At 69.2% G+C, this 57138-nt stretch carries 49 protein-coding genes, 5 tRNA genes and 1 pseudogene (1 of these 55 only partly in view); 29 read left to right on the top strand and 26 right to left on the bottom strand.

The features are described from left to right. The 4 genes and pseudogenes from D1J51_RS14505 to D1J51_RS18675 form a co-directional block, all read left to right on the top strand. A protein-coding gene (locus D1J51_RS14505; RefSeq protein WP_119076369.1) for a type IV secretory system conjugative DNA transfer family protein crosses the window boundary here: on the top strand, positions 1-1091 show its 3' portion. Its footprint begins 691 nt before the window's first position; the window shows 1091 of its 1782 coding nt (coding positions 692-1782); its start codon lies off the left edge, out of view; it ends in the stop codon at positions 1089-1091. Positions 1092-1174: 83 nt separating this feature from the next. Beyond that, on the top strand, positions 1175-1642 hold the full coding sequence (locus D1J51_RS14500; RefSeq protein WP_119076367.1) for a single-stranded DNA-binding protein: 468 nt from the start codon (positions 1175-1177) through the stop codon (positions 1640-1642). An 18-nt stretch (positions 1643-1660) separates the two neighbouring features. Beyond that, complete coding sequence (locus D1J51_RS14495; RefSeq protein WP_119076365.1) at positions 1661-2287, top strand: hypothetical protein; 627 nt, start codon at positions 1661-1663, stop codon at positions 2285-2287. A 343-nt stretch (positions 2288-2630) separates the two neighbouring features. After that, positions 2631-3719, top strand: a pseudogene (locus D1J51_RS18675) (recombinase family protein); the annotation flags it as partial. Here the strand turns inward: D1J51_RS18675 and D1J51_RS18475 are convergent. Then, positions 3702-4286: a hypothetical protein gene (locus D1J51_RS18475; RefSeq protein ID WP_119076360.1), complete on the bottom strand. Its 585-nt coding sequence runs from the start codon at positions 4284-4286 to the stop codon at positions 3702-3704. The pseudogene D1J51_RS18675 and the gene D1J51_RS18475 overlap by 18 nt on opposite strands. A 34-nt stretch (positions 4287-4320) precedes the next feature. Continuing rightward, positions 4321-4393: transfer RNA gene (locus tag D1J51_RS14475), tRNA-Ala, on the bottom strand. Between the two features lie 190 nt (positions 4394-4583). Between D1J51_RS14475 and D1J51_RS14470 the strand changes: the two genes are divergently transcribed. Both D1J51_RS14470 and D1J51_RS14465 read left to right on the top strand, forming a co-directional pair. Then, positions 4584-5219, top strand: coding sequence for a LysE family translocator (locus D1J51_RS14470; RefSeq protein ID WP_119076385.1), 636 nt, complete (start codon positions 4584-4586; stop codon positions 5217-5219). Positions 5220-5353: 134 nt separating this feature from the next. Then, complete coding sequence (locus D1J51_RS14465) at positions 5354-5788, top strand: acyl-CoA thioesterase (protein WP_119076358.1); 435 nt, start codon at positions 5354-5356, stop codon at positions 5786-5788. Here D1J51_RS14465 and D1J51_RS14460 read toward each other — a convergent pair. Beyond that, positions 5786-5858: transfer RNA gene (locus D1J51_RS14460), tRNA-Lys, on the bottom strand. The genes D1J51_RS14465 and D1J51_RS14460 overlap by 3 nt on opposite strands. A 135-nt stretch (positions 5859-5993) precedes the next feature. Between D1J51_RS14460 and D1J51_RS14455 the strand changes: the two genes are divergently transcribed. Beyond that, positions 5994-6623 carry a hypothetical protein gene (locus D1J51_RS14455; RefSeq protein ID WP_119076356.1) on the top strand — a complete coding sequence of 210 codons (630 nt, stop codon included), beginning with the start codon at positions 5994-5996 and terminating at the stop codon, positions 6621-6623. Positions 6624-7004: 381 nt separating this feature from the next. Here the strand turns inward: D1J51_RS14455 and pstB are convergent, their stop codons facing one another. The 8 genes from pstB to D1J51_RS14415 form a co-directional block, all read right to left on the bottom strand. Then, entirely contained in the window at positions 7005-7784 is a 780-nt protein-coding gene (gene pstB / locus D1J51_RS14450) for a phosphate ABC transporter ATP-binding protein PstB (RefSeq protein ID WP_119076354.1), read from the bottom strand. Between the two features lie 56 nt (positions 7785-7840). After that, entirely contained in the window at positions 7841-8962 is a 1122-nt protein-coding gene (pstA, locus tag D1J51_RS14445; protein WP_205547916.1) for a phosphate ABC transporter permease PstA, read from the bottom strand. Further along, the gene (gene pstC / locus D1J51_RS14440) at positions 8962-9900 is read right to left on the bottom strand and encodes a phosphate ABC transporter permease subunit PstC (protein WP_119076349.1); all 939 of its coding nucleotides are present in this window, start codon (positions 9898-9900) and stop codon (positions 8962-8964) included. The genes pstA and pstC overlap by 1 nt, the downstream gene beginning before the upstream one ends. Before the next feature lie 80 nt (positions 9901-9980). Further along, positions 9981-11087, bottom strand: coding sequence for a phosphate ABC transporter substrate-binding protein PstS (gene pstS, locus D1J51_RS14435; protein ID WP_119076347.1), 1107 nt, complete (start codon positions 11085-11087; stop codon positions 9981-9983). A 239-nt stretch (positions 11088-11326) separates the two neighbouring features. Next, on the bottom strand, positions 11327-12304 hold the full coding sequence (locus D1J51_RS18595) for an NUDIX hydrolase (protein ID WP_119076345.1): 978 nt from the start codon (positions 12302-12304) through the stop codon (positions 11327-11329). Continuing rightward, positions 12301-14454 carry an RNA degradosome polyphosphate kinase gene (locus tag D1J51_RS14425; RefSeq protein ID WP_240423313.1) on the bottom strand — a complete coding sequence of 718 codons (2154 nt, stop codon included), beginning with the start codon at positions 14452-14454 and terminating at the stop codon, positions 12301-12303. Before D1J51_RS14425 ends, D1J51_RS18595 begins: the two co-directional genes overlap by 4 nt. Continuing rightward, positions 14451-15380, bottom strand: a complete 930-nt coding sequence (mshD, locus tag D1J51_RS14420) for a mycothiol synthase (protein ID WP_119076341.1) — start codon at positions 15378-15380, stop codon at positions 14451-14453. The genes D1J51_RS14425 and mshD overlap by 4 nt, the downstream gene beginning before the upstream one ends. A gap of 41 nt (positions 15381-15421) precedes the next feature. After that, positions 15422-16087 (bottom strand): winged helix-turn-helix domain-containing protein, encoded by a 666-nt coding sequence (locus tag D1J51_RS14415; RefSeq protein WP_119076339.1) that lies wholly within the window; start codon positions 16085-16087, stop codon positions 15422-15424. Between the two features lie 131 nt (positions 16088-16218). Between D1J51_RS14415 and D1J51_RS14410 the strand changes: the two genes are divergently transcribed. The 3 genes from D1J51_RS14410 to D1J51_RS14400 all read left to right on the top strand — a co-directional run bounded on the left by D1J51_RS14410 (position 16219) and on the right by D1J51_RS14400 (position 18714). Beyond that, positions 16219-16515 (top strand): hypothetical protein, encoded by a 297-nt coding sequence (locus D1J51_RS14410; RefSeq protein WP_119076337.1) that lies wholly within the window; start codon positions 16219-16221, stop codon positions 16513-16515. Between the two features lie 211 nt (positions 16516-16726). Then, positions 16727-17857, top strand: coding sequence for a CAF17-like 4Fe-4S cluster assembly/insertion protein YgfZ (locus D1J51_RS14405; RefSeq protein WP_119076335.1), 1131 nt, complete (start codon positions 16727-16729; stop codon positions 17855-17857). 110 nt (positions 17858-17967) lie between these two features. Continuing rightward, positions 17968-18714: a phosphoglyceromutase gene (locus D1J51_RS14400; protein WP_119076333.1), complete on the top strand. Its 747-nt coding sequence runs from the start codon at positions 17968-17970 to the stop codon at positions 18712-18714. Between the two features lie 63 nt (positions 18715-18777). Here D1J51_RS14400 and D1J51_RS14395 read toward each other — a convergent pair whose 3' ends face one another. Further along, entirely contained in the window at positions 18778-18963 is a 186-nt protein-coding gene (locus D1J51_RS14395; RefSeq protein ID WP_119076331.1) for a DUF3073 domain-containing protein, read from the bottom strand. Positions 18964-19091: 128 nt separating this feature from the next. Between D1J51_RS14395 and D1J51_RS14390 the strand changes: the two genes are divergently transcribed. Next, positions 19092-19715: a hypothetical protein gene (locus D1J51_RS14390; protein WP_119076329.1), complete on the top strand. Its 624-nt coding sequence runs from the start codon at positions 19092-19094 to the stop codon at positions 19713-19715. A gap of 71 nt (positions 19716-19786) precedes the next feature. Here the strand turns inward: D1J51_RS14390 and D1J51_RS14385 are convergent, their stop codons facing one another. After that, a complete protein-coding gene (locus D1J51_RS14385) occupies positions 19787-21094 on the bottom strand; it encodes a DUF445 domain-containing protein (RefSeq protein WP_119076327.1) in 1308 nt (435 codons plus the stop codon). Positions 21095-21176: 82 nt separating this feature from the next. Between D1J51_RS14385 and D1J51_RS14380 the strand changes: the two genes are divergently transcribed. From D1J51_RS14380 to pip, 4 genes are all read left to right on the top strand, one after another. Beyond that, positions 21177-25403, top strand: coding sequence for an efflux RND transporter permease subunit (locus tag D1J51_RS14380; protein ID WP_119076325.1), 4227 nt, complete (start codon positions 21177-21179; stop codon positions 25401-25403). A 1-nt stretch (position 25404) separates the two neighbouring features. Then, positions 25405-26907 (top strand): DEAD/DEAH box helicase, encoded by a 1503-nt coding sequence (locus D1J51_RS14375; protein WP_240423311.1) that lies wholly within the window; start codon positions 25405-25407, stop codon positions 26905-26907. 289 nt (positions 26908-27196) lie between these two features. Beyond that, entirely contained in the window at positions 27197-29263 is a 2067-nt protein-coding gene (locus D1J51_RS14370) for an acyl-CoA dehydrogenase family protein (RefSeq protein ID WP_119076321.1), read from the top strand. A gap of 113 nt (positions 29264-29376) precedes the next feature. Beyond that, on the top strand, positions 29377-30351 hold the full coding sequence (gene pip, locus D1J51_RS14365) for a prolyl aminopeptidase (RefSeq protein WP_205547915.1): 975 nt from the start codon (positions 29377-29379) through the stop codon (positions 30349-30351). A gap of 41 nt (positions 30352-30392) precedes the next feature. Here the strand turns inward: pip and D1J51_RS14360 are convergent, their stop codons facing one another. The 7 genes from D1J51_RS14360 to D1J51_RS14330 all read right to left on the bottom strand — a co-directional run bounded on the left by D1J51_RS14360 (position 30393) and on the right by D1J51_RS14330 (position 38106). Continuing rightward, positions 30393-31304 carry a LysR substrate-binding domain-containing protein gene (locus D1J51_RS14360; RefSeq protein ID WP_119076319.1) on the bottom strand — a complete coding sequence of 304 codons (912 nt, stop codon included), beginning with the start codon at positions 31302-31304 and terminating at the stop codon, positions 30393-30395. Beyond that, on the bottom strand, positions 31301-31639 hold the full coding sequence (locus D1J51_RS14355; RefSeq protein WP_119076317.1) for an MGMT family protein: 339 nt from the start codon (positions 31637-31639) through the stop codon (positions 31301-31303). Before D1J51_RS14355 ends, D1J51_RS14360 begins: the two co-directional genes overlap by 4 nt. Positions 31640-31683: 44 nt before the next feature. Then, positions 31684-32415 (bottom strand): VIT1/CCC1 transporter family protein, encoded by a 732-nt coding sequence (locus tag D1J51_RS14350; RefSeq protein ID WP_119076315.1) that lies wholly within the window; start codon positions 32413-32415, stop codon positions 31684-31686. Positions 32416-32536: 121 nt separating this feature from the next. Continuing rightward, positions 32537-34330: an ABC-F family ATP-binding cassette domain-containing protein gene (locus tag D1J51_RS14345; RefSeq protein ID WP_240423309.1), complete on the bottom strand. Its 1794-nt coding sequence runs from the start codon at positions 34328-34330 to the stop codon at positions 32537-32539. Positions 34331-34459: 129 nt separating this feature from the next. Then, complete coding sequence (locus tag D1J51_RS14340; protein WP_119076313.1) at positions 34460-35143, bottom strand: DedA family protein; 684 nt, start codon at positions 35141-35143, stop codon at positions 34460-34462. A gap of 13 nt (positions 35144-35156) precedes the next feature. After that, on the bottom strand, positions 35157-37109 hold the full coding sequence (locus D1J51_RS14335; protein WP_162903863.1) for a sensor histidine kinase: 1953 nt from the start codon (positions 37107-37109) through the stop codon (positions 35157-35159). Position 37110: 1 nt separating this feature from the next. Further along, positions 37111-38106 (bottom strand): DMT family transporter, encoded by a 996-nt coding sequence (locus D1J51_RS14330; RefSeq protein ID WP_162903862.1) that lies wholly within the window; start codon positions 38104-38106, stop codon positions 37111-37113. 111 nt (positions 38107-38217) lie between these two features. Between D1J51_RS14330 and D1J51_RS14325 the strand changes: the two genes are divergently transcribed. Together D1J51_RS14325 and D1J51_RS14320 are read left to right on the top strand one after the other, a co-directional pair. Further along, positions 38218-38898: a response regulator gene (locus tag D1J51_RS14325; RefSeq protein WP_119076307.1), complete on the top strand. Its 681-nt coding sequence runs from the start codon at positions 38218-38220 to the stop codon at positions 38896-38898. A gap of 87 nt (positions 38899-38985) precedes the next feature. After that, positions 38986-39480, top strand: coding sequence for an SRPBCC family protein (locus tag D1J51_RS14320; RefSeq protein ID WP_119076379.1), 495 nt, complete (start codon positions 38986-38988; stop codon positions 39478-39480). A 50-nt stretch (positions 39481-39530) separates the two neighbouring features. On the opposite strand, the gene D1J51_RS14315 is transcribed toward D1J51_RS14320, so the two are convergent. Together D1J51_RS14315 and D1J51_RS14310 are read right to left on the bottom strand one after the other, a co-directional pair. Then, positions 39531-41027 carry an amino acid permease gene (locus tag D1J51_RS14315; RefSeq protein ID WP_119076305.1) on the bottom strand — a complete coding sequence of 499 codons (1497 nt, stop codon included), beginning with the start codon at positions 41025-41027 and terminating at the stop codon, positions 39531-39533. Between the two features lie 93 nt (positions 41028-41120). After that, a complete protein-coding gene (locus D1J51_RS14310; RefSeq protein ID WP_119076303.1) occupies positions 41121-42179 on the bottom strand; it encodes an LLM class flavin-dependent oxidoreductase in 1059 nt (352 codons plus the stop codon). Positions 42180-42322: 143 nt separating this feature from the next. On the opposite strand from D1J51_RS14310, the gene D1J51_RS14305 reads away from it, so the two are divergent. The 5 genes from D1J51_RS14305 (at position 42323) to D1J51_RS14285 (ending at position 47828) form a co-directional block, all read left to right on the top strand. After that, positions 42323-43087: an ABC transporter ATP-binding protein gene (locus D1J51_RS14305; protein ID WP_119076301.1), complete on the top strand. Its 765-nt coding sequence runs from the start codon at positions 42323-42325 to the stop codon at positions 43085-43087. Beyond that, on the top strand, positions 43084-44484 hold the full coding sequence (locus D1J51_RS14300; RefSeq protein ID WP_119076299.1) for an ABC transporter permease: 1401 nt from the start codon (positions 43084-43086) through the stop codon (positions 44482-44484). Before D1J51_RS14305 ends, D1J51_RS14300 begins: the two co-directional genes overlap by 4 nt. A gap of 70 nt (positions 44485-44554) precedes the next feature. Further along, positions 44555-46132, top strand: coding sequence for a leucyl aminopeptidase family protein (locus D1J51_RS14295; RefSeq protein ID WP_119076297.1), 1578 nt, complete (start codon positions 44555-44557; stop codon positions 46130-46132). Continuing rightward, positions 46132-47478: a M18 family aminopeptidase gene (locus D1J51_RS14290; protein ID WP_205547927.1), complete on the top strand. Its 1347-nt coding sequence runs from the start codon at positions 46132-46134 to the stop codon at positions 47476-47478. The genes D1J51_RS14295 and D1J51_RS14290 overlap by 1 nt, the downstream gene beginning before the upstream one ends. Positions 47479-47543: 65 nt before the next feature. Continuing rightward, positions 47544-47828, top strand: coding sequence for a hypothetical protein (locus tag D1J51_RS14285; protein ID WP_119076295.1), 285 nt, complete (start codon positions 47544-47546; stop codon positions 47826-47828). Between the two features lie 69 nt (positions 47829-47897). On the opposite strand, the gene D1J51_RS14280 is transcribed toward D1J51_RS14285, so the two are convergent. Next, the gene (locus D1J51_RS14280) at positions 47898-49844 is read right to left on the bottom strand and encodes a primary-amine oxidase (protein ID WP_119076293.1); all 1947 of its coding nucleotides are present in this window, start codon (positions 49842-49844) and stop codon (positions 47898-47900) included. Positions 49845-50050: 206 nt separating this feature from the next. Between D1J51_RS14280 and D1J51_RS14275 the strand changes: the two genes are divergently transcribed. The 3 genes from D1J51_RS14275 to D1J51_RS14265 all read left to right on the top strand — a co-directional run bounded on the left by D1J51_RS14275 (position 50051) and on the right by D1J51_RS14265 (position 50365). Continuing rightward, a tRNA-Glu gene (locus D1J51_RS14275) sits at positions 50051-50123 on the top strand. A gap of 29 nt (positions 50124-50152) precedes the next feature. Next, positions 50153-50229: transfer RNA gene (locus D1J51_RS14270), tRNA-Asp, on the top strand. A 63-nt stretch (positions 50230-50292) separates the two neighbouring features. Further along, a tRNA-Phe gene (locus D1J51_RS14265) sits at positions 50293-50365 on the top strand. 260 nt (positions 50366-50625) lie between these two features. On the opposite strand, the gene D1J51_RS14260 is transcribed toward D1J51_RS14265, so the two are convergent. Beyond that, positions 50626-51786 carry an IS1249 family transposase gene (locus D1J51_RS14260; protein WP_162903861.1) on the bottom strand — a complete coding sequence of 387 codons (1161 nt, stop codon included), beginning with the start codon at positions 51784-51786 and terminating at the stop codon, positions 50626-50628. A 147-nt stretch (positions 51787-51933) separates the two neighbouring features. Between D1J51_RS14260 and D1J51_RS14255 the strand changes: the two genes are divergently transcribed. Both D1J51_RS14255 and D1J51_RS18025 read left to right on the top strand, forming a co-directional pair. Then, positions 51934-53241 (top strand): ISL3 family transposase, encoded by a 1308-nt coding sequence (locus D1J51_RS14255; RefSeq protein WP_119076289.1) that lies wholly within the window; start codon positions 51934-51936, stop codon positions 53239-53241. Between the two features lie 149 nt (positions 53242-53390). Beyond that, entirely contained in the window at positions 53391-53660 is a 270-nt protein-coding gene (locus tag D1J51_RS18025; protein WP_162903860.1) for a hypothetical protein, read from the top strand. A 7-nt stretch (positions 53661-53667) separates the two neighbouring features. On the opposite strand, the gene D1J51_RS14250 is transcribed toward D1J51_RS18025, so the two are convergent. Continuing rightward, the gene (locus D1J51_RS14250) at positions 53668-53979 is read right to left on the bottom strand and encodes a type II toxin-antitoxin system RelE/ParE family toxin (protein ID WP_119076287.1); all 312 of its coding nucleotides are present in this window, start codon (positions 53977-53979) and stop codon (positions 53668-53670) included. Continuing rightward, positions 53976-54260 (bottom strand): ribbon-helix-helix domain-containing protein, encoded by a 285-nt coding sequence (locus D1J51_RS14245; RefSeq protein WP_119076285.1) that lies wholly within the window; start codon positions 54258-54260, stop codon positions 53976-53978. Before D1J51_RS14245 ends, D1J51_RS14250 begins: the two co-directional genes overlap by 4 nt. A 138-nt stretch (positions 54261-54398) precedes the next feature. Here D1J51_RS14245 and D1J51_RS18020 point away from each other — a divergent pair, with 138 nt between their 5' ends. Together D1J51_RS18020 and D1J51_RS18015 are read left to right on the top strand one after the other, a co-directional pair. Then, positions 54399-56171 (top strand): AIPR family protein, encoded by a 1773-nt coding sequence (locus D1J51_RS18020; RefSeq protein WP_162903859.1) that lies wholly within the window; start codon positions 54399-54401, stop codon positions 56169-56171. A gap of 534 nt (positions 56172-56705) precedes the next feature. Further along, a complete protein-coding gene (locus D1J51_RS18015; RefSeq protein WP_162903858.1) occupies positions 56706-56948 on the top strand; it encodes a hypothetical protein in 243 nt (80 codons plus the stop codon). Positions 56949-57138 lie beyond the last annotated feature (190 nt).

Here is a 57138-nt window from a genome sequence, read left to right as displayed (position 1 = left end):
ACCTCGCCGAAGGCATCCCCGCCGGAATGCGCTGGTCACCCATCCGCGGATGCGAGGACCCGCTCACGGCGATGATCCGAGCCACCGGCCTGTCCGCAGCAACCGGCCTGTCCGCCGGCGGGGTCGAATCCGGCGGCTTCTGGGAAGGCAAGACCCGCACCGCCCTCCAAGCCCTCCTACACGCCGCGGCGCTCGACCACCGGCCCCCAGCCGAGCTGTTTCGCTGGACCCTCGACCCCACCGCCGCCGCCGAAGCCGTCGCGATCCTCACCAACAACACCCAGGCAGCCACCGGGTGGGCGGACTCCCTCGGAGCGATGATCGACGCCGACCCCAAAACCAGGGATTCGATCTGGCAGGGCGTCGCCCTGGCCCTCGGCGCGCTGGCCGACCCGCGCGTCCTGGACGCTGTCTCGCCTGGACCTGGTGAGAGCTTCGACCCCGAGACCTTCATCCGCGACCGCGGCACCCTCTACCTGCTGGCCACCGGCGCCGGCACCGGCGCATCCGCCGCCCTGGTGGCCGCGTTCATCGAAGACCTCATCGAAACCGCCCGCCGGATCGCCGCCCGCTCACCCGGCGCACGCCTCGACCCGCCCCTGCTGCTTGCCCTGGATGAGATCGGCAACCTCGCCCCCCTGCCCAGCCTCCCGACGCTGATGGCTGAGGGCGGCGGCACCGGCATCACCACCCTGCCTGTGTTGCAGTCATTGGCGCAGGCGCGCGACAAATGGAACGACAACGCCGCCGGCGCGATCTGGGACGCCTCCATCGTCAAGATCATCCTCGGCGGTGCCTCCAACAGCCGCGACCTCCAAGACCTCTCCACACTCATCGGGGAGCGCGACGAGTACACCGACTCCGTCACCCTCGGTGACCACGGCACCCGCTCCAACCAACGCTCCATTCGCCGCGTCGCGATCCTGCCGCCTGACCGGATCAGAACGCTCCCGTTTGGCACTGGCGTCACCCTCCTCCGGGCCGCCCCACCCATCGTCACCGATCTACGGGCTTGGCCGTCCCGCTCCGACGCTTCCACGTTGAAGGCCGACCGAGCAGAAATCGAAGCGCTGCTGCACCGAAAGCCCTGATCCGAGCATGGGTCGCGGTGTGCACCTGCCTGACACAGCGACCACGCCCTGGTGGTCGCGACTGATCGTCAGGAGAAGGTTCAATGGCTATCCGCACGCAGCAGTCCATCTCTGGATTCATCGCCACCGATCCGCAACTCACCACCACGGAGAACGGTGACGCTCGGTTCTATGCCCGGTTCGGGCAGGAGAACTACCACCGCGAAGAGGACGGGGCGTTCACGAAGCTGGAGCCGAGCTTCAGCAATCTCGTGCTGTACCGCGCAACGGCCGAACGCGCGTATGAGCGGTTCACCAAAGGCGACAACTTCGTCGCCGAAGGCTACGCGCACGAGTACTCCTACACCCGTGACGGGCAACAGATCGAGGGCGAGGAGTTCGTGGCCAAGAAGATCGGCCACGACACCGCGCGGACCCGCTACGACGTGGACCGAACACCTCGCCGTGCAGGTGTCACCGCAGAGCGCGAGAACGTATCCCGGCAGCAGAACCGAGCGTTCGACCCGCCACAAGCCTCACCGGCTGCCGATACGCCGGTGCTGGGTCGCTGAACCGGGAGAAGCAGGATCATGAACGCCCGCACTCCACCCCCCGAGCCCGATGAGAACGACCTCGAAGACGACCTGGACGACGACTTTGGCGATGAGATGACCACCGAGTCGTTGGGCGGACCGCCGCACCCGGTGAACTGGAACCTGCTCTCCGCCCACGATCTGGAGCAAGAGTGGCTGGAGCTGAACCGGTGGGTCGACTGGCTCCGCCACACCTACGGGCTCCCCGCCGCCGTGATCCCCCCGTTCTGGCACCACCACCCCGAATTGGTCTGGGAACTATCAGCCCTGCACCTGCACTGGCTGTGCGCCTACGACCCTGAGCAGAACGGCTCCGCACCTGTCGGCTGGCACCGCGACTTCGCCGACACCAGGGCGCGGCTGCGTGACTGGGTGGCGGCATCCGGCACCCGCCTCGACCGGGACCGTGCGACCCGGCAGACCGCCTGGCCCGGCGAAACGCCCCCACCACCGGTGGAGGATGTTGTGATCACTGACCGTGACGATGAGTTCATCGACTTCGTCCGAGAGCAGGTCAGGCAGCGGCAAACCGCCGAGGACGCGTTCTTCACCACCATCGACGACGCCACCGGTGAACTCCTCGACCATCGCCCCGGTGCGCAACGTGAGCAAGGTGAGCGCTGATGGTTCGCTCCTATGCGCGCAGGACCGATCGAGTCGGCGCCGACCGGCCAGTCCGGGTCCGGTTCGACAGGCGCGAGGACATCGACACCGAGAAGGTCGCCGAAGTCCTCATCCGCCTCGCCCTGCGAGCATCCGATGACGACGCCACCGCCCAAGCAGGCAAACACCTCCGACAACTACTCACGCCCAGACGGTAGAATCAGAAGCCAACACGACGATCACGGCGTCGCTGGCACAGACCCTAAACCCCTATCGGGGGTGTTCTTTTCGAATCCTGACGTGACCGCCATCCGGCGCCCCAGACGCCCAACCCACAGTTGGGCACCTGAAAGGCGGTCACTCCATGTCTCCCATCAGTCTCCCCTCCGGCATCGACGTCGCGACACTCCGCGCACTGGCAACTGACCAGCGGCACCAGATAGCCGGGACCGGTGAGGAAGGAGCTGACGGGCTGATACCAGCGGTCACCTACCTGCGGGTCTCCACCAAGGACCAGGCCACCCGCAACGGCCTCGAAGAAGGTCTGTCCATCCCCGCCCAGCGAGAAGCCGCCCAGCGCAAGGCCGAACAGCTCGGCGCAGTCATCGTCAAGGAGTTCATCGAGCCCGGCGAGTCCGCGAAGACCGCCCGTCGCCGCGCGTTGCAGGAAATGCTCGACTACATCGCAGCTAACCCGGTCCGGTACTGCATCATCAACAAGGTCGACCGACTCGCTCGCAACCGGCTCGATGACGCGATCATCCACTCCACCCTGCGCGGGGCGAACATCACCCTGGTCTCTGTCACGGAGAACATCGACGAAACCCCCTCCGGCATGCTCATGCACGGCATCCTCGCGTCGATGGCCGAGTTCTACTCCCTCAACCTGGCCCAGGAAGTCCTCAAAGGGATGACGCAGAAAGCGTCGATCGGTGGCACGCCGACCAAAGCACCGTTGGGCTACCTGAACGTGCGCACCACAGACGCCAAAGGCCGAGAAGCCCGAGATATCGAACTGGACCCCGATCGCGCGGACTTGATCCGGTTCGCGTTCGCCGCCTACGCCACCGGCGACTGGTCTCTCTCCTCCCTCGCCCGCGAGTTGAAGACCCGCGGCCTGACGACCCGCTCCACACCCTCACAGCCGGCAAAGCCGGTCTCCACCACCGGGCTGCACAAAATCCTGACCAACCCCTACTACCAGGGCACCGTGACCTTCCGCGGCGTCACCTACGACGGCGCCCACATCCCGCTGGCCGACCCGGACAACTGGCTGCGGGTCCAGACGCAGCTCGATGCGAAGAACGCTGTCGGTGAGCGGCCTCAGAAGTACGACCACTACCTCAAGGGGAGCTTGTGCTGCTCGTGTGGCGCCAAGCTCATGATCGAACGGCCCCGGGACAAGCAAGGAGATCGCTACGAGTACTTCACCTGTTCAGGGCGGCGCAAGAAGAACGGCTGCACCCGCTCGGCGATCCTCGCCGAACGGATCGAGGACCGCGTCGAACGCGACTACGGCACCAACGGGCTCACCGACGAGGAAGCCGAGCACGTCAGCCAGGTACTGCACCAAGTGTTCGACCAGCTCGAAGCCTCCAGCGACAACGAACGCACCGTATTGACCACCCAGCGCGAGAAGCTCGATGCCGAACGCCTCAAGCTCGTCCAAGCCCACTACGCCGACGCCATCCCGCTCGACCTGCTCAAGAGCGAACAGGACCGCATCCGCACAAGCCTCGACGCCATCAACAGCCGGCTCGACAACCTCGCGAACACCTACCACAGCGCTCACGAGGGGCTCGATCAGATCGTCGATGTCCTCACCGACCTCGGTGACCTCTACAGCAAGTGCGAACCTGCTGAACGCCGCATGCTCAACCGCGCGCTGTTCAAGCGAATAGTCATCGACGAGGACGAACACGTCACGTTCGTGCCAGCAGAACCGGCGGCCGCTGTCCTCGCCCAGGAGCACGGGGGCGAGATGCCCCAACCGTCCCCGGACGCGAAACTGCCCCGCCATCAGACGGGGCAGATTTCGAATTTCTCAACTTACGTGGATCTGAGGGGAATCGAACCCCTGACCTTCTCATTGCGAACGAGACGCGCTACCAACTGCGCCACAGACCCTGACAGCGATCAACTGTAGCAGGACCGGGGCGGCGACGCGAAATCCGCTCAGGGGCGCTCGGAGCGCCACCGGTTTCGGCCGCCGAGCGGATCCGGGATATCCGGAGGGCGGCGGCGAATACGGCCGTACGAGACGCCGACAGGCTCGGCTCGGACGATGAGCGGCCCGGGCGCTGACTACACTGTGCTGGTGACCCCCGCGATCTGGCTCTCCCTGTTCACCGCCTCCGTCGTGATCAGTCTGACTCCGGGGGCGGGGGCCATCAATACGATGTCGAACGCGCTCACCGTGGGGTGGCGCCGCTCGTTCTGGGGCGTGCTGGGCCAGCAGCTGGCACTGATCCTGCACATCCTCATCGTCGCCGCCGGGGTCGGCGTGCTCGTCTCGAATACACCGGTGCTCTTCAACGCGATCCGGTACCTGGGCGCCGCCTACCTCGTGTACCTCGGCGTGCGGCTGCTCCTCGCGAGGCCCCGGCAGGAGGCTTCCGCGTCGGGGGAGGCTGCGACCGGCGGGCGGGGCGAGAGCGACTGGTCGCTTCTGCGCCGCGGGTTCTGGGTCAACCTGCTCAACCCGAAGGCGATCGTGTTCTTCCTCGCGTTCATCCCCCAGTTCATCCGCGCCGACGCGCCGCTGTGGCCGCAGTACGCGGTGCTCATGTGCACGGTGGTGGGCGTCGACGTGCTGGTGATGTGGCTCTTCTTCGCGGCGGCCGCGAAGCCGTTCAGGCGCTACGCGGCGAGCGCGCGAGGGCAGCGGATCCTCAACACGGTGTTCGGGATCCTGTTCGTCGCGGTGGCGGCTCTGCTGCTCTTCGTGCGCTGACGGGGCGGCGGGCGCGGCCGGACCCGGGCCGCCGCCCTCGACTCCGCCCAGATCGCGCGGTTGGACGGATGGCAGCGCGATCCCGAAACACGCCCGTGCCCCGCTCGTAACGTCGCGGTCCTAGGCTCGCAATCATGACGGTCAGCCGGACGGAGCAGGGCGAGGGCATCAACTTCTACACGCGGAAGTGGGTGAAGCCCGAGGATCTCAACGCGCACGGCACCCTCTTCGGGGGGAGCCTGCTGCGGTGGATCGACGAGGAGGCGGCGATCTACGCCATCATCCAGCTCGGCAATCCGCGGGTGGTCACGAAGTTCGTCTCCGAGATCGACTTCGAGGCGTCGGCCCGGCAGGGCGACCTCATCGAGATGGGGCTCGTCGCCGTCGACTTCGGGCGTTCCTCGCTGACCATGCGGGCCGCGGTGCGCAACATGATCACCCGCAAGACGATCCTCACGATCGAGCGCATCGTCTTCGTGAACCTCGGCCCTGACGGGCGGGCCGCCCCGCACGGGTATACGTCGATCACCTACGATCGCGACCGCGCGCCGATGCCCGCCGAGGAGTAGGCCCCGTGGGACTCGAACCCACGACCCGCGGATTAAAAGTCCGATGCTCTACCAACTGAGCTAGAGGCCCGTGGTCATCGATTCTATCGGGTCCCGCCGAGGCTCCGGTGCATGCGACGGCCGCTCCGGCGGCGTAGACTCGCGGGGTCCAGCTGAACGGGCGGTGCAGGATCCCGATCGCCCCTCCGACCCTCGAAGGAGCCGCGTGACCCGAGATCACCAGCGCCCCCTGCTGCAGCCGACCTCCAGCTTCGACTGGATCATCGGCTCGGACGAACCCGGCGCTGCGCACCGCATCGCGCAGGAGACCTCCTGGGCGCTGCTCGACCGCGTACGGGCCGTCGCCGACCCCGAAGTGGTCGAACGGGTGGTGGGGCTCGCCTCGGGAACCGGCATCGACGACATCGCCGAGCTGTGGGCGGGGGAGGGCGCGCACTCGCTCGCGGGAGCGTTGTGGCGGTTGTACCTGCTGCGGCGGGTGGTTTCGGCCGACCCGGAGGGATCCGCGGAGCTCTTCCGGCGCGGCGCCGCGGCCGCGGCGACGATCGACCCCGTCGTGGCGGGAGCGGCCGAACCGGTGACGCCGGTGTCGATCGCCGAGCTCTGCGACACGATCCTGCGCGGCGCCTTCGCCGGCGATCTGGGCGGGGCGCTCGACCGGGCGGCGAGCTACTGCCGGGTGATGGCGCTGGGCGCGGCCGATCTCGCCGACGCGCGCGACGCCCACGACGACGACCACGCCGCGCAGCTCACCACGCGCGCGCTGCGCTATTCCACGATGGCCCACGAACTGCACGCCGGAGCGCGTCGCTGGCGCGACGGCACGCTCGACTGATGCGGCCGAGGCGGCTCACCGGGCTCGAAGCACGCGAACCCCTGAGGTAGACTGTTGCGTGCCGGGCCGCAGTAACCCCGGGCTCCAATTTCCGCCGCCTCGAGCGGCCTCTCGCCGAGAGGCGTTCTGCGGTCCGGCCTTTTTCATGCCCGTGGTCCAGCGCCCGGGGCCTGGTCGGGCCTCAGCGGCTCCGCGCCGGCGCGGGGGAGGCCCGCTCTACCGCGCTCGGCCCGGCGCGGGGGAACGCGCCTCACCCGGCCTGCGGAAGATACGGGATCTGCAGAAGACACGGCCGATCCTGCGCAGAATCGCATATGTTCCGCAGATCCCAGTTCTACCGCAGCGCCCGGACCCGGGGGCGGACGCGACGGGCCTTCCGACCTAGCCGAACCGGCCGCTGACGTAGTCCTCCGTCGCCTGCACCGACGGCGTGGAGAAGATCTTCGAGGTGTCGTCGTACTCGATGAGCTTGCCCGGCTTGCCGGTGCCCGCGATGTTGAAGAACGCGGTTCGATCGGAGACGCGTGACGCCTGCTGCATGTTGTGGGTCACGATCACGATCGTGTACGCCTTCTTCAGCTCGTCGATGAGGTCCTCGATCGCGAGGGTGGAGATGGGGTCGAGCGCCGAGCAGGGCTCGTCCATGAGCAGCACCTCGGGTGAGACCGCGATGGCGCGCGCGATGCAGAGGCGCTGCTGCTGGCCCCCCGAGAGGCCCGAGCCCGGCTTGTCGAGGCGATCCTTCACCTCGTTCCACAGGTTGGCCCCCAGCAGCGAGCGCTCCACCAGCGCGTCGGCGTCGCCCTTCGAGATCTTACGATTGTTGAGGCGCACCCCGGCGAGCACGTTCTCGCGGATCGACATCGTGGGGAACGGGTTGGGCCGCTGGAACACCATGCCGACCTGGCGGCGCACGAGCACGGGATCGACGCCCGGCCCGTAGAGGTCCTCGCCGTCGAGCAGCACCTCTCCCTCGACGCGCGCGCCGGGGATGGCCTCGTGCATGCGGTTGAGCGTGCGCAGGAAGGTCGACTTGCCGCAGCCGGAGGGGCCGATGAACGCGGTCACGCTGCGGGGCTCGATGTTGATCGACACCCCCTCGACAGCCAGGAACTTCGAGTAGTAGACGTTGAGGTCGGAGACCTCGATGCGCTTCGACATGCGGTGATTCTTTCGTTCGGGAGGCTGGAAGCCGGTGAGGGCGGAGGCGGTCGCGACTAGCGCCCGTTCTTCGGCGCGAACCACCTCGCGATGAGACGGGCGACGAGGTTGAGAGCCATGACGATGAGGATGAGCACGAGAGCCGCGGCCCAGGCGCGGTCGACGAAGGCGAAGGCGGGATTGCCCTTGTTCATGAACTGCGTGTACACGTAGACCGGGAGCGACTGCATGCGATCGGAGAACAGGCCGTAGTTCATCGATGCGGTGAAGCCCGCGGTGATGAGCAGCGGGGCCGTCTCGCCGATGACGCGCGCGATGGCGAGCATGATGCCGGTGGTGATTCCCGCGATCGAGGTCGGCAGCACCACCTTCAGAATCGTGCGCCACTTCGGCACGCCCAGGGCGTAGGAGGCCTCGCGCAGCTCGTTCGGGACGAGGCGCAGCATCTCCTCGCTCGAGCGCACGACGACCGGGATCATGAGGACCGACAGGGCGACCGAGCCGACGATGCCCATGCGCACGCCCGGGCCGAGGAACAGGGCGAACAGTGCGAAGGCGAAGAGACCGGCGACGATCGACGGGATGCCGGTCATCACGTCGACGAGGAAGGTGATGATCTTGGCGAGTCTTCCGCGCCCGTACTCGACGAGGTAGATCGAGGTCATGAGCCCGAGCGGAACCGAGATGACCGTCGCCGCGAGCGTGATCAGCAGGGTGCCGATCATGGCGTGCAGCGCCCCGCCGCCCTCTCCCGTGACGTTGCGCATCGACGAGTTGAAGAACTCGGCGTCGAACCTCGCGAGTCCGTTGCTGACCACGGTGATGGCGACCGAGACGAGCGGTACCATCGCCAGCAGGAACGCCCCGGTCACGAGGCCGGTCACGAAGCGGTCCGCCGCCTGCCGGGTGCCCTCGACCGAGGCGGACATGATCGTGATGACCGCGAGGTAGGCGAGGGCGCCGATGAGCACGGCTCCGACCACGGAGAACTGACCGCCCGACGCCGCGGCGAGCAGGGCGAAGAGGGCGAACGACGCGGCGACCGAGGCGCCGAGCACGATCCAGGGAATGGCCGGCGACAGGCGGTTGCCGGCGAGTGCGGAGCCCGCGCGGACAGGGCGAACGGTGAGAGCCACGGGTTCGGTCCTCTTTTCTGTGCTTGTCGAGGGCTGCAGCATCAGTTCGCGCCCGAGAACTCGGCACGGCGGCTGACGATCCAGCGCGCAACGGCGTTGACGAGGAAGGTGACGATGAACAGGATGAGACCGGTGGCGATGAGCACGTTGATGTTCTCGCCGTAGGCCTCGGGGAAGGAGAGCGCGATGTTCGCCGCGATCGTGGAGGGGTTCTCGGAGGTGAGCAGCTGGAATGACACGACACCGGTGGCCGAGAGCACCATGGCCACCGCCATCGTCTCGCCGAGGGCGCGGCCGAGTCCGAGCATGGCGGCCGAGACGATGCCCGGGCGGCCGAAGGGGAGCACGGCCAGGCGGATCATCTCCCACCGGGTCGCGCCGAGCGCGAGCGCCGCCTCCTCGTGCAGCGCGGGGGCCTGGAGGAAGACCTCGCGGCAGATGGCGGTCATGATGGGCAGGATCATGACCGCGAGCACGAGGGCGGCGGTGAGGACCGTTCGGCCCGTGCCGGTGACGACGCCGCCGAAGAGCGGAATCCATCCGAGGTACTCGTTGAGCCAGACGTAGACCGGCTGAGCCGCCGGGGCGAGCACGCCGATGCCCCACAGGCCGAAGACGACACTGGGGACGGCGGCGAGCAGGTCGACGACGTAGCCGAGCACCTGGGCCAGCTGGCGCGGCGCGTAGTGGGAGATGAAGAGTGCGATGCCGATGGCGAGCGGGAGAGCGACGATGAGGGCCAGCGTCGCCGCCCAGACCGTGCCGAAGACGAGGGGGCCGACGTAGGCCCAGAAGTTGGAGGTGAGCAGCGATGCGCTCTCGTTGGTCGCGACGAATGCCGGGAGGCTCCGAGCGATGAGGAAGATCGCGACGGCGGCGAGCGTGACGAGGATCATGCTGCCGGCGAAGACGGCAGAGCGCGAGAAGACGCGGTCGCCGAGACTCAGGACCGGCTTGCGCGCAGCGGTGGTGGCGGACACTCGAGCTCCTGGTTCGTGTGAGGAGGGGGACGCAGGATTGCGGGGGGCGAGGCCGACGGCCTCGCCCCCCGCACCGGGGATTACTTGATCGCGTCGATCGCTGTCTGGATCTTACCGCGCAGGTCGGCGGAGATCGGCGCGCTGCCCGCGGCGTCCGCCGCTGCCTTCTGGCCGTCCTCGCTCACGACGTAGCTGAAATAGGCCTTGACGAGCTCGGCGTTGGCCGCGTCACTGTACTGCTGGCAGCCGACGAGGTAGCTCACGAGCACGATCGGGTAGACGCCGGCCTCGGTCGAGGTGCGGTCGAGCGAGATGGCGAGGTCGTTGGCGGAGCGACCCTCCTCGAGCGGCGAGGCGTCGACGATCGCCGCGGCGGCCTCGGGGGAGTACGCCACGTACTCGTTGCCCACCTTGATGTCGACGGTGCCGAGGCCGCCGGCCTGCGACGCATCCGCGTAGCCGATGGTGCCGGTGCCGTTCTTCACCGCGCTGACGACGCCCGAGGTGCCCTGAGCGCCTTCGCCGCCGAACTCGGTCGGCCAGGACTCGATGGAGCCGACCGTCCAGTCCGAGGGAGCCGCGGCAGCGAGGTAGTCGGTGAAGTTGCCGGTGGTGCCCGACTCGTCGGAGCGGTGAACGGCGCTGATGTTGAGGTCGGGAAGATTGACGCCATCGTTCTGCGAGGCGATCGCGGGATCGTTCCACTTGGTGATCTTCCCGGTGAAGATCTGCGCCAGTGTGGGCGCGTCGAGCTTGAGCGAGTCGACGCCCTCGACGTTGAAGATCACGGCGATGGGCGAGATGTACGCCGGGAACTCGACGATCTCGCCGGTGGAGCAGCTCTGGAAGGGGCCGGCCTTGATCTCCTCGGCCTTGAACGCGCGGTCCGTGCCCGCGAAGGCGCTCGCGCCCTGCTGGAACGTCTCGCGGCCCGCACCCGAGCCGGTCGGGTCGTAGTTCACGGTGACGTCGCCGTTGGCGGTCTGGAATCCGGCGACCCAGGCGCCCTGTGCCGAGTCCTGCGAAGAAGCGCCGGCCCCGACGAGCTCGCCCGAGAGCGAGGAACCGGAAGACGCGCTGCCGTCGGCCGGAGCGTTCGAGGCCGACTCGTTGGCGGCGCAGGAGCTGAGCGTGAGGGCGGCGATGCCGCCGACGGCCGCGACCTTGGCGAATGCTGAAAGCTTCACTTTGGAGTGATCCAATCTGAGAGCGGATGTTGGGGTGATGACCATGGCTGGCCACACGTCCACGCTAGGGACGCTGAGTGACGCGTGGTCTGCCGGTAGGTGAACAGCAGGTGAACTCGCGGAGCCGGAAAGTGGCGGAAAGGACACCCCGCAGCACGTATTCGCGTGGCTCGAGTGAACAGGATCGCCGGCGGCGCAGCCGCGAGGGAAGCGGCCGATCACGCGGGAGCGGGTGGGCCTCAGTGCCTGAGCGGGTACGTCTCGACCCCGAGGATCCCGGCCTCCGGATGGTGGCGCGAGAAATGGAACACCGAGAACCCGGCGGGAGGCAGAGCCGCTGAGGCGTTGAGGTACGAGCCGGGCGCGCTGCCCGTCGCCAGCATCAGCTGGCGGGCGAGGTCGGGGAGCACCGGGCGGTGGCTGCACACCACCGCGTTCTTGCCGCGCATGACGATCTTGCCCATGCGGCGGCGCAGCGACGCGAGATCGCCCGTATCCCAGTTGTCCTGGCTCAGAGAGGGCTTCGCCCGGACTCGTTTTCGCAGGTGCTCCGCGAGCGGCGCGACCGTCGACAGGCATCGGTCGGCTGTGGACGAGTAGATGCGACGCGGCCCGAAGGCGGCGAGCATCGGGACGAGCACCTCGGCCTGTTCCTCCCCGGCGGGGGCGAGCGGACGGAGGTGATCCGCCCGCAACTCCGTGCTGCGCGGCTGGGCCTTCGCGTGCCGCAGCAGCGTGACCGAGAACGAGTCGATGAGGTCGCGCGACGCGAGGCGCAGGAACACATCGAACAGTTCCCTGTCGGCCTTGTAGCTCAGCCGCGCGCGCGCCTCTGCGAGCGGCGCCCACTCGAGGTCCGCGATCTCCCGGTTGGGGGTGAAGGTCGAGGCCTGCACGGCCTTCTCGCGCACCCTCGCCGACCAGTACTGCACCGTCTTGGTGCGGTTGCCGCTCAGCTCGTAATGGATCGTGCCGAGGTTGACGTCGAGCGACACGGCGAGCCCGGTCTCCTCGAAGGTCTCGCGCACCGCCGCCTGCGGCATGCTCTCGCCGGGGTCGAGCTTGCCCTTGGGGAACGAGACGTCGCGCTGCTTGGCGCGGTGGACGAGCAGCACCAGGATCCGCGGATCGCCGTGCTCGTCGTAGACCCGTCGCCAGCAGACGGTGCCCGCCGCGAGCACCTCCTCCTGGGAGACCTTTCTGCTCCCTCCGCTCACCGAGCTCTCCGGAACCGGGCCTCCGTGCGATCGGCCATCACCAGATCCTGCAGATCGGGCAGCGGCTCCCCGTCCTCGCCGGCCACGCGGCGCTGCCAGCTGCCGTCTCGCAGCATGTGCCACGACGACACGTCGTCGCTGAAGGCGAAGCCGAAGAAGCGATCGATGCGATCCAGGTGCTCGCGGACGGTGAGCTGAACCAGCACCTCGATGCGACGGTCGAGATTGCGGTGCATGAGATCCGCGCTGCCGATGAACACTTCGGGGTTCCCGGAGTTCTCGAAGGCGTAGATGCGGGAGTGCTCGAGATAGCGTCCGAGGATCGACCGCACGCGGATGTTCTCGGAGAGCCCCGGTACTCCGGCGCGGATCGAGCAGATGCCGCGCACCCAGACGTCGATGGGCACCCCCGCCTGGCTCGCGAGGTAGAGCGCGTCGATGATCACCTCGTCCACCATCGAGTTCGCCTTGAGCCTGATGCCGCTCGGCCGCCCGGCGAGGGCGTGCTCGGCCTCGCGCTCGATGCGCTCGAGCAGCCCGGCGCGCAACTGCAGGGGAGCGACGAGCAGGCGGTCGTAGTCGGTCTCGATGGCGTAGCCCGAGAGCACGTTGAACAGCTTCGTGACGTCGCGGCCCACCTCGGGGGAGGCGGTGAAGAGGCCGAAGTCCTCGTAGATGCGGCTGGTCTTGGGGTTGTAGTTGCCCGTTCCGATGTGACAGTAGTGGGCCAGACGCCCGCCCTCGTCGCGGATCACCTGCACGAGCTTGCAGTGCGTCTTGAGGCCGACGAGGCCGTAGACCACGTGCACGCCCACCTGCTCGAGCTTGCGGGCCCAGGCGATGTTGGCCTCCTCGTCGAAGCGCGCCTTCACCTCGACCAGCGCGAGCACCTGCTTGCCCGCCTCGGCCGCCTTGATGAGCGACGCCACGATGGGGCTGTCGCCGGAGGTGCGGTAGAGCGTCTGCTTGATGGCGAGTACGTTCGGATCGGTGGCGGCTTGCTCGACGAACGCCTGCACGCTCGTGGAGAAGGACTCGTAGGGGTGGTGCACGAGCACTTCGCGACGGGCGATGGCGGCGAACGTGTCGGGCTTCTCGCTCGGCGAGCCCGATCGGAACTGCGGGTGCGTCACCGGGATGTGCGGCTTGAACTTGAGGTCGGGGCGGGCGATGCGGGTGAGCGCGAAGAGGCCGCTGAGGTCGAGCGGGGCGGGCAGCGTGTAGACCTGCTGCTCGTCGATGTCGAACTCGCGCACCAGCAGCTCGAGCGTCGCCTCGTCCATGTCGTCCGAGATCTCGAGGCGGATCGGGGGGCCGAAGCGACGGCGCAGCAGCTCCTTCTCGAGGGCCTGGATGAGGTTCTCGGTATCGTCCTCCTCGATCTCCACATCCTCGTTGCGGGTCACGCGGAACACGTGATGGTCGATGACCTCCATGCCGGGGAAGAGGCCGTCGAGCTGGTTGGCGATGAGCTCCTCGAGCGGGATGAAGCGCACATCGTCGACGCTCTCGCGGCGGTCCACGCGCACGTAGCGCGGGATCATCTGCGGCACCTTGAGGCGCGCGAACTCGACCTTGTCGGTGCGCGGGTTGCACACGCGGATGGAGAGGTTGAGCGCCCGACCCGAGATGTAGGGGAACGGGTGAGCGGGATCGACCGCGAGCGGCATGAGCACCGGATAGATGTGCTGCTCGTAGTAGGCGGTGAGGTGCGCCCGATCGGCGTCGTCGAGCTGCTCCCAGTCGACCACGCGCACACCGGCCTCGGCGAGCGCCGGCTGTACCTGCTCGCCGAAGCAGCGCGCGTGCCGGAGCTGCAGCTGGTAGGCGGTGCGGTTGATGTCGGCGAGCACCTCGGTGGGAGCACGGCCCACGTTGGTGGGCACGGCCAGCCCGGTCACGATGCGGCGCCTGAGGCCCGCGACCCGCACCATGAAGAACTCGTCGAGGTTCGACGCGAAGATGGCCAGGAAGTTGGCGCGCTCGAGCAGCGGCACCGTCGGATCCTCTGCCAGCTCGAGCACCCGCTGATTGAACGCCAGCCAGCTCAGCTCGCGGTCGATGTAGCGATCGGCGGGCAGCTCGGCCGGGAGCGCGATCGCCCGCGCATCCTCGCGGTTCGGTGCGGCTTCCGTGGTCTCTTCGCTCATGCGTCCATTCTGGCATCGACCTCTGACAATGCTCGTCTCCGCCACTGACGGCTGCGTGAATCGAGGGTGAACGAGGCGTGCTCGTACATGCGCACCGCGCGCTCGTTCTCGCCGTCGACGTAGAGCGTCACGCGCTCGGGGCTGTGCTGAGCCATCCGCGCCAGGGTGACGTCGAGCAGCAGCCTGCCGAGCCCTCGCCCGGCGTACTCGGGGCGCACGCCGACGGCGTAGAGCTCGGCCTCGGCGCCGACGGCCTTGATCCAGGTCGAACCGGCGAGCTCTCCGGAATCATCGTCCGCGAGCAGGATCAGGTCGGCCGGATCGAACCACTCCTCCTGCCGCATCAGCGCGAAATCGGCCTCGGTGATGCGCCCCTGCTCGGGGTGGTCTGCGAAGGCGGCGGCATTGGCGCGAACCCAGGCCGCGGCGTCGGCCGGGCGATCGGGCTCGAAGGCTCGCAGGCGCAGACCGGGCGGGGCGGGCAGGGCGAGCGGATCCCGTCCGTCGCCCGGCAGCAAGGCGGGATCGAGCGCCATCCGGTACAGCGATCGCACGGGATCGAAGCCGGCTCCCCGCAGCAGGGTCTCGGCGGCCGGGTTCTCGCCGTGCGCCCAGGCGAGCAGCTCTCCCGTCTCGTGCTCGAGCAGCAATCGAAGCGCGGTCGAGCCGATGCCGCGCCCTCGATCCTCCGGGCGCACGACGAGGTCCAGTTCTCCCTGCCCGATCACCCCGACCGCGGCCGGTCGGACCGATCGACCCGGTTCGGAGAAGAGCAGCAGCGCTCGGCGCCCTCGCGCGGCGGCGAGCATGGCCTGATCCGAGAGGGGCGAGGCGCCGTCGAACGACTCGGCGGCGGCGACCACCTCGCGGGCGGCGTCGAACGCCCGTTCATCGGCCGCGCCGACGACCTCCAGATGCTCCGTCATGCTCGCACGCCCCTCCGAGATCGATGCTCCGAGCTTCCAGGCTACTCGTCCTCTTCCGCCCGGGCCCTGGCGAAACCGTAGCCCACGCCGCGCACCGTGCTGATGAGGCCCTCGTGCTCGCCCAGTTTGGCGCGCAACCGCCGCACGTGCACATCGACCGTGCGCGTTCCGCCGAAGTAGTCGGTGCCCCAGACTTCGCCGAGCAGCTGCTCTCGGGTGAAGACGCGCCCCGGATGTCCCGCGAGGAAGTGCAGCAGCTCGAACTCCTTGTAGGTCAGGTCGAGCGGCCGGCCGAAGAGCCGAGCGGTGAAGTTCGACTCGTCGATGACGACGCCCGCGGCCTGGACCGCGGGCGGAGGCGCGGCTGTGGCGGGCCGCTCGAGCAGGCGCAGGCGCAGCTCGATCTCGGCGGGGCTCGCGTTCGGCAGCAGCAGCTCGCTCACGCCCCAGTCGGGGGTCAGCGCGGTGAGGGCCAGCTCGGGCAGGATGACGACGCGCGGCGTGGCGGCGCCATTGGAGAGGCTGAGGCACGCGGAGCGCGCGCGACGGGCGTCGAGGGTGCCGTCGATGAGGATCGCGTCGAACCGTTCGGCCATGGTCTCGGGCACGCGCAGCGAGAGCGGTGAGGTGCGCAGCTCGTGCGGAAGCAGATCGAGACCCGGGAGGGAATCCGCGGGATCACGGTCCGTGAGGCACAGCAGCTGCATCGATCCGCCTCCCTTGACCGCTTGCTCGTTCCGAGGCAATAGTACTGCGAGCTCTGTTTCACCTCCGTTTCGCCCGTGTTAACCGGCATACTTCGTCGGTGCAGGCGCGGCCTCTGTGGGAGGATTGGGCTGTGAGCACCACCGATGACGCACCCGAGAGGCCGATCGCGCACTCGTGGCACATCCCGCGGCTCATCACGGCGTGGGCCGTCGCCGCCGCGATCGGCGTGGTGGTGACGCTGCTCGTCCCGGGCGACCGACGGTTCTCCTGGCTGGTCTTCGCCATCGGAGCGAGCACGCTCGTCACGTTCGCGCTGCAGATCGGCACGGCGCAGCGCGAGGGCTTCATCACGCGCGTCTCGTTCAGCGTGGCCGGATCCGTGCTGGTCATCGCGCTGGTCGATGTGGTCGGGGTCCTCTTCGGGTAGCCGGTCGAGCGGTCGCGCAGAGGGGCGTAGGCTCGCGGCGGCGCGCCCCGCGCGGTGTAGACTGGCGTCATGCTTCTCGCCCTCGAACTCTTCTTCCTCGGACTCCTCGGCCTGGCGGGGCTGGCGATCGCGTGGGTCTCCGGCACCGTCATCTACAAGCTCTTCAAGGGCCAGCGCTGATCCTTCGCGGGAGCCTCGCGCGCGGTGAACGATGAATCCGTTCCTTGATCTGCCCGGCGCCGTCGCAGACCCCGGGGCGGGGGTCGCCGCGCACTACGGCGAGCCGCTGCCGGAGCAGCGCGCGCTCGAGGCCGGCCGCGCCGTCGTCGATCTCTCGCACCGCGGCGTGGTCGCGGTCTCGGGGCCCGATCGCCTGAGCTGGCTGCACTCGATGACGAGTCAGCAGCTCATCGGGCTGCGTCCGGGGGAGAGCGCGGAGACGCTGCTGCTCGACGCGAACGGGCGCATCGAGCGCGCCATCCGCGTGGTCGACGACGGTGAGCGCAGCTGGCTGCTGGTCGACAACGGGTCTGCGGCGCCGCTCGCGGACTTCCTGCTGCGCATGCGCTTCGCGCTGCGCGTCGAGGTGCGGGATGTCTCGATGGAGTACGCGACCGTGCTCGCGTTCGAGGGCGCCGCTTCCGAGGCATTGCGCGCCTCCTCGCCGGTGTCTGAGTGGCGCGACCCCTGGGGCGAGGTGGCACCGGGCGGCGTGGAGTACGCGAGAGCGGGGGATCGCGTGCCGTGGACCGCCTCCCAGTTCGTGTTCGCCCGTTCCGAGCTGTCGGCGGTCGCGGCGCTCATGCGGTCGGGCGAACTGCGAGCGGCCGGGCTGCTCGCGCTCGATGCGCTCGAGGTGCGCGCGTGGCGCCCCTCTCAGCACGGCGAGGTCGACGAGCGGGCGATCCCGCACGAGTTCGACTGGCTGCGCACGGCGGTGCACCTGAACAAGGGCTGCTACCGGGGGCAGGAGACCGTCGCCAAGGTGCACAATCTCGGCCATCCGCCCCGCAGACTCGTGATGCTGCACCTCGACGGCTCAGGGGGCGAACTGCCGGTCGCGGGAGCGCTCGTGTACTCCGAGGGGTCGGCGACCGACGCCGCGGCGCGCCCCGTGGGGCGCGTGACGCGCGCGGCCATGCACCACGAGTGGGGCGGCATCGCACTGGCGCTGCTGAAGCGCTCGGTGCCGGAGGACGCGGCGCTCGAGGTGCGCGCCGGCGCGGAGGGCGCGGATCCGGCGGCGGAGCCGGCCGCCGAGCCGATCGCCGCGACCCAGGAGACCATCGTGCCGCCGGATGCGGGAAGAACTCGCACGATCCCGAGACTCGGACGCCTCTGAGCCTCCTCCGGTGACTCGTCGTGCGCCGAACCGCGTGGCGCAAGCGGGGCGGCGTCGGCGGAGCGAGCGGCCGATGCCGCCCCGCCCGCGGCTCTCGGTAGACTGACCGCATGACGAATACGCTGATCCTGCTCCGCCACGGCCAGAGCGAGTGGAACCGGAAGAACCTGTTCACCGGGTGGGTCGATGTGCGGCTCAGCGAGCAGGGCCGCGGCGAGGCGGCTCGCGCGGGCGAGCTGCTCGCCGAGTCGGGCATGCTCCCCGATGTGCTCCACACCTCGCTGCTGAGTCGCGCCATCCAGACCGCCGACCTCGCTCTGGACCGCGCCGATCGGCTGTGGATCCCGGTGAAGCGATCGTGGCGGCTCAACGAGCGCCACTACGGCGCGCTGCAGGGACTCGACAAGGCCGAGACGCTGCAGCAGTACGGCGAAGAGCAGTTCATGGAGTGGCGCCGTTCATTCGACACCCCGCCCCCCGCGCTCGACGACGCGAGCGAGTGGTCGCAGGCCGACGACCCGCGCTACGCGGGGATCGACGGCGAGCTGCCCCGCACCGAGTGCCTGAAGGACGTCATCGAGCGGTTCGTACCGTACTGGGAGAGCGAGATCCTCGCCGATCTCAACGCGGGCAGGACCGTGCTCGTCGCCGCCCACGGCAACTCCCTCCGCGCGCTCGTGAAGCACCTCGACGGCATCTCCGACGCCGATATCGCGGGCCTCAACATCCCGACGGGCATGCCGCTCGTCTACGAGATCGAGGAGGACGGCGCTCCCGCCGGTCCCGGCCGCTATCTCGATCCCGAGGCGGCCGAAGCGGGCGCGGCGGCGGTCGCCGCTCAGGGCAAGCAGGGCTGACCCGCACAGCGAAAGGGCCGCCTCAGAGGAGGCGGCCCTTTCGCATGGTCGACGAGGCGAGGGTCAGTCCTCGTCCTCTTCGTCGCCGTTGTACTTGCTCGCGTACTCCGCCCAGGGATCCTCATCCGAGCGCCGACTCGCCTGCGCGGCGAGTTCTCGTTCGAGCTGAGAGAGATCGGTGCTCGGGGTGTTGTACTTCAGCTCCCTGGCTACCTTGGTGTGCTTCGCCTTCTGACGGCCGCGCCCCATGCGTGACCCCCTTACACATTCAGGCCTCGCGGTTGAACACCGCGAGGCAGGACCGATTCAAACTAGACGTATGGAGCAGATTCTAGCATGCGCTGCTCTCGCACAGAGCCGACCATTACGATGAGGGCATGACTTCGCGGCGCCCATTCAGGATCGTGCTCGTCGTGATCCTCGTCATCGCGGCGCTCGTGCTCGTGGGCGCGCTCGCCGTGCTGATCCCGATCCTCACCCATCGCAGCGCGGGGGGATCCGGCCAGGAGCTGCCCGGAGCGTACGTTGCGGAGACGACCGCCACGGGCGCCGACGGACGCACCCGGAACCTGAGCGTCGAGACGGGCGATGGCGCGACGCCATCGCTCGACGCGCTCCGCCCCGGGGATCGCGTGGTCGTGCGGGGGAGCGGCTTTGATGCCGGTATCGGCATATACGTGGCGTTCTGCGCGATCCCCTCGTCTCCCGAGGAGAAGCCCGGGCCCTGCCTCGGCGGCATCCCCAAGGGCGCAGCGACGGGAGAGGCCGACAAGGCGTCCCTCGCGAGTGCGTGGGTGACCAATGACTGGGCGTGGCGCGCCTTCGCCACGAACGAGTTCGGCGATGGCGGTTCCTTCAAGGCCGAACTCACCGTCCCCGAACCGACGAGCGACGGACTCGACTGCCGCGTCGAGCGCTGCGCCCTCGCGACCCGTGCCGACCACACGGCGTCGGGTGATCGCGTGCAGGACATGCTGCTGCCGATCGCCTTCAAGGACTGATCGCCCCGCCTCCGCCCAGCCTGTCGGCCCCGGCTCCGCAGGATCCGACGGAGCCGGTCGGCGGGGTGCGCTCAGATCGCGGGCAGCGCGGACGCGAGGAGCGTGGCAGCCGTGTAGATCGCGAGGCCGGCCAGCGAGCCGACCACCGTGCCGTTGATGCGGATGAACTGCAGGTCCTTGCCCACCTGGAGCTCGATCTTCTCGGCGGCCTCGCGCGCGTCCCAGCGCTGCACGGTCTCCGAGACGACGCTGGCGATGTCGTGCCGGTAGCTGCGCACGAGATGCTCGGCCACCTCCATCACCCAGACGTCGATCTTGAACTGCAGGGTGGGGTCTTCGAGCAGCTTGCGGCCGAAGTCCTGCAGGGCGCCGGTGATCCGCTGCCGCAGCTCTCCCCGGGGATCCTCGAGCATCTCGACGAGCGCGGCGCGCGCGGTCGCCCAGGTGCTCGCCGCGAGCGCGCGGATGCGCGGGCTGTCGAAGACGTCGTGCTTGAAGCTCTCGAGCTGTCGCTGCAGACGCTCCTGCTGCTGCAGGTCGCGGGCGAGATCGGAGAGGAAGCGGCCGACGGCGAGGCGGAACGGATGGTCGGGCTCCTCGGCCACGCGCCGCGCGAAGCGCACCGCCTCGGCGTGCAGCCGATCATCCACGAAGCGGTTCACCGTGCCGGGCACCCATGACGGCAGCCGAGATGAGGCGACCCGGTCGAAGGCTCCCGGGTGCGCCAGCAGCCAGTCCTCGAAGCGGTCCGCCGCGATGTCGATGAGGGCCTCGTGGTGGCCGCCGTCGATGAAGGATTCGGCGGCCCGCCCGAGCAGCGGGCCCCACTCGGGGTCCACCACGTGGCGCCGTACGAGCACCTCGATGAGCTCGCGCACGTCGTCGTCGTCCAGCACCGTCAGCGCGCCGAGCGCCGCGCTCGCCACCATGCCGCCCAGCCGTTCGGCGTTGGGCCGTTGCTCGAGCCACTCGCCGGCCGCACGGGCCCCGCTGATGCTCGAGAGCTTCTCGTGCACCACGTCATCGGCCAGGAAGTTCTGCTCGATGAACGAGCCGAGGCCCTCGCCGATGTCGTCCTTCTTGCTCGAGACGAGGTTGGTGTGGGGGATCGGCAGGCCCAGGGGACGCCGGAAGATCGCCGTGACCGCGAACCAGTCGGCGAGGGCGCCGACCATGCCGCCCTCGCTCGCCGCGCGCACGTACCCCAGCAGCGGGTATCGGTCCTGCAGCAGGAAGGACACGACGAACACGGCGCCCATGAACAGCAGCAGCGCGAGCGCGATGCCCTGCATGCGCCGCAACTCGGAGAGCCGTTCGAAGTCCGCGGGGGTGACGGCGCCGAGGGTGCGGGCGGCTCGGCTGGATCTTGGCAGCGGCATACCGGCTATTATCCCGCGACAGCATGCCTTCGCTCATCCCCGGGCGACTTCGCGGTCGGCGGTGCATGGAATAATCGTCGGCATGCACCTGCTCACGGCGCTCAGCCTGAAGAACCGCGCACTGATCGCCCTCGTGACCATTGTCGCCGCGGTATTCGGCTTCCTCGGCGTAGGGTCTCTCAAGCAGGAACTCATGCCCTCCGTGGAATTTCCCACCATAGCGGTCGTCACGACTTACCCGGGGGCGTCTCCCGAGGTGGTCAACAACGATGTCTCCGAGCCGATCGAGACCGCGTTGCGCGGCGTGCCCCAGCTCGAGAGCACCACGGCCACCTCCAGCACCGGTGCGTCGACGGTGCTCGCCGAGTTCACCTACGGGGTCGACCTCGCCGCGACCGAGCAGAAGGTGGATCGGGCCATCAGCCGTATCTCGCAGATGCTGCCCGAGCAGAGCGACAGCCAGGTGATGTCAGGCAGCATCGACGACTTCCCGGTGATCCAGATCGCCGTGACGCCGACCGAGGGCGAGACGCCGGAGCAGGCGGCCCAGGTGATCGATCGCGTCGCGATTCCCGAGATCAGCGACCTCGACGGCGTGCGGGAGGCACAGCTCACGGGCGCGCGCGCGGACCGGATCACGATCCAGCCCGACGCCGAGGCGCTCGCGGCCCAGGGCCTCAGCGCGCAGTCGGTCACGGATGCGCTCCAGCAGAGCGGCGTGCTCGTCGCGGCGGGTACCATCACCGATGGCAACCGCACGCTGGCGGTGCAGGCGGGATCCGAGGTGGGTTCCGTCGAGGAGATCGCGGCTCTGCCGCTGCCTCGCAGCGCCGAGGCGCTCCTGGCCGAGCAGCAGCTGCCGGACCAGGAGCCCCTCCCGGGGGAGGCGGCGCAGGCGCCGGGGGCGCCGCTCACCATCGGGGACGTCGCGGAGGTGCGCCTCGAACCCAGCCCGCAGCAGAGCATCTCGCGCGTCGACGGGCAGCCCGCGCTGACCATCGCGGTGACCAAGATGTCGGCCGCCAACACCGTCGACGTCTCGAACGCCGTGCAGCAGAAGCTCGACGAGCTGAAGGATCAGCTGGGCGGAGCGAAGCTCACCGTCATCTTCGACCAGGCTCCCTACGTGGAGCAGTCGATCGAGACGCTCACGACCGAGGGGCTGCTCGGCCTCGTCTTCGCGGTACTCGTGATCCTCGTCTTCCTCCTGTCCGTGCGCGCCACGCTCGTCACCGCCATATCGATCCCGACCTCGGTGCTGCTCACGTTCGTCGGCCTCAACTTCGCCGAGTACACGCTCAACATGCTGACGCTCGGCGCGCTCACAATCTCCATCGGCCGCGTCGTCGACGACTCGATCGTGGTCATCGAGAACATCAAGCGACACCTCGTCGAGGGCGGAGACCGCGCGAAGATCATCATCGAGGCGGTGCGCGAGGTGGCGGGAGCGATCACCGCCTCGACCATCACCACGGTCGCCGTGTTCCTGCCGATGGCGTTCGTGAACGGCATGGTGGGCGAGCTCTTCAGGCCGTTCGCGTTCACGGTGACGATCGCGCTCGTCGCGTCGCTGCTGGTTTCGCTCACGATCGTGCCGGTGCTCGCCTACTGGTTCCTGCGCACGGATCGTCCCAAGCGCCGCACCCCGGCGGTGGTCCCGGAGCCCGAGCGGTCGACCGCGCTGCAGCGCGGCTACCGCCCCGTCATCGAGTGGACGCTGAAGCGCCCGGCCGTGACGCTGCTCATCGCCGTCGTGGTGTTCGGCGCCACGATCGCGGCCAGCCCTTTCATGAAGACCAACTTCATGGGGGCCGACGAGCAGAACTCGGTGGGTCTCGTGCAGACGCTCGATCCGGGTACGAGCCTCGAGGCCCAGCTGGCGCAGGCCGAGCGCGTGGAAGAGGCGCTCGCCGGGGTCTCGGCGATCGAGACCGTGCAGGCGACCATCGGCAGCGCCGACAGCGGCGCGGGGGCCCTCTTCGGCGAAGGCGGAGACGGATCGGTGAGCTACTCGCTCACGACCGACCCCGCCGCCGACCAGCTGACGGTGCAGGACGAGATTCGCGCCGCGGTCGACGCCCTCGACGGCGCCGGCGAGTTCTCGCTCGGCCAGTCGGGCGGCGGAGTGACGACGTCGAGCGCCATCGAGGTGAACGTCTCGGCTCCGGATCAGGAGACCCTGAGCAAGGCCAGCGAGGCCGTGGTGACCGCGCTGCAGGATCGCCCGGAGCTCGAGCAGGTGGAGAGCGACCTCGGGCGGTCGCGACCCTTCCTGCGCGTCGCCGTGGACCGCACGGCCGCCGCCGCCGCGGGACTCACCGAGGCGGCCGTCGCCGGTCAGGTGTCGCAGCAGATGCAGCCGCAGCAGGTCGGCGAGATCACGATGGACGCCGACAGCGTCGCCGTCTACCTCGCAACGGGGATCGTGCCGAGCGACCAGCCGAGCGTGGCGGCGCTCCAGATCCAGACCGCGCTCGGCCCGCGGAGTCTCGACTCGCTCGCGGCGATCGAGGTCAGCGACGGCCCGGTCACCGTGCGCACGGAGGACGGCGTGCGCACGGTGACGGTCTCCGCCCTTCCCAAGGGCGACGACCTCGGTACCGCGGGAATCGCGGTCGACGCCGCGCTCGCGGGCGTCGACCTGCCCACGGGGGCCACGGCGAGCGTGGGCGGCGTGATGTCGCAGCAGGCGGAGGCCTTCCAGCAACTCGGTATAGCACTGCTCGCCGCGATCCTCATCGTCTACGTGGTGATGGTCGCCACCTTCCGCAGCCTGCTGCAGCCGCTGCTGCTGCTCGTGTCGGTGCCGTTCGCGGCGACGGGTGCGATCCTGCTGCTCATCGTCACCGGGATCCCGCTCGGCGTCGCGTCGCTCATCGGCGTGCTCATGCTCGTGGGCATCGTGGTCACCAACGCGATCGTGCTCATCGACCTCGTCAACCAGTACCGTGCCCGGGGCGACGGCCTGCGCGAGGCGGTGCTGCACGGCTCCCTCCAGCGTCTGCGCCCCATCGTCATGACGGCGCTCGCGACCATCCTCGCGCTCACCCCCATGGCGCTCGGGATCACGGGGAAGGGCGGCTTCATCTCGCAGCCGCTCGCCGTCGTGGTGATCGGCGGGCTGCTCTCGTCGACGGCGCTCACGCTCATCGTGCTGCCGACGTTCTACTACGCGGTCGAGAGGCGTCGCGAGGGCCGCGCCGTCCGGCGGCGCGGGTCCGAGAACGACGACGATCCGCTGCCGGGAGGCGGGGGCCCGGCGCCGATCCCGGCCTCGGCCGCGGCGCCCGTCGCGTTCGCCCCGTCGCCCGGGCCCGGACCGCACGAGCGGACGGGCCTTCCGGGGGCGCCGTTGCGCGGCGGTCCCGGTGCCGACTCCGCCCCGGATCTCTCTCCGGTTCCCGCGCCTCCCGTCGGCGCGCGGCGCGGCGAGCCGTTCTCCGCCGACGCGCACGTCGAGCAGGCCCCGCTCATGGACGTGGACACCGCGACCCGTCTTCCGATGGAGCCCGACGACGAGCCCGTTCCGCTGGTCGAGCGCATCGAGAACCCGCTCCCCTCCGCCTCGGCGGACGAGGAGCCCGTCCCTCTGCTCGAGCGGCACGACCGTGCCGATGCGCCGTTGGATCCGGTGGCGCGGCGGTCCGTCGACGAACCCGCTCCGGTGGTCGCCGATCTCGAGACGCAGAGAGCGATTCTCAGCCAGTTGTTCAAGGCGGGCCTCTCGGCCCCCGAGGTTTCGGGAGGCCGCGTTCCGCGGGACATCGAGACCGAACCTTCAGCGCAGGCCGAGGCTCCGGAGCGGGCCGAGGCTTCGCCGCGGGGCGAGAACCCGGAGTCCGGCACGGTCGGCCCAGAGACCGCCCAGATGTCCTTGGCGCTCGCCGACCTCGGGTTCACCGGCGCGGACAGCCCGCTGAGCGACGACGCGGACTCGGGGTCGCCCGATCCGGCGGTCGTCGATCCCGCGGATGCTGATCCCGCGGACGCCGGTCGGGACGACACCCATCCGGTTCCGCCGGTGCTCCCCGAGCCGGTCGTCGCTCAGCCGGAAGCGGAGCCGGTCGATTCGGAGCCGATCGCCCCGGAGCCCGCCGATCCCGAAGCCGCGGAAGCGGAGCCCTCGGGCGACGGTCCCGTCGATCCCGAAGCCGAGGAAGCGGCGGACCGCGGGCAGGCCCCGCCCATCCCCGGTGAACTCGACTGGGAGCAGCTGATGTGGCAGGCGACGCAGGAGGTCGACGAGGCCGACCAGGCCTCGCGGACGGAGCCCGGCGCGGATGACGGCCAGGGGCGCGGGGAGGACTAGAGTGGCGCAGAAGGGGCGGCGGGGCTATCGGCCGCCCGCCAACTACGAGCCCGGTCGCAAGCCGGGGCGCCGCAGGCGATGGGCGGAGCACGAGCCTCCCGGGGGGCGCTCCCGCGATGGCGAGCCGCGCGGCGAACGACCGGGGGAGGGAGCCGGCGGGAGCGCGAAGGCATCGCCGGCACCGGCACCGCCTCATGCCCGGAGGCCGCCCGCGCCCCCCGAGAAGAAGTTCGCACGACTCGACGCCAAGCTCACCACCGCGCGCGACGTCGAGGGGCTGAGCTTCGGCGATCTCGGGCTCGGCGGCAACATCGTGCGCACGCTCGGCGAACTGGGCGCCGAGCAGCCGTTCCCCATCCAAGCTGCGACGATCCCCGACGCGCTGCGCGGGCGGAACGTCCTCGGCAGGGCGCGCACCGGAACGGGCAAGACGATCGCCTTCGGCTCGGCGCTCGTCGAGCGACTGCTCCGGTTGAAGGCCGAGGGCGCATTCGCGGGCGATCCCGCACCGGCCCGCGAGAGGCCTCCACGCGGAGAACGTCGTGAGCGCGCGCCGAGGCGAGCCGCGCGCAAACCGAAGGCGCTGATCCTCGCTCCGACCCGCGAGTTGGCGCTGCAGATCGATCGCACCGTGCAGCCCATCGCCCGCTCCGTCGGGTTCTTCACGGCGCAGCTCGTGGGCGGGGTGCCGCTCGACCCGCAGGTGCACGCGCTCGAGCGCGGGGTCGATATCGTCATCGGTACGCCGGGACGGGTGCGGGATCTGGTGAATCGCCGAAGGCTCGATCTGCGCGAAGTGCTGGTCTCGGTGATCGACGAGGCCGATCACATGTGCGAGCTCGGGTTCCTCGAGCCGGTGCAGTGGCTGCTGCGGCAGACCGCGTCCGGGGGGCAGCGACTGCTGTTCTCGGCCACGCTCGACAGCGGCGTGTCGGAGCTCGTCGCGGAGTTTCTGCGCGACCCCGCCGTGCACGAGGCGGAGGAGCGGGCGGCAGACCTCGGATCCGTCGAGCACCGCGTGTACATCGTGCTGCGCGAGCACAAGGACGCCGTGCTGCGAGAACTCGTGCGCGATGCCGACCGCTCGTCGGGCCGCAGGCGGACCATGGTGTTCTGCCGCACCCGGGCCTACGCGGCGCGGCTCGCCGAGACCTTCTCGGAGGCGGGGATCTCGGCGGTGCCGCTGCACGGCGACCTCAGCCAGGCGAAGCGTGAGCGCAACCTCGCGCGCTTCTCGTCGGGCAAGGCGGATGTGCTCGTCGCGACCGACGTCGCGGCGCGCGGCATCCACGTCGACGATGTGGATCTAGTGCTGCAGGCCGATCCGCCCGACGACTACAAGAGCTACCTGCACCGAGCCGGGCGCACGGGCCGGGCGGGAAAGGGCGGGCTCGTGATCACGATCATCCCGCGCACACGCCAGAAGCGCACGCGGGACCTGTTCGCACAGGCGGGCATCGAGCCCGACGCCTTCGGCGACTTCGCGCCCTCCCCGTCGGGCTGAGGATCGGCCGGCGGCGTTCCGGGATGAGGTCGCGCGCCGGGTGGAGCATAACCCGGCGCCCTCCCGAGCGAAGGGTCGGCGAGTGACCGCTGGAGGTGGTCTCCATGCCCGTGGTGTTCGAATTGGAGAGAGTCGACAATCGCTATCGGCGCGGGGGCGGTAGCTCGTTGTGGGGAGCGGGCCGCCCGGTTGTCCGCGTCCGAGGCCGCTTCTAGTCTGGCAACAGCACTGGGACACGAGGACCGCTCCCGTCGAGCGAGATCCCGAACGGCACGTCGAAGGAGCACCCATGAGTGGCATCAACAGCGGATCCGGACCCCGCATCGACGTTCAGCAGGTCGGCGACGCGCTGCTCGGCAAGTGGAAGCAGGAGCGACGGGAGTCGCGGCGCCTCGCCGAGGACCCGCGGCTGCACACGATCCCCGGCCAGCCGATGGCCGAGCACCGGGAGCGCGTGCTCGGGCAACTCGGCATTCTCGTCGAGGAGGGGGCCATCCAGCGCGCGTACCCCGCCGGTCTCGGCGGGGGCGACAATCACGGCGGTAACATCGCGGCGTTCCAGGAGCTCGTGCTGGCCGACCCCTCTCTGCAGATCAAGAGCGGCGTGCAGTGGGGGCTCTTCGGGGCGGCGATCCTGCATCTCGGCACCCGAGAGCACCACGAGCGGTGGCTGCCCGACGTCATCAGCCTCGCGTTGCCGGGTGCGTTCGCCATGACCGAGATCGGGCACGGCTCCGACGTCGCATCGATCGGCACCACCGCCACCTACGATCCCGACACCGAGGAATTCGAGATCCACACGCCGTTCGCGGGCGCGTGGAAGGAGTTCCTCGGCAACGCGGCCCTGCACGGCCAGGCCGCCGTCGTCTTCGCGCAGCTCATCACCCGGGGCGTCAACCACGGCGTGCACGCCTTCTTCGTGCCGATCCGCACCCCCGGCGGCGAGATGCTGCCGGGCGTCGGCAGCGAGGACGACGGGGTCAAGGGCGGCCTCAACGGCATCGACAACGGGCGACTGCACTTCACCCGCGTCAGGATCCCGCGCGAGAATCTGCTGAACCGCTACGGCGACGTCGCACCCGACGGCACCTACTCGTCGGCGATCGAGAGCCCCGGCCGCCGCTTCTTCACCATGATCGGCACGCTCGTGCAGGGCCGGGTATCGCTCGACGGCTCGGCCGTGCGCGCCATGCAGGCGGCCCTCGCGATAGCGATCCGCTACGGCAGCGAGCGACGCCAGTTCCCGGGCGCCTCCGGTCGCGAGACCGTGCTGCTCGACTACGGTCAGCATCAGCGGCGGCTCATCCCGCGGCTCGCGCAGACCTACGCGATGGCCTTCGCGGACGAACGGCTGCTCACCGTCTTCGACGAGGTGTTCTCGGGTGCCCGCGACACCGAGGAGAACCGGGAAGATCTCGAGACGCTCGCCGCCGCGCTCAAGCCGCTCTCCACGTGGGCGGCGCTCGACACACTGCAGGAGGCGCGCGAGGCCTGCGGCGGCGCCGGATTCATGGCGAAGAACCGTCTGGTCGGGCTGCGCGCCGACCTCGACATCTACGTCACCTTCGAGGGCGACAACAACGTGCTGCTGCAGCTCGTGGGCAAGCGCCTGCTCACCGACTACGCCGAGCAGTTCAGGGGGGCAGACAGGGCTGCCCTGCTGAGGGCAGCGGCCAGCCAGCTGGGCGGCAGAGTGAGCCGCTTCGGCCTGCACCAGCTCGGACAGAGCATCGCCGACCTGGGGCAGGTGGCGCGCTCCGTCGAGAGCATGCGCAGCCCGGAGTCGCAGCGCGCGCTGCTGACCGACCGGGTGCAGACCATGATCTCCGAGATCGCCCTCGCCCTGCGCGATGCGGCCAAGGGCGTGCCCAAGGACGACAAGCGGGCCCGCGCGACGGCGAACGAGGAGGTCTTCAACGCACAGCAGCACAAACTGATCGAGGCGGCGCGCGCGCACGGCGAGCTGCTGCAGTGGGAGGCCTTCACCGAGACGCTCGAGCGGATCGAGGACCCGGGGTCGCGCCAGGTGCTCACCTGGCTGCGGGACCTGTTCGGTCTCGGCCTCATCGAGCGGCACGCGACCTGGTACCTCGTGAGCGGTCGCATCTCGGGTCAGCGGGTGGAGGCGGTCACCGCCTACATCGACCGGCTCATCGCGCGGTTGCGCCCGCACGCGCTCGACCTGGTCGACGCCTTCGGCCTCACGCCCGAGCTGCTGCGCGCCGAGATCGCCACGGGCATCGAGGAGGAGCGCCAGGACGACGCCCGGGCGTACGTGGAGGCGCAGGTGGAGGCGGGCACCTGGCCCGTGCACGAGAAGGAACTGCGCAAGCGCGGGGCGGCCGCGGTGGCATAGTGCCTGCTGGGCGCTGCACGGGGCCTCTCGGTACGCGCCGCCAGCCCGGCACCCTCCGGGCGCCGCCGGTCCGGGATCGCGGTCGGGACGGGGGCAGGCAATAGGCTGGCTCCATGGCTGAACTGCGCACTCTCTATCCGCCCATCGAGCCCTACGCGTTCGGCAGGCTGCCGGTGGGCGACGGTCACCAGGTGTTCTGGGAGACCTCGGGCAATCCCGAGGGCAAGCCCGTCGTGTTCTTCCACGGCGGGCCGGGCGGCGGCTGCAGCCCCGACCACCGCCGCTACTTCGATCCCGAGCGCTACCGCATCGTGCTCTTCGACCAGCGCGGCTGCGGCCGCAGCACGCCGCACGCGAGCGCCCCCGATGCGGACCTCTCGAGCAACACGACCTGGCACCTCGTCGCCGATATCGAGCGGCTGCGCGAGCACCTCGGTATCGAACGTTGGCAGGTCTTCGGCGGATCCTGGGGATCGACCCTCGCGCTCGCCTACGCCCAGACCCACCCCGAGCGGGTGACGGAGCTCGTGCTGCGCGGCATCTTCACGCTTCGCGGCAGCGAGATCGCCTGGTTCTACCAGGAGGGCGCCTCGCAGCTCTTCCCGGACGCGTGGGAGGAGTATCTGTCGGTGATCCCGGCCGCCGAGCGCGGCGATCTGGTCGCGGCTTACCGTCGTCGCCTCTTCGATCCCGACCCCGGCGTCCACACCCCGGCGGGGGTGGCCTGGACGGTGTGGGAGAACTCGACCATCCGTCTCATCCCGGACGAGTCGAGCATCGCCGAGGCGCGAGCCGACGAGGCCGCCGCCATCGCGTTCGCCCGCATCGAGAACCACTACTTCTCGAACGGCGGCTGGATGGAGGACGGGCAGCTGATCCGGGACGCCGCCGCGAGGCTCGCGGGGATTCCCGGCATCATCGTGCAGGGGCGCTACGACGCGTGCACGCCGGCCCGCACGGCCTGGGATCTGCACCGCGCCTGGCCCGAGGCCGAGTTCGAGATGATCCCCGACGCCGGCCACGCGGCGAGCGAGCCGGGCATCGTCGACGCGCTGGTGCGCGCGACGGATCGCTTCGCGGGGCGGTAGTCGCAGATCCGACCCGCCTCTGCCATGCCCGGGGTGCGGCCTCAGCGTCGTCTGGCGCGCCGCTCTTTCGCCGCCCGCTTGCGCTCGGCTTTCTCGCGCTCGGCCTTCTCGCGGGCCGCGGCGAGTTGCGCCCCCCGCGAGTTCGGCTTGAGCGGTTTCCTCGGGGCCTGCGATCCTCGCTGTGTTCGCGCCGTCCGCTGCGTCTCCGATCCGCCGCCGGAGCGCTCGGAGTCACGGCCGTCTCCCGCGACGCGCGGCGCGGCCGGTCTCGAACTGCGGGCCGTTCGCCCGCGCATGATGCCGACGAGCTGCTGCACGTCGGCATCGTCGCGATCCACTTCCCAGCTCGCCCAGATGACGGTACCGGCCGGAGCCGGTTCGCCCGTGACGGGCAGTACCGCGTGTTCGCGCTTGCTCGCGAGATGGCGGGCGAGCGGCAGGGGGAGCAGGATCGCGCCGACCCCGGTCGCGACGAGCTCGAGCGCGGCCGAGGCGTCGGCGGGCATCCACTCCGGGTCGTCCCATGGCCGCGCCGCCGGCCACTCCTCCGCGTGATCGGGGTGGTCGAGCAGGGCGACCAGCGCGAGTTCGTCGACGGCGATGCTCGGAGCATCGGCCAGCGGGTGCTCGGCGGGCAGCACGACCGCGACGGCCTCCTCGTAGAGGCGCAGCGCGTGTCGGGCGCGGCCGGGGCCGGAGGCGTTCCGGGGCGTTGCTCCCGGCAGGGTGCGCTCGAGCAGCACGTCGATGCCGGGCGCGGCACCGGGATTCCCGGTCTCGGCCGCGAGCTCATCGCGCACGAAGGCGGCCTCGATCGGTACCAGTTCGAGCGGCGCGCCGACGGACTGCTCCCAGCGCTTCGCCCACTTTCCGGGCGCGGTGCCGCGGACGAAGCCGAGGCGCAACGGTGCGACGCCATCCCTCACGGCGCGCACCGGCTCTCCGATGCTCACAGCGCCACCTCCGAATAGATCTCGTGCGTGTAGGGGAGCCGTGCCGAGGAGAGCGCGATGCGGTAGTCCTCGGGGGACTGCACGTGGCGAAGCGGCGTGCCCTCGTCGCGGTAGTGCGGCAGGGCGAGGCGTGCGTGGCCCTGCGGCGGCAGGCCGCTCGCCGGAACCACGCGCCACCAGGGCGCCGCGTGCCCGTACAGCGCCATGACGCGGCCGACGGCGCGAGGCGCTTCGGAGCCGATCGCGATGCCGATGTCGCCGTAGGTCATCACGCGTCCCGCGGGAATGCGCGCCACGATGGCGAGCACCTGCTCGGCGAACTCCTCCGACACCATGCCCCCAGCATAGGCGCTGCCTCGCAGGGCGGAGTCCTGGTCGGCTATCCGAGGGCCGAGACCCCCATCAGCCGCCCGATGCCGTACGTCACGGCCACCGCGATGCCGCCGAAGAGCAGCTGGCGCGCGGCGCCCGACAGCGGGCTGCGGTCGGTGAACCTCGCGGCTGCGAAGCCGGCGGCGAGCAGACCCACGGCTCCGAACATCAGTCCCCACCACAGGGTTCCGAAGCCGAAGAGGAAGGGCAGCACCGGAATGATCGCGCCGATGCTGAACGCGATCAGCGAGGCCATCGCGGCGACCATCGGGGAGGGTCGGTCGTCCGGGCTGAGACCGAGCTCGTGCGCGAGATGCACCTTGAGCGCCTGCTCGTGATCGGTGTGCACCTGCGATGCCGCCGCGCGAGCGGTCCCCTCCTCCATGCCGAGCCGGCCGAACATCGCCGCGAGCTCGGCCTCCTCTCCCACGGGGTTGCGGCTCAGCGCGTCTCGCTCGGTGTTCACCTCGACCGCGAGCTGCTCGTTCTGCGTGCGCACCGAGGTGTACTCGCCGAGCGCCATCGATATCCCGCCCGAGATGAGGCCCGAGAGGCCCGTGATGGCGATGAGGCCCGGGCTCGCGCCGGCCGCCGCGATGCCGGTGATGAGGCCGATGTTCGAGACGAGCCCGTCCATCGCGCCGAACACCGAGGCGCGCAGCCAGCCCGATCCAGCGGAGGAGGAGTGCGTGTGATCGTACTCGTGCGGGTTCGCTACGTTGATGGTCTCATTGTTCATGGGTCGGCGCTCCTGGTGAGTTCTGGGCCGCTCGGTGCCTGCGCCTGCTGGGGGGCCGCGGCGCACGAGCAGCTACGCTAGCAAGGTTCGAGCGAGAGGGAGAAGCCCGATTCCCACCTCGTCAGGGGTGCTTCCCGGAGTTCGCCGGGGCGAACTCGAACGCCTCCCGCCCGGCCGCCGCGAGATTGAGGCGCCGCCCGCTCCACCGTCGCCGCAGCCAGCGGTCGTGCGAGGCGATCAGGACCGTTCCGGGGTAGTCCTGCAGGGCGTCCTCGATGGCGTTCACGAGCGGCAGCGAGAGGTGGTTGGTCGGCTCGTCGAGCAGCAGGACGTCGGGCGGGCTCGAGAGCAGGATTGCGAGCGCCAGGCGGCGCTGCTGGCCTACGCTGAGCCGGGCCGCGGCACGGTTCTCGTCGCGCCCCGCGAGCAGCCCGAACGTCGCGAGCGGCACCGCCTCGGCCCGTTCGGGCCCCACCCCCGCCTCGTAGACCTCGCGGGCGGTCGGCTCGCCGTCGCGGCCCCGGGCGGCGGGGAGGGCGACCTCCTGATCGAGCAGCCCCACTCGCGCGCCTGCGCGCACGTGCACGGCGCCGCTCGACGGTCGCAGCCGCCCGTCGATCGCGTGCAGGAGGGTCGATTTCCCCGCCCCGTTCGGGCCCGTTAGCAGCCACCGCTCACCGCGGCCCGCTGACAGGTCGACCGGGGCGAGCCGGCCGGCGACCGCGACGCCCGCAACGGTCAGGATCGGGCCGGGAGCGACGTCCTGCGGGCGGGAGCCCGCGACGGCGAGGCCCGCGAACCGCAGCTCGGCCGGCGGCCTGCGGATCTGCCGCCGCTCCAGATCCTCCAGCCGCGAGCGGGCGTCGTTCACCCGCCGCGACACCACCCTCGCGTTGCGGTCGGCGTAGAACTTCTGCGCCATCTTGCTCTCGGTGCGGGGCTTCCAGTCGGCGTGTCCCACGGTGTGGTTGTCGTGCACGGACGCCCGCAGGCGCGCGAGCTCGGCCTGCTCGTCGCGGAACCGCTGCTCCCACCTGCGCCGCTCATCGGCGCGCGCGGCGAGGTAGTCGCCGTAGGCGCCCGTGAAGCGGGTCACCCCGATTCCGCTCTCCGACCCGTCCTGAACCAGATCGCCCGTCACCGCGTGGGGCCTCGGAGACGGGTCGAGGTCGATCAGCGAGGCGGCCGTCTCGTCGAGGAAGGCACGATCGTGGCTGGCGAAGAGCACCGGGCCGCGCCAGCCCGTGAGCACGCGCTGGAGGAACTCGGCCGCCTGGTCGTCGAGGTGGTTTGTGGGCTCGTCGAGCAGCAGCACATCGGGGGCGTTCAGGAGGGTCCACGCCAGCGACAGGCGTGCCCGCTGCCCGCCCGACAGCTCGCCGGCCCTGCGGTCCCGCGCGATCCCGGCGAGGCCGACCCCCGCGAGCATCGCGTCCACCCGGGAGTCGATCTCCCAGGCGCCGAGTCGCTCGGCGGTGTCGAGCGCTCGGGCGTAGGCGTCCGCGACCGCGGGGTCGTCCGACGCGTCGGCGAGCGCGCGGGCCCGCCGGTCGACGTCCGCCGCCGCCTCGCGCGCCGGACGGATCGCCGACTCCACGGCCGCCTCGATCGTATCCGCAGGCGAGAACGGCGGCTGCTGGTGGAGGAGCCCGATCCTCGGCTCGCCGCCGCCGGGCACGACGGCCCGTACCGAGCCGGCGTCGGCTCGGGATCGCCCGGCGATGATCCGCAGGAGCGTGGACTTCCCCGATCCGTTCTCGCCGATCAGCCCGACGCGGTCGTCGGCCGGGACCGTGAACGAGATGTCTGTGAGCACCCGCCTGCCCGCGAAGGATTTGGAGACGCCCTCGATGCGCAGGTGCGCCGAGGCGTCGGAGGACGACGGGGAATACGAGTGCGAAGCGTGCGCTGGCAAGAGAGTGCCTTTCGGTGCGGAGCGGCGTTCCGCCGGGCAGACGCCTCGGCCGCGGAACAGGGCTGCGCTACTTCTTCACGCGTTCGAGTGTGCCAGGATCCCGGCGCACTCGCAAGCACCGGACGCGTCTCACCCCGGGATCCGGACGCCCGGTGCCTCTTCCCGCGCCTTCGCCGGGGAGCCCGGTTTCGCGCCCGCCGCGTCCGCTGCGGCCTCCGCGCGCCGCCGCCGAACCGCGGCGACGCGATCGACGACGAGGCCGATCGCGATCGCGAGTGCGATGCCCAGCGCGGCGCCGAGCAGCGGGCGGCCCTCCAGCCAGCGGCCGGCGAGGGTGCCGATGCCGGCGCTGTACAGCGCCCAGGCCGCACCGCCGACCGCGCTGAGCGGCAGGAAGCGGCGCCAGGGGTAGCGCAGCGCGCCGGCGCTCATGTTGACGGCCACGCGGCCGACCGGGACGTAGCGGGCGCCGAGGATGAGCGGTGCGCCGCGACGCTCGAGTGCGCGCTGCGCGCGGGCGAAGGCCGTGGAGACCCGGGGGCCGCGCATCCAGCGGAAGCGCGCGGTGCCGACGGCGCGGCCGATCCCGTAGGCGATGTTGTCGCCGATCATCGCACCGACCGCTCCGACGAGGCACAGCAGCGCGACGGCGGGGGCGTCGCCGGCGGACCCCGTCACGGCCGCCGCTGCCACCAGCACCGTCTCGCTGGGGACGGGCGGAAAGAAGCCGTCGACGACGGCGGTGCCGAACACGACCAGGATCAGCCAGGGGGAGGCGGCGGCCTGGAGGATGAGCTCGTTGATGACGTCCATGTCGCACCGACCCTCAGCCGAGCGGCAGGCGGGCGTGCACGCGGAACCCGCCCGATTCGGTCCGGCCGGCGTCGACGGCGCCGCCGAGCGCCGCGGTCCGCTCCCGCACACCGGAGAGCCCGAGACCGGCTCCGGGAGCGGCCTGCGGCGGATCGGAGCCAACAGGCGGCCCGTTGACGACGTCGACCGCGACCCGGTCGCCGGTCACCGTCACCGCGACCTCGATCTCCGCGCCGGGGGAGTGCCGCACGGCGTTGCTCAGCGCTTCCTGCACGATGCGGTAGACGGTGAGCGCGGTCGCGGCGGGCACCGATCCCGCGTTCGACGGGGCCTCCGCGCCGTCGACCTCGGAGCGGAACACGATGAGCGCGCCCGAGCGGCGGGTGGCCTCGATCAGCGCCGGGATGTCCGCGAGGCCGGGCTGGGGCGCGAGCTCGGCCCGACGATCGGGCGAGCGGAGCACCCCCAGCAGCCCCCTCATCTCCGCGAGGGCCTGCCGCGACGAGGCCGCGATCGACTCGAACTCCCCGGCGGCGTCGGGATCCATGCCGGGAAGCCGGTACTTCGCGGTCGTCGCCTGCACGCTGATGACCGACATGCTGTGGGCCACCACGTCGTGCAGCTCCCGCGCGATCCGGTTGCGCTCGGCGAGCTCGCTGCGCTGCCCGGCCAGCTCGGCGCTCGTGCGCTGCTCCTCGCGCAGGGCGCCGCGGCTGGTCAGCAGCTGGCGCACGGCGATGCCGATCGCGAGCACACCGAGGGAGACGCTCGACGACACGATGACGCTGCTCCAGGCCCCGGGGGTGAGGCCGATGGCGAGGGCGACGGCCAGTACGCCGGCCTGCGGCAGGGCCCAGGCGGCGACCGCCCGCGGCCAGGGGTTCCGCAGCGCGACGAGCAGCACGAGCACGGCCTGCAGGATGAGCGTCATGACGGGCCACGGCCACGGCCAGAACGGATCCGGGGCACCGAAGGAGAGGAGCGCCGTGGCGACCGCGGCGATCGTCTGCAGGGCGACCCCCGTCATGGGCCACCGGATCGCGATGAGCAGGGCTGTTGCGGAGGCCAGCGTGACGCACATGGCGAACACCACGGGCACCTCGAGCAGCACGGCGAGCACCGGCCATCCGACGGCGATCGAGACGACGGCGGTGAGGACCGCCGCGATCCAGACCCACCCTTCGCCCGACGCGAATCGCGCGAGACCGTCCGCGGGACGCCCCGCGCCCCCTGCGGGGGCGGCGGAGGCGGCGGCCGGCTCCGGAGCGGGGGAGCCAGCGGAGCCGGGGATGCCGCGCTCCGCGTCGGGCCCCCCGAGCGCCGCCGACGTCGTGGCGGCGTCGAGCAGCGCGAGCCCGCGCATCACCATCGGCAGCGTGAGGAGGAGGATCGCCCCGCACACGACGTTGAAGCCGGCGTCGAGGAGGAACGAGCGCGAGACGGCGTCGGGCGCGGATCCGTCCGTGATCGCCTCGAGGATCCGCCCCGCGAGCGGGGGGTCGTCCTGCGGCAGGAAGACGCCCCAGATCGGGAAGGTGAGCCCACCCGCGGCGCCTGCTGTCCACGTGACGGCCACGACGAAGGTGAAGGTGCGCAGGGGAAAGGCGACCACCGTCTCGAATGCCAGATCGAGCCAGCGCCGCGGCTCGGTCATGCGCTGGAGGAGGCCGGGGAAGCCGCTGGACGGGGGCGCGTATCGCACGGCGGGGAGCTCGCGGCCCCAGAGGCGCAGCCGGGTGCGGGACAGCTGTGCGAAGCCAGACGCGATGACCAGCGTGAGCGGCAGCAGCAGAGCGCCCACCCAGATGATCAGCGTGCCGATCGACAGCGCGGTGAGCGGAACGAGCACGACGAACGCGAACAGCGAGATGACGAAGCCCGGCATAACGTAGGCGTAGTCCCTCGCGAGCTGCGCGGGGTCGAAGAGCGGGGTCCTCCTCGTCGCGGCGGGTGACGTGTTCACCATGTCAGCTTCTCCTATTCGGGGTAGAGGCGCCATCGGCGTCGAGGGTTTCAACGTGGGAGACGGGTTCCTGATCCGGCCCGGGTCGACGTGCTGATGCGAGGGAGGGGTGGCAGCGCACGACGAGGGCGATCCCCGCGAACGCGGAGAGGCCGCTCAGGGTGAGCGCCAGGATCCCTGGCTGCGGGATCCGCGCGTACTCCCCGAGCACGATCGCCCCGATCGCGACCGCGGCGAGCGGATCGATCACGGTGAGGCCCGCGAGCACGGTCTCGGGCGGCCCGCTCGCGTACGCGGTCTGCACGAGCCACATCCCGAGCGCCGAGGCGACGGCGAGCAGCGCGATCAGACCCCAGAGGCGGGACGCAGAGACCGCGTCGGTGCCCGCGACCGTCCCCGTGTCGAGAGGGCCGGCGCCGGTGAGGCTCGGCCCGAAGCGGGCGAGCGCCTCGACGGCGACCACGTGCACCGCGGAGGCCACCGCGCCGAAGACGATGCCCGCGCAGGCGACGCGCGCGATGTGACCGGAGCGGGCGCGGGCGACGAGCAGGGCGAGCGCGCTCAGGCCGAGCAGCAGCCAGGTGAGCAGCGACACGGCTGAGTCCGTCGCCCGGGCCCCGCTCGCGAAGCCCGCCGAGACCCCGACGAAGACGGCGACGGAGACGACGGTCAGCGAGATCCCGAGCACCAGCCCGCGTCGCACGGGCACCCGCAGCGCGAGGGCGCTGATGATCACGGCGCACACGAGCGCGAGGGAGCCGACCGGCTGCACGAGCGCGATCGGGGCGAGGCCGAGCGCCGCGACGTTGAGCGCGGTCGCGACCGCGATGAGCCCGAGGCCGAGCAGCCACACCGGTCGGAGGAGCGCGCGGGCGGTGCCGTTGCGGACGTCGCGCGGTCTCCCGGCCGCGCCCTCCCTGACGGCCCGGTGCTGCAGGTGCGTGCCGACCGCGAGGCCGACGGCTCCGAGAGCGGCGAGGGCGATGGCTGTGACGAACATGATGCTCACGCTAGGAGGGAGGACGGCCGGTCGGCGTCGTACCGCGGAGTGAATCCGCGTCATACCGCAGGGGGATATCCGCTCCGCCCGCACCCGACTAGCATCGATGGCATGCCGGATCCCTCGCCATCACCCATCCGAGTAGTGATCGTCGACGACCAGGCGATGGTGCGCCAGGGATTCGGCGCGCTGCTCGACGCGCAGGAGGACGTCTCGGTCGTGGGCAGCGCGTCCGACGGGAGCGAGGTCGTCGAACTCGTGCGCCGCACGAGGCCCGACGTGGTGCTCATGGACATCCGCATGCCGCGGATGAACGGACTCGACGCGACGCGCGCGATCCACGCCATGCCCGGCCTCGCGCATCCGCGGGTGCTCGTGCTCACGACCTTCGACGCCGACGAGTACGTCTTCTCCGCTCTGCGCGCGGGCGCGAGCGGCTTCCTGCTCAAGGACGCGACGGCCGAGGATCTCGTCTCCGCCGTGCGGGTCGTGGCCTCGGGCGAGGCGCTGCTCGCACCGTCCATCACCAGCAGGCTCATCGCCGACTATGCGGCCCGGCCCGCGCCGCGCGACACCTCGGCGGTGCTCTCGCTGCTCACGGAGCGCGAGCTCGACGTCATGCGCCTCGTGGCGACCGGGCAGTCGAACGCGGAGATCGCCGAGGGGCTCTTCCTCTCCGAGCAGACGGTCAAGACGCACGTCTCGCGGATCCTCGCCAAGCTCGGGCTGCGCGACCGGACGCAGATCGTGGTCGCGGCCTACGAGTCCGGGCTCGTCTCCGCCGGCGGCTGAGCGAGATCCGCGCGAGAACCGGTGCGCGACCCGCACCTCGGCGCTACCCTGGAGGACCGGGGGACGACGCGGAGAATGGAGACCGCCATGACTGAAGCGACAGGAAAGCTGGTGCGCACCGAACGCGGCATCGATCTGACGCTCGTGCGCTCGCTCGCGCTGCCGGTCGAGGACGCCTGGGGCTACCTCACCGACTCCGAGCTCACGGAGCGGTGGTTCGGGCCGTGGGAGGGAGACGGGCGCGCCGGCGGCGCGGTGCGCGTGCGCATGAGATTCGAGGATCACGAGCCGGCGATCGGCATCCGCATTCTCGCGTGCGAAGCACCGTATCGGATCGCACTCAAGGCGGAGGACGAGGTGGGCGGCTGGCACCTGGAGCTGCTCGTCGAGGAGGACGGCGACGACTCCCTGCTCAGGTTCGTGCACCACCTCGACGAGGACGGGCTCGACGCCGTCGGTGAGATCGGCCCGGGCTGGGAGTACTATCTCGACCTGTTGGTCGCCGCGACCGAGGACACGGAAAGACCCGGCTTCGACCAGTACTATCCGGCCCTGCGGGAGACCTACCTGTCGCAGCGGTAGCGAGGGACGGGGTGTGAGGCCGCGCCGGTCGTTCTCGCGGGCGAGCCTTCTCAGTGCTCGGTGGTGGTCTTGCCGTTCATCGCCGCCTCGCGAGTCCGGGGATCTGTCGTCGTCTTGCGCTTCATGAGGTTCTTGCGCACGAGCGGCCAGCAGAGCACGAGCACGGTCGTGGCTATGAGGCTTGTCCAGACCTGCATGCGCCCGGTCTCCGATGTGAGCATGACTACCAGCACTCCCGCGATGGCGACGATCAGCAGGAGGTTGAGCCAGGGGTGCAACCACATCTTGAGCTTCAGGCCCGCGACCTGCTCGGCCGTCATCTTCTGGCGCAGGCGCATCTGAGTGAGCGCGATGAACACGTAGACGAAGAGCGCGACAAGACCCGCCGAGTTCATGATGAAGTCGAAAATGCCCGAATCGGGTGCCGCGAAGTTCACGATCGTCGCGACGACCGCTCCACTTGTCGAAGCGATGAGCGCCCACATGGGGACCCCGTTCTTGGACCGCCTCGAGACGAACCTCGGCGCGAATCCCTGATCCGCGAGTGCCGCGAACATGCGAGAGGCCGAGTACAGTCCGGAGTTGAGTACCGAGATGACCGCGGTGAAGATGATGAGCTGCATGATGACCGCCGCCCCCGGGAGTCCGAGCAGGGTGAACACCTGAGTGAACGGTGCGGCGGCCACGTTGACGGGTTCGGGGAGCTCGTCCCAGGGGATCACCATCGTGATGATGAGCACGGCGCCGACGAAGAAGAGCAGGATGCGCCAGATCACGGTGCTCGTCGCCTGCCGTATGCCCTTCGCGGGGTCCTCCGACTCGGCAGCGGCCATCACAGCGATCTCGGTACCGAAGTAGGAGAAGATCACCAGGGCCACGCCGGTGAATGCGACGCCCAGCCCGTTCGGGGCGAAGCCGCCGTGCTCCCACAGATTGGGCACGGAGAACGTCGCGTTCGGCCATAGACCGAGGGCGAAGAGGATGCCCGCACCGAGGAACACGACGATGGCGATCACCTTGACGCTGGCGAGCCAGAACTCGACCTCGCCGAAGGTGCGCACTGAGATCGCGTTCGCCCCGATGAAGATCAGGATCAGGATGAGCGACCACGCCCAGGAGGGCAGGAAGGCGAACCAGGTGTGGAGCGTCTCACCGCCGAGTACCGCCTCGTAGGCGAGTACACCGACCCAGAAGTACCAGTAGAGCCAGCCGACCAGGTAGGCGGCCCAGTTGCCCAGCCCCACACGGGCGTACTCCATGAACGAGCCGATCGTGGGTCTGGCCGCCGCCATCTCGCCGAGCATGCGCATGGCGAGGAAGACCAGCAGGCCACCGATGAGGTAGGAGACGATGGCTGCGGGGCCGACTGAGCGGATGACGTTGCCCGAGCCGACGAACAGGCTCGCGCCGATGATGCCGCCGAGGGTGATCATGGTGACGTGTCTCGGGCGCAGCTTCTTGTGATTGACCGGGATCTGTCCCGCGGAGGTCTCCGGTGAGACGAGGCGAGCGGCCGTTGATTCGACGTTGTCCTGTTGAGCTGTCATACCCTACCCTGATGTCTTGCTGTATCCGCGTACCGTCTCGATCGAGTGGTGCGCAACTGACTCAGAGTAGCAACGGGCGTCCGGGCCGAGAAATCAGACCGGCGAGATCGCCTCGCCGGCGACCGGCCCCTCCGTGTTCGGCTTCCAGCCCAGCGCGGGCGCGACGTGCTTCGCGAACGACTCCAGGATGTGCAGGTTGTACTCGGGGCCGAGGGTGTTCGGGATCGTGAGCATGAGCGTGTCGGCCGACATGACGGCCTCGTCGGCCCTGAGCTGCTCGACGAGGCGCTCCGGCGTGTCCGCGTAGGTCTTGCCGAACGTGGAGCGCAGACCGTCGATGATCCCGATCTGATCCTGCCCGTCGCGACCGCGCACGCCGAAGTACATCTCGTCCTGCTCGCTCACGATGGGGAACACGCTCCGGCTCACGGAGGCGCGCGGCGTTCCGGTGTGCCCCGCCTCCCGGTACGCCGCACGGAACCGGTCGATCTGCTCGCGCTGCAGCACGTGGAACGGCTCGCCCGTAGCCTCGGTGAGCAGTGTGGAACTCATGAGGTTCAGGCCCTTGCGGCCGGTCTCCTCGGCCGTGGGGCGGGATCCGGCTCCCCACCAGATACGGTCGCGCAGCCCGGGGGATCGCGGTTCGATCGCGAGACGGCCCGGAGGCGCCATCTGGGGATCGCTCGCGACGAGCGGCTCGCCGTCGATCGCGCGCAGGAAGAGCTCGAACTTCTCGCGGGCGATATCGGACCCGCGCGGATCCTCGGATCCGGTGTAGCCGAACGCCTCGTAGCCGCGCAGCGCGGTCTCGGGGGACCCCCGGCTCACGCCGAGCGCCACGCGCCCGTCGGCGATGAGGTCGAGCGCGGCGGCCTCCTCGGCGAAGTAGAGCGGGTTCTCGTAGCGCATGTCGATCACACCGGTGCCCACCTCGATGCGCTTCGTCCGTGCGGCCATGGCGGTGAGCAGCGGGATGGGCGAGGCCGCCTGGCGCGCGAAGTGGTGCACCCGCACGTAAGCGCCGTTGACGCCGATCTCGTCGGCGCCCTCCGCGAGCTCGATGGTCTGGCGCAGCATGTCGCCCGCGGTGCGCACGCGCGACCCGGGCACGGGGCCGTAGTGGCCGAAGGAGAGGAATCCGAACGCTTTCATGCCGGGTGCAACATCGCTGCCCAAATTGTATTCCCATGCATATAAATCGCCCGGGCGCGGCCGCGCGGGACGGTACCCAGGGACCATGCGGGCGGTACCGGAGCGCGATCCGCCGGTCCGGTCCCGGGCCGTAGCGTCGAAGCATGGAGATTCAACCGAGCGAAATGGGACTGGTGGCGCGCGTCGCTCACCTCAGCAAGCACTACGGCGACGGCGCCCACCGCGTCACCGCCCTCGACGACGTCTCGATCGGCATCAGGCGCGGCCAGTTCACGGCCATCATGGGCCCGTCTGGATCTGGCAAGTCGACGCTGATGCACGTCATGGCCGGTCTCGACAGCGCCAGCGAGGGGCGCGTCTGGCTCGGCGACGACGAGATCACGAACCTCGGCGACGCGGCGCTGACCAAGCTGCGCAGGCGCCGCATCGGCTTCGTGTTCCAGTCGTTCAACCTCGTGCCCACGCTCGACGCGATGGGCAATGTGCGGCTGCCGTTCGAGCTCGACGGCCGCAAGCCGTCGCCGGACGAGCGGGCCCGGATCGACGCGCTCGTCGAGACGCTCGGCCTCACCGGGCGCACCGCTCATCGCCCCCACGAGCTCTCCGGCGGGCAGCAGCAGCGGGTGGCGATCGCGCGCGCACTGGCCACCCGGCCCGACGTCGTCTTCGCCGACGAGCCCACAGGCGCCCTCGACTCCCGCACCGGCCGCGAGGTGCTGGGCCTGCTGCGCTCGGCGGTGGTCGAGCGCGGGCAGAGCATCGCGATGGTCACCCACGATCCCGTCGCGGCGAGCTACGCCGACCGCATCCTGTTCCTCGCCGATGGCCGCATCATCTCCGACCGCGGACCCATGCGGCCCGAGCAGATCTCCGAGACGATGCTGAATCTCGAGAGCGCCGCGGCATGAGCGCGGGTGCGGGCGGGCGGATCCGCGAGCACGCCGCCACCATCGTCGTCTCGGCGCTGTCGTCGCTCTTCGCGGTGACGCTCATCCTGTTCACCGGGATACTCACCGCGTCGATCGACCCGGCGCTGCAGGAGTCGAGCGGCACGTTCTGGCTCGTGCTCATGATGGTGGCGCTCGTCTTCATCCTGATCGCCTTCTATGTTGGAGCGATCGTCACGGCGAACACCTTCTCGACGATCATCGCGGGGCGCACGCGCACCATCGCGCTGCTCAGGCTCGTCGGGGCGACGGCGACGCGCGTGCGCGCCAGGGTCGCGGCCGAGGGGCTCGCGATGGGAGCGCTCGGTGCGGGCGCCGGGTTCGGGCTCGCGATGGCCCTCTGCGCCGCCGTCGTCGCCTGGGGGCCGCGGCTCGGGTGGCTGCCCGAGGGCCGCGACTACCCGCTGTTCCACCCGCTCGCGCTCGTCGCGGTCGCGGCCGTCGCGCTCACGACCTGGGCCGCCGCGTGGTCGGGATCGCGTCGCGTCGGCACCGTCTCGCCCATCGCCGCGACGGGCGCGGCCGTCGAGCTCAGCCCCGAGGCCGCGCGCCGCCGCCCCGCGCGCACCGTATGGGCCGTCATCCTCCTCGTCCTCGGGGCCGTGCTGCTCGCGCTCGGGATCGCGCTCGGCCTCGTGTCGCCGCTCGGACTCTTCGTCGCCTTCTTCGGGGGCCTCTTCTCCTTCACCGGCATCGCCATCGGCGCGCACATCGTGATGCCGCCGCTGCTCGGCCTCTCGGGGCGCCTGCTCGGGAAGACCCCCGCGGGCCGTCTGGCGGCGGCGAACTCCGTGCGCTTCCCGGAGCGCAGCTCCCGCGCGACGATCGGCCTCGTGATCGGGGTCACGCTCGTGACCATGTTCGCGGTCGCCCTCGCGAGCTACGAGACGATGGCTCTGCAGGCGTTCGCGAACGATCCCGAGCTCGAGGCCACGCTCACCGAGACCCTCGCCGTCACCACGGCGATCTTCACCGGGCTCGTCGGCTTCTCGGCCGTGATCGCCGCCGTCGGCATGGTCAACACCCTCTCGCTCGGGGTGCTGCAGCGCACGCGCGAGCTGGGCCTGCTGCGAGCGCTCGGCTTCACGGGCGGCCAGGTGCGGGGCATGGTCGTCGCCGAGAGCGCGCAGATGACGCTGACCGCGCTCGGCTTCGGGCTGCTGCTCGGCGTGTTCTACGGCTGGGCCGCCGCGCAGTCGCTGATGGGGTCGCAGGCCGGGCTCATGGCGCCCTCGATCCCGTGGCCGATCCTCGCCGGGGTGGCGGTGTTCGGGGCGCTGCTCGCGCTCGTCGCGGCGGCGGCCCCGGCGCGGCGCGCGATCCGGGTCTCGCCCGTGGCGGCGCTCGCCGTGGACTGAACCCGACGGGCCGGTCCGCGCTCGTCAGGCTCCGGGCCGCCCGCGGCCCGGGCGGGATAGGGTTGGATCCATGACCGTTGTGATTGATCCCGCTTTCGATCCCGTTCCTTCGCTCGAGCGCTCCACGCGCGTCAGCGTCTCGCACCGGCCCCCCGAGGGTCCCGGTGCGACCGCCGTGTTCGTCGCCTCGGAGGGCGAGCTCCCGGGCGGGGCCTCCCGGATCGGGCGCGAGGCGCTCGCCGCGGCCGGCTTCACCGGCGCCGCGAACCAGACGCTGCTGCTGCCCGGCGCGCCGCTGCGCGTGCTCGTCGGCACCGGCGAGAAGGGTATCGAGACCGACGCCCAGCTGCGCGACGCCGTGGCGGCGTTCGCGCGTGCGGCTCGCGAGGCGGGGAGCCTCGCGGTGGACCTCACCGATCTCCTGGCCTCCGGCGACTGGGACGCCGGCATCGCCGTGCAGGCCGCGATCGAGGGCGCCGTGCTCGCCCGCTACCGCTACGACGCGCTGAAGGGCGACCCGAGCACCGTGGCTCTCGACGAGCTCATGCTGCAGATCGCCGAGGAGCACGCCGAGGCGGCCGAGTTCGGCGTCGAGCGGGGCCTCGTGCTCGCCCGCACCGCCGCGCTCGCCCGGGATCTCGCCAACACCCCGCCGCGGCACCTCAGCGCCGTCAAGTTCGCCGAGGTGATCGAGCGCCTCGCCCCCGAGTTCGGGCTCGAGGCCAAGGTCTTCGACCGCCAGGCGCTCATCGAGCTCGGCGCGGGCGGCCTGCTGGGCGTGAACGCCGGCAGCGTGGAGGAGCCGCGCATGATCAAGGTCTCGTACCGGCCCGCCGACCCCGACGGGCACCTCGCCCTCATCGGCAAGGGCATCATGTACGACTCGGGCGGCATCAGCCTCAAGCCGTCGAACGCCATGCACGCCGCCATGAAGTTCGACATGATGGGCGCCGCCGCCGTGTTCTCGTCGATGACCGCGCTGCGCGAGCTCGGCGTCGCGACCGCGGTGACGGGCTGGCTGATGTGCACCGACAACATGCCGTCGGGCAGCGCGACCAAATTGGGCGACGTGCTCACGATTCGCGGCGGCAAGACCGTCGAGGTGAAGAACACCGACGCCGAGGGCCGCCTCGTCATGGCCGACGGGCTCGTGCTCGCGACCGAGGACGACTCCGTCGCGGATCGGCGCCCCGACGCGATCGTCGACATCGCCACCCTCACGGGCGCGGCGATGATGGCGCTCGGCACCCGCACCGCCGCGATGCTCGCGAACAACGACGCCGTCGCCGCACAGCTCGAGGCCGCCGCCGAGGCGACCGACGAGAACATCTGGCGCTTCCCGCTCGACCACCGCTACCGCGATCAGCTCAAGTCGAGCACGGCCGATCTCTCGAACATCGGCGGGCAGTACGCGGGCGTGATCCTCGCGGCGCTGTTCCTGGGCGAGTTCGTGGACGGTACCCCGTGGGGGCACCTCGACATCGCGGGCACCATGCAGGCCGAGAGCGACGACCTCTGGCGCTCGGCCGGGTCGACCGGTTTCGGTGCTCGGCTGCTGGCAGAATTCGCGGCCGCGTTCGAGAAGCCGCGCGTCGAGGAGGCCGACACCGAGGCGGGCGAGACTGCGGAGGACTCGGAGCCGTGCTGATGGAGCAGCGGCGCCCGGGCGCGCGGAGCCTGCTGGCGGATCTCGACGCCTACATCGACGACTTCGCCGACTTCGTGGCGTCGGCGCCGAGTTCGTACCATGCGGCCGGTGCGCTCGCAGGGGCGCTCGCCGCCACCGGATTCGAGGCGCACGACGAGACCGAGGCGTGGGCACCGGTGCGATCCGGATCCCGCGGTTTCGTGGTGCGCGACGGCGCGCTGATCGCCTGGCGCGCGGGGGAGGGCGTCGACGCGACGAGCCCCGTGCGCGTGCTGGGAGCGCACACCGACTCGCCCGGTTTCGCGCTCAAGCCGCGACCCGACTTCACCGCCGACGGCTGGGCGCAGGCCGGGGTGGAGGTGTACGGCGGCCCGCTCATCAACTCCTGGCTCGACCGCGACCTCGGCTTCGCCGGGCGCTTCGTGACGCGAGACGGTGCCGAGCATCTGGTGCGCACGGCGGCCGTGGCGCGGATCCCGCAGCTCGCGATCCACCTCGATCGCGAGGCGAACACGGGGCTCGTGCTCGACCGGCAGCGCCACGTGCAGCCCGTGCTGGCCGCGGGCGCCGAGGGCGTGTCGGTGCTCGAGCTGCTCGCCCGGGAGGTCTCGCCGCCGCGGGGCGGTGGCGCCGCCGCGTCGTCCACGGACGGCGGGATCCCGCCCGGTGACGTCGTGGGCGCCGACGTGCGCCTGTACGACACGCAGTACCCGCAGCGCATCGGCGCGCGGGCGGACCTCTTCGCGTCCCCGCGCCTCGACAACCTCAGCTCGACCTTCGCGGGGCTCGTCGCGCTGATCGAGAGCGAGCCGGCGCCCGGCACCATCGCGGTGCTCGCGGCCTTCGACCACGAGGAGCTGGGCTCGGGCACCCGATCCGGAGCCTCCGGGCCGTTCCTCTCCGACGTGCTGGGCCGGATCCGGGCGGGCCTCGGGGCGAGCGCGGAGGACGCGGCCCGGGCGAACGCCCGGTCCTGGTGCCTCTCAGCCGACGCCGGGCACTCGGTGCACCCCAACTACCCCGAGAAGCACGATCCCCGCGTGCGGCCGCTGGCGGGTCGCGGGCCGATGCTGAAGGTCAACGCGAACCAGCGCTACGCCAGCGACGCGCACGGCGCGGCGCTGTGGCGCGGCGTCTGCGAGGTCGCCGGCGTGGCCACGCAGGAGTTCGTCTCGAACAACACGGTGCCGTGCGGTTCCACCATCGGCCCGCTCACCGCGACGCGGCTCGGCATCCGGACCGTCGACGTGGGGGTGCCGCTGCTGTCGATGCACTCGGCGCGCGAGCTGGCCCACGTGGACGACCTGCACGGTCTCGCCCGGGCCATCGGGGCGTTCTTCGCGTGAGCGCGTTCTCGACCGTTCCGGGGGTGCGCTGTCCGAATCGTGCCGCTGTTCGCTAGGATCGTGCTATGAGTGAGATGCAGCAGGCGGGTAACGGCAGCGTGGCCCTGACGCGCGAGACGCTGACACCGAGCGTGCAGCGCATCGGCGGCCGCGACATCGAGATCACCTTTCTCGGCGAGAACGCCTACGGGCAGCCCACCTGGATCATGTGGAACGCCGAGGAGCCGTACCTCATCGGCATGCTCTGCCAGGGCAGGATGGGCTATCGCTTCGAGCAGCGCACGAGCTCGGGCACGATGCTGCACGAGAACATCTCACTGAGCCGGGTGCAGCGCGCGCTCGGCGGCTGAGCGGTACCGGATCCCGACCCGCGTGCGTCGGAGGGAGCAGGGGGAGTTGACGCCCCCTGCGGCGCGACGCTAGTGAGTCCCTGCTCCGCGGTCGCACTCGCAGGATCCTCCCGTGCAGCACGACCCCTTCGCGGGGGAGCGCGGTGCGTCGAGCGACGGGTTGCGATCGAAGAAGCCGAAGGGCTTCAGCGTGAAGGAGACCTTGTCGACCGGCATGATGGGCCAGTCCTCGCTGCGCGTGATGTGGTGGATGCCGAAGACGTACCAGAGCACCACATCGGTGTCGACGAGGCTCTCGTCGTCGGCGATCCAGGCGCTCATGCCGTTGCCGAGGTCGTTCTTCGACTGCGTGGGGTAGTCGCCCGCGGGCCAGCTCTCGCTGTCGTGGTGCCTGGTCACCCACAGCGTGTTGCCGATGACGGGGTTGCGGCGCAGGATCGGCGACGACTCGTCGAACATGGCGGGGAACGAGGCGCTCGGTACGAGCTTGTACGCCGTCGGGGCGCCCCAGGCGTTGAGGCGGCCCGGGTTCTGCACCTTCCACGCGCGCTGCCGCTCCCAACTGTACGGGCGGCCCGCCTCCCGCTCGGAGGCGATCACCGTGGCCTGCGTGTTGAGGTCGAGACCGAGGGGGTTCGCGTCGCCGATGGGGGCGGGCAGCGAGTCCGACTCGACCACCGTGTTGGCGTCTCCGTCGACGTCGAGGTCGAGGCGGGCCACCAGGAAGTGCTGGTGGTACGGCGCGTAGGTGCGGCGGTCGACGACCGTGCCCGTGGGGAACGCGGCGCCGTCCTCCTCCATCGGCGTGCTCACCATGATGCCGGTCGCGCGGATCTCGCACTCGATGTTGCCGTCGGGGTAGAAGCGCCAGTAGACGAGGTACTCGTAGTTGGCGACGGTCGCGTGCACGGAGACCACGAAGCGCCGCATGCGACGCACCTCGGTGCCCGCGTCCGGGTCGACGTGCTTCCACAGCACCCCGTCGTCCTCCTCGTGCAGGCAGATCGCGTTCTTCGTGATGCGCGGCTGTCCGCTCGTGTCGGGCAGCACGCCGTCGAGGTAGGTGATCTCGCCCAGGCAGTCGCAGCCGAACTCGAGCGAGGTGCACATGTAACCGAAGCCCCACTCGCCGATGTCGAAGGCGGTGCGGCGGTAGTGGTCGAAGCTCGAGTCGCGGTAGGGCACGATCATCTCGGCGAGCGACATGCGGTACGCGATGTCGCGGTACTCGTCTCCGTCCCTGAAGCGCACCTGGTAGAGCACCGGGCCCTCGCGGTAGTTGAAGCCGAGGCGGAACTCCCAGTCCTGCCAGCGCAGCAGCGAGCCGTCGAGCTCGAATGACACGCCGTCGGGCTGGATGATGTCGAGCGGCTTGAGATCCTTCCGCTCCTCGATCCCGCGCAGCTCGGGCGCGTACTCGGCGTCGACCTCTGGGAAACCGCGGTCGTGCCCCTCATCGATCTGCAGCACCTCCATGGTGTTGACGTCGACGACGACCTTGATGCCGCTGACCGGGTGGGCGTAGGGGTTGCCTCCCGGCCGCGCCCGCCTCCAGATGTCCACCCAGCCGAGGCGCCGATCCCGCCACTGCTCCGGCATCACCTCGTGACCGTAGGTCCAGAGGTCGAAGAGCACGAGTTCGGGATCGACGCCGCGCCGCGCCAGGGCGTCCCGGACTCCGGGATCCCGCCGCAGCGTCGCGTCGCAGTCGTGATACTCGTCGACGGTGAAGTTGGGCGTGACGCCGGGAACGTGCGCCCAGCTCTCGAGCGCGCGCTCCGTGAGGTTGACGACGGCTTCGTAGACCTCGTTGCTCTGCTTCTTCCAGAGCACGGCGAGCGAGCGTCGCACGATCGGGTCGCCGGCCCTCCACGCCTTGACCTCGGCCTTCGGGGGTTCGCGAAGGATGATCGACGCGTAGCGCCAGCTGTCGTCCACGCCCCTCTCTGCGGCCAGCAGGGCAGAGGTCGCCGAGAGCTCGTCTGCCGTCAGCGAATCGAGTGGATGCGATCCCATGATTCCTCCAGTCGATGGGCGGCGCCGTCGCAGCTCATCAGCTCCAACTGTGCCACGACTCGGGGCGGTTTGTGAATTCAGCCGCGGTTCCTCGGGTGCGCACCACCAGGCGACACGCCGGAGATTCTGCGTTCGTCGGTCCGATTTGCGCTGAACGCGAGATTCGGCATAGGATTTCATCTCGGTAGCAAGCGAGCAATCGCTTCGGCCCCATCGTTTAGCGGCCTAGGACACCGCCCTTTCACGGCGGCAGCACGGGTTCGAATCCCGTTGGGGTCACTGACACCGAATACAATTGAATACACCATGGCCCTGTGGCGCAGTTGGTTAGCGCGCCGCCCTGTCACGGCGGAGGTCGCGGGTTCAAGTCCCGTCAGGGTCGCCAGATGAAGAACCCTTCCCTGGAAGGGTTTCTTCGTCTCTGGCGGTCGCCGTATGGTGAGTGCCCGGCTCTGTAGCTCAGTTGGTAGAGCGTTCGACTGAAAATCGAAAGGTCACCGGATCGATGCCGGTCGGAGCCACGTAGCGGCTATTACACCGCTACTGAACCCCCGCGTAGCTTCTACATCGCGGGGGTTCTTTATTTTCCCTGGTCAGGCGGTGGTTCTGAGCGCCGCGTTGCCGGTTGAGGTTCGGTGCCATGAGCTTGTCGAAGGGTCGAAACCAAGGTGCTGTTGAGGCTCACAAACCGAGTCCGCGATGACCTTGGGCCAAATTTGGGCCATTGCGGCGGCCGGAGTTGCGGCCTATAGGACAAAACGTGTGGATAGCGTTGGGCGTGTCATCCCCGGCCAGCCCACCCTTGGCGTAGCCGGAGCCCTTCGGTAGCGTCGAGGCCGGTGTCGTAGAGCACGGGTCCGGGATCTGGCTCGCTCAGTCGCGGACGAGGCGCTCGACGGGGCCGGCTTTCGTGCTGGGTGAGTACTCGCATTGGGTCGGGTTGTTCGGAATGGAGGTAGAGCCACCACTCGATCGCTCGGCGTTGATGTTCTTCTGGCATGCTCCGGTGATGGAGCAGCTGGAGCCGCATCTGTGAGTTCGTGCCGCCCTCGATCCCGTTCGTCGTCGAGGGCACATGCAGATGTGTCAGCTCGGGGTCGAGGAAGGTGAAGAGATGACCGGCGCGGATCACTCGACGCAGCACCTGATGCCCTGAGCGGAGCCGCTGATGGGTGTACCACCACGTCTGCCCGGGCTTCGCCCACGAGGGCACCTCGAGAGTGTCTTTCCGGTAGCTGCGCTCCTTTGTGAGGTGGAGAAACTCGCCCTCCCACGCGAGCAGCAAACTCGTCCACTTTTCCGCATCAGCGATGGTCTTGACCTTGGTGAGTTTCAAGGCGAGGCCCCATAACGCCTTCCCTGCAGCCGTTTTCGACCGAGTAGTGACATATCTGCGGACGTTGCGTTGCAGGTGCACCAGACACCGTTGGATGCGGGCATTTGGCCACTGCTCTTTCAACGCAGCATGCATGCCGGGGCCGCCGTCGCACACCACGACCTGAGGGGCGGGAAGTCGCTTCATGAGCGCGCTCCATGCGGCGTATCCCTCGCGTGAACACCATTGCGCGGCGATCACAGTTCCTCGGTATCTGGCCGTTAGCACGCACCAGCCAGTACGGAGATTGAAGCCATCGATCTGGAGCACGTCATACACGGCTCCGGTGATCGGGAGGTGTGGGCGGAGTTCCCAGCACCAGGCGGTCTTGCGGCGGAACTGGCGGGCGGCGCTCGCGCCGCCCGGGTCATGTTGCGCGGCTTTGCCAGTGATCCAGTCGAGGAACCGTGTGAGCTGGGCTCTGCGTGTGACATCGCCGCGCTGACGGGTGGACGAGGCCCCGCAATCGGGGCATTTCCAGCGTTGACTCCCTGCCGCGGTTCTGCCGTTCTTCACGAGCTTCGTATCGCATACCAGACAGAAGGTCGTGTTCAGGGTGTTCGGCACAGTTAAGGGTGCCGGAGCATAACTATCCCTGTTTTGCGGCTCTTGTGACTGATCCGTGGGTGAGTGAAGCGCGCGGGAAGCGGGACACGCCGTTCCTGGCCTAGGTTTTGAGGTGTTGAATCTCCAAAACCAGACCAAGAGAACGGCGTGCAAGAAACCACCCTATGGCGGCGTGTGCTCGGAGTCGAGCAGACGACCGTGATCGAAACCATCGAATACGACGAAGACGACGGCTGCGTGACCACTCACGTACGTCCCTCGAAGCGGCTGAAACCCCGCTGCGGGAGATGCGGTCGGCTCGCTGGCCGCTACGACCAGGGCGAGGGGCGCAGGCGCTGGAGAGCTCTCGATCTCGGAACAGTGCCGACGTATCTCGAGGCCGACGCGCCCCGGGTCGTTTGCCCCGACCACGGAGTGACGGTCGCGCAGGTGCCCTGGGCCCGTCATGGGGCTGGGCACACGAGGTTCTTCGATGATCAGACTGCGTGGCTAGCGACAGTGACATCGAAGAGCGCGGCGACCGAGTTGATGCGCATCGCGTGGCGAACTGTCGGATCAATCATCACCAGGGTGTGGGCTGACACCGAGGCCGAGCATGACCTCTTTGCGGGGTTGACCCGGATCGGGATCGACGAGATCAGCTATCGGAAAGGTCAGAAGTACCTCACCGTCGTCGTTGACCACGACACCGGGAGGCTGGTGTGGGCGGCGCCTGGCCGTGACAAGCAGACCGTGAGACGGTTCTTCGACGAGCTCGAAGCCTCGGGAGCAGGCCGGTGCCAGCAGATCACGCATGTCACCGCGGACGGGGCGGAATGGATCAGCAGCATCGTGACCGAGCGCTGCCCCCAGGCGGTACTCTGCGCTGACCCGTTCCATGTCGTGAAGTGGGCGACCGACGCACTCGATCAGGTGCGGCGGGAGGCGTGGAACGATGCCAGGAAAGCCGCACGGCAGCTCCCCAAACGAGGGGTGGGGCGTCCCGCGAAGCATGACACGTCAGCTGGTGAGCGCGACAAAGCTCGCGCGTTAAAAGACTCGAGGTACGCGCTCTGGAAGAACCCGGAAGACCTCACCGGGCGGCAGTCGGAGAAGCTGGCATGGATCGCGAAGACCGACCCGAGGCTGCACCGGGCCTACTTGTTGAAGGAAGGGCTGCGTACGGTCTTCAAGCTTGACCACGAATCGGCAGCAGTGGCGCTTGATAGGTGGGTGGCGTGGGCGCGGAGATGCCGCATCCCGGTGTTCGTGAAGTTGCAGCGCACGATCACGCAGCATCGTGACCGGATCCTCGCCTCGATCGAGCATCGCCTTTCGAACGGGCGGATCGAGGCGGTGAACACGAAGATCAGGCTCCTCACGAGGATCGCGTTCGGGTTCCGCTCGACCGACGCGTTGATCGGTCTCGCGATGCTCACGCTCGGCGGCCATCGGCCCCGGCTCCCAGGGCGGTGACCCACGGATCAGTCACAAGAGCCTGTTTTGCCGCGTGATTATGCGGCTAGATCAGGTTTCCATCCACACGTTTTGTCCTATAGGCCCTTAAGGATCGGCACGACCGCGAACGCCTCTCGCTACTCGCGCAAGAGTTGGGAGCCGAACGGGTGCGCCGCGACCCGGTACGAGCACGGTTCATCCGCCCCGACCGCGAAGCCCGCAACGCGCACGCACAGGCGACGGTGGCGCGGCGCGAAGCCGAGGAACTGCGCGCCCTACTGCCTGAGGAAGCCGCCGTGCTGATTGAAGCGAAGCGTGCAGCGGCGGAAGAAGCGCGGCAGCTCGCCGCCGATCGTGCACGACGGTTGCGCGGGGCAATCAACCGAGAACCTTCGAGCACGCAGTCTCGACGCGATGATCCTGGTCTCGGGCTGTAACCAGTGCTCAGTCGAGACTGTCGAGGATCAGAGCCTCGTAGTCGCTGCCACCGTAGTAGACGCCGTGAATCTCGACCTCATTGCTGGCGACCAGGAACGCGATCATCGCTCGCCGACGGAACCCGATCACTCGCATCCCGGGCGTTAGGCCATCCCGAGCACGACCCCGGAGGGGGAAGTCTGCTAGATCATCGCAGTAGTCATAGATCGAGAGCACGAATCGCTGTGCGATTTCCGGCCCAGCTTCACCCGCGATCCAATCGTAGATCGCGCGTAACTGTCTATGGGCACGCGGTGAGTAGACGACCTGATGCGTCACGAGGAGCTGTCTGCAAGGCGCTCGGCATGCCAGCGGGAGAGCTCGGCGCGCATCTCCTCTGAGCTGATGGCCCGCGAGGGATCGGCGCGCAGCTCTTCGACGGAGGCGACTACCTCGGTGCGCAGCCAGTTCTCGACTGCTTCGTCGCGCGCGAACAGTGCGCGCAAGCCATCGCGCACGACCTCGCTCTCGCTGGCGTATGCACCGGAGGCGACGCGCTCCTTGAGAGCGTCCGCCATGCTGTTGGGGAGAGTGATGCTGAGTTGCTTCGTGGTGCGCATGATCGAACCTCGCTTTCGAGTATGACTCAATCCTACTAAACTTGAGCCAGCCCGAATATACTCTTCCGCCCAATACCTGGTGATGAATTTCCCCGAGGCTGATGAGGCTTATCCTGAGGTTGAGTGAGAGGAATAGCATTGCCGAAAAGTGGAAGCCCTGGGTTCAGTGCCTTTGAAGGAAGAGATGACCTTCGCAAATTTGGCGACAATGCGCTTTTGCTTTTTCTGGCGCAGTTACGTCTCGGGATTGACGACGTTGAAGCGTTTGCCGCCAATGCGCTTACCGACCATAGCAACGATAAGAAAGCTGATCTCGTTGCCGTGGTGAATGACGGCACAAAGGTGGTTGTAGCTCAGGGTTATTTTTCCGAGGTGGTCAAGCCTAACGCGCCCGCGAACAAGGCGTCAGATCTGAATACAGCTGTCAGCTGGCTTATTTCTGGGTCTCTCGAGGGTGTTCCTGCTGTTCTGCGTGGGGCAGCGGAAGAAGTTCGTGCCGCGTTGGAAGCCGGAACAGTTGCAGAATTTGAAATCTGGTACTCGCACAATCGCCCGGAGTCGGTAAATGTGCAACAGGAGCTAGATCAGGCTGCCAAGACGGCTGACGCTCTCATACGGCGGGAGTATCCAGAGGTCGATGTCGATGTATCCGCCATCGAGTATGGTCTTGCAGGTTTGGAGTCCGCTTATGCCCGAACGCAAGCTCCGATTCTTGTTGATGGTGAGTTCGATTTTTCCGTTCCGGGCGGATTTGAAACTCAGGATCGAGGTTGGTCGGCGTTTTCTACGATTCTCAGCGCAGCAGACCTAAGGTCTTTGTGGAAGAATCACGGAACTGACTTGATGTCTCCAAACGTTCGCGATTACCTGGGAATGACTAGGAAGCAGGGCAACATCAACTTTGGCATTAAGGAGACCGCCAAGACCCAACCCGAGAACTTCGCAATCTTCAACAACGGCATCACTATTCTCGTGAACGCCTACTCTTATGATCAGGTCAAGCAGGAACTCTCGGTGCGGGGTCTGGGTATCATTAATGGCGGACAGACTACTGGCGCCATAGGTGAACTCTCCGATACTGAAGCGGCACGACTTTCTGATGCCCGAGTGATGGCGCGTTTTGTCAAGTGCACAGAACCCGAAGTTCTAGAAAGTATCATTCGTTTCAACAATACTCAGAACAAGGTGGAGGCCACCGACTTCAGGAGCAAGGATCCGGTTCAAGAGCGTCTTCGGGCAGAGTTCAGCCAGATTCCCGAAGCCGAGTATCGAGGTGGACGGCGTGGCGGCTCGAGTGACGCCATTCTGAGAGTAAAGGGTCTTCTACCCGACTCGTCGGTGGCCCAGGCGCTTGCTGCTTTCCATGGGCGACCGAACCTTGCTTATAACGAGACCCGTGCGATCTGGGACAACGACGCGGTCTACGCGAGCATATTCCGTGATTCCCTTACGGCTCGCCATATAGTCCTCGTGTTTAGCCTGCTTAAAGCGATCGATGATGCCAAGCAGTCGATTATGGTGATCCCGGAGAGCGACCGAACAGAAGCTCAGAAGCGACATGCGGAGTTCTTCCGTTCTCGGGGCTCGAACATGATTTTTCTGGCGGCACTTGGAGGATGTATCGAGACAATACTGGACCGTCCAGTGACCGACCGGATGCAATTGGTCTTCAGCGACAATCTCTCTCCGGCAGACGCGCAGAATATTTGGCAGCCGATAGTCGAAACTCTTATTGCATTCTCCAAGAACCTCTCTTCTGCGACAGACCAAGGCCTCAAATCGCAGGACAAGGTGGCAGAGGCTATTGAGAGTTTCTCCTCCATGGTTGAAGCCACGAGGGCTGCGAATGTAGCTCCATTTGAAACGGTCTCACAACGAATTGCTTCCCTTCCAGCCCGGGACAAGAGTTAGGTGAGATACGTGGGAAGGGGCATTAACCGGAAGCTACTGTGCATGGGCCATCGTTGGGCCATTCTTTCCGCGAAAAGCAACTGAAACCAACTGACACTCGCCGATCCGAACCGCGTGATTCTGCCGATCAGTCTATATATTAAGGTGCAGGAAAACCCCTGGTCAAACTGAAAATCGAAAGGTCACCGGGTCGATGCCGGTCGGAGCCGCGTAGCGGAGATTGCACCGCTACCGAACCCCCGCGTAGCTTCTACATCGCGGGGGTTCCTCTGTTTTGCCTGGTCAGGCAGGGTTTCTAAAACGTCTGGTACTCGCGACGATCCTGCCCCTGCGACTCCGAGAACAGCGGATAGGGCTCCTTGCCGTTCATGGCCTTGCGCACATGCGGCAGCAGCGCCTTGACGATCGGTACCTGCCGTTCCTCGTGGTTCTTCGGGGTGGCTCGATCAGCTCCCCGTTCAAGCCCAGCGAAAAGCTGCGGCTCGCGCGCAAGCCGCGAAGATCGAGGCCGCGATCAACAAGCGACTGTTCGCGATGGAGCGCGTCACCACGCTCGCTGGCAACAAGATCGTGCTCCCAAGCGGCGGCAGGGTCGGTGACCGCGACGTCTGGAAACCGCTCGGCGACATGAAGCAGGGACGCGACCTCTACGAGCTTGTCGTGTTGCGGCACGGCAGGGCTCTCGGGACAGGGCGACCGGAACCCGTCGGCAACGATGACGGAGATCAATGGCCCTGGGCTAGAGAGAGCGGACGGGGAACACCTGCGTTCGCTTGATTACTCTATCTCGCTCCCGACTCGATAGCGCCCTGCGCGAGTCGGCCAAGTACGAGTCGAGCGAAGCCCGTGAGGTGAAGTGCAGCAGTTGCACCTCGTTGGGGCTGTCGTTGCTGCCGTCGCTCTGGGCGCGCTGGATGATCTGCCCGCCGTGCGGGTCAAGTCCTTGGACGTGGTGTATCGGTGATCG

Origin of the sequence: Leucobacter sp. wl10, assembly GCF_003569785.1 — a bacterium.
In the GTDB taxonomy this organism is placed as follows: domain Bacteria; phylum Actinomycetota; class Actinomycetes; order Actinomycetales; family Microbacteriaceae; genus Leucobacter.
Note: the sequence above shows the minus strand (reverse complement) of the source record. Positions and strands in the feature narration are given on the sequence as shown.

Excerpts from the sequence above, each read along its gene's own strand:
- D1J51_RS14500 (WP_119076367.1), top strand. The coding sequence starts at position 1,175 with ATGGCTATCCGCACGCAGCAGTCCATCTCTGGATTCATCGCCACCGAT.
- D1J51_RS14495 (WP_119076365.1), top strand. The coding sequence starts at position 1,661 with ATGAACGCCCGCACTCCACCCCCCGAGCCCGATGAGAACGACCTCGAA.
- D1J51_RS18475 (WP_119076360.1), bottom strand. The coding sequence starts at position 4,286 with ATGGCGGGGCAGTTTCGCGTCCGGGGACGGTTGGGGCATCTCGCCCCC.
- D1J51_RS14465 (WP_119076358.1), top strand. The coding sequence starts at position 5,354 with ATGACGGTCAGCCGGACGGAGCAGGGCGAGGGCATCAACTTCTACACG.
- pstB (WP_119076354.1), bottom strand. The coding sequence starts at position 7,784 with ATGTCGAAGCGCATCGAGGTCTCCGACCTCAACGTCTACTACTCGAAG.
- pstA (WP_205547916.1), bottom strand. The coding sequence starts at position 8,962 with ATGCTGCAGCCCTCGACAAGCACAGAAAAGAGGACCGAACCCGTGGCT.
- D1J51_RS14425 (WP_240423313.1), bottom strand. The coding sequence starts at position 14,454 with ATGAGCGAAGAGACCACGGAAGCCGCACCGAACCGCGAGGATGCGCGG.
- mshD (WP_119076341.1), bottom strand. The coding sequence starts at position 15,380 with ATGACGGAGCATCTGGAGGTCGTCGGCGCGGCCGATGAACGGGCGTTC.
- D1J51_RS14415 (WP_119076339.1), bottom strand. The coding sequence starts at position 16,087 with ATGCAGCTGCTGTGCCTCACGGACCGTGATCCCGCGGATTCCCTCCCG.
- D1J51_RS14405 (WP_119076335.1), top strand. The coding sequence starts at position 16,727 with ATGAATCCGTTCCTTGATCTGCCCGGCGCCGTCGCAGACCCCGGGGCG.
- D1J51_RS14400 (WP_119076333.1), top strand. The coding sequence starts at position 17,968 with ATGACGAATACGCTGATCCTGCTCCGCCACGGCCAGAGCGAGTGGAAC.
- D1J51_RS14395 (WP_119076331.1), bottom strand. The coding sequence starts at position 18,963 with ATGGGGCGCGGCCGTCAGAAGGCGAAGCACACCAAGGTAGCCAGGGAG.
- D1J51_RS14390 (WP_119076329.1), top strand. The coding sequence starts at position 19,092 with ATGACTTCGCGGCGCCCATTCAGGATCGTGCTCGTCGTGATCCTCGTC.
- D1J51_RS14385 (WP_119076327.1), bottom strand. The coding sequence starts at position 21,094 with ATGCCGCTGCCAAGATCCAGCCGAGCCGCCCGCACCCTCGGCGCCGTC.
- D1J51_RS14380 (WP_119076325.1), top strand. The coding sequence starts at position 21,177 with ATGCACCTGCTCACGGCGCTCAGCCTGAAGAACCGCGCACTGATCGCC.
- D1J51_RS14370 (WP_119076321.1), top strand. The coding sequence starts at position 27,197 with ATGAGTGGCATCAACAGCGGATCCGGACCCCGCATCGACGTTCAGCAG.
- pip (WP_205547915.1), top strand. The coding sequence starts at position 29,377 with ATGGCTGAACTGCGCACTCTCTATCCGCCCATCGAGCCCTACGCGTTC.
- D1J51_RS14355 (WP_119076317.1), bottom strand. The coding sequence starts at position 31,639 with ATGGTGTCGGAGGAGTTCGCCGAGCAGGTGCTCGCCATCGTGGCGCGC.
- D1J51_RS14350 (WP_119076315.1), bottom strand. The coding sequence starts at position 32,415 with ATGAACAATGAGACCATCAACGTAGCGAACCCGCACGAGTACGATCAC.
- D1J51_RS14340 (WP_119076313.1), bottom strand. The coding sequence starts at position 35,143 with ATGGACGTCATCAACGAGCTCATCCTCCAGGCCGCCGCCTCCCCCTGG.
- D1J51_RS14335 (WP_162903863.1), bottom strand. The coding sequence starts at position 37,109 with ATGGTGAACACGTCACCCGCCGCGACGAGGAGGACCCCGCTCTTCGAC.
- D1J51_RS14330 (WP_162903862.1), bottom strand. The coding sequence starts at position 38,106 with ATGTTCGTCACAGCCATCGCCCTCGCCGCTCTCGGAGCCGTCGGCCTC.
- D1J51_RS14325 (WP_119076307.1), top strand. The coding sequence starts at position 38,218 with ATGCCGGATCCCTCGCCATCACCCATCCGAGTAGTGATCGTCGACGAC.
- D1J51_RS14320 (WP_119076379.1), top strand. The coding sequence starts at position 38,986 with ATGACTGAAGCGACAGGAAAGCTGGTGCGCACCGAACGCGGCATCGAT.
- D1J51_RS14315 (WP_119076305.1), bottom strand. The coding sequence starts at position 41,027 with ATGACAGCTCAACAGGACAACGTCGAATCAACGGCCGCTCGCCTCGTC.
- D1J51_RS14310 (WP_119076303.1), bottom strand. The coding sequence starts at position 42,179 with ATGAAAGCGTTCGGATTCCTCTCCTTCGGCCACTACGGCCCCGTGCCC.
- D1J51_RS14305 (WP_119076301.1), top strand. The coding sequence starts at position 42,323 with ATGGAGATTCAACCGAGCGAAATGGGACTGGTGGCGCGCGTCGCTCAC.
- D1J51_RS14300 (WP_119076299.1), top strand. The coding sequence starts at position 43,084 with ATGAGCGCGGGTGCGGGCGGGCGGATCCGCGAGCACGCCGCCACCATC.
- D1J51_RS14295 (WP_119076297.1), top strand. The coding sequence starts at position 44,555 with ATGACCGTTGTGATTGATCCCGCTTTCGATCCCGTTCCTTCGCTCGAG.
- D1J51_RS14290 (WP_205547927.1), top strand. The coding sequence starts at position 46,132 with ATGGAGCAGCGGCGCCCGGGCGCGCGGAGCCTGCTGGCGGATCTCGAC.
- D1J51_RS14285 (WP_119076295.1), top strand. The coding sequence starts at position 47,544 with ATGAGTGAGATGCAGCAGGCGGGTAACGGCAGCGTGGCCCTGACGCGC.
- D1J51_RS14280 (WP_119076293.1), bottom strand. The coding sequence starts at position 49,844 with ATGGGATCGCATCCACTCGATTCGCTGACGGCAGACGAGCTCTCGGCG.
- D1J51_RS14245 (WP_119076285.1), bottom strand. The coding sequence starts at position 54,260 with ATGCGCACCACGAAGCAACTCAGCATCACTCTCCCCAACAGCATGGCG.
- D1J51_RS18015 (WP_162903858.1), top strand. The coding sequence starts at position 56,706 with ATGGAGCGCGTCACCACGCTCGCTGGCAACAAGATCGTGCTCCCAAGC.